Below are 43,301 nucleotides of genomic sequence, written 5' to 3'. Positions count from 1 at the left end.
AAAAGTGCCAATGAGCATGAGGTAGGCGATCTCAAGCAAAAACAACACCAATTAACCCAACAACTGGCTGACAGCCAAGCTGCTCTGGAACGACTGAACGAAGAATACAACCAAAATAAAGAAGAACGTAGTGCTGAAACAGAACAATTAATAAAACAGCAACAGGAATTAAGAGAACAACTGTCTGAAAGCCAGCTAACTCTGCAACGCCTGACTGCGCTGTTATCCGAAAATAAAAGTGCCAATGAGCATGAGGTAGGGGAGCTCAAGCAAAAACAACACCAATTAACCCAACAACTGGCTGACAGCCAAGCAACTCTGGAACGACTGAACGAAGAATACAGCCAAAATAAAGAAGAACGTAGTGCTGAAACAGAACAATTAATAAAACAGCAACAGGAATTAAGAGAACAACTGTCTGAAAGCCAGCTGACTCTGCAACGCCTGACTACTCAGTTATCCGAAAATAAAAGTGCCAATGAGCATGAGGTAGGCGATCTCAAGCAAAAACAACACCAATTAACCCAACAACTGGCTGACAGCCAAGCAGCTCTGGAACGACTGAACGAAGAATACAGCCAAAATAAAGAAGAGCGCAGTGCTGAAAACGAACAACTAAAACAGCAACAACAGCTGTTAACGTCACAACTGTCCCAAAGCCAGTTGGCTTTGCAACAATTGACTGCTCAGTTATCCGAAAATAAAAATGCCAATGAGCATGAGGTAGGCGAACTCAAGCAAAAACAACTCCAATTAACCCAACAACTTAGTGACAGCCAAGCTGCTTTAGAACAGCTAAATGCTCAGTTATTGGAAAATAAAATTGCCAATACCCGTGAAGTTACGGAGTTAAAAAAAGAACAACTTCGATTAATTCAGCAAATTGCAGAGGACAGAGCAAATCAAATTCAACTGGCTACAGAATTAGAGCGCATTAAACAAAGTTTTACGGCTGAGCTTCTGAACATTCAGCAAAATCAAGCTCAGAGAAACCAGCACATTGTAGAAGAACACAATAAGCAATTCAGAGCTCAAGAGCGATTATTCCAGCAATTAATTTCTCCAAAAGAAATTTCCTGTATGCAACTTATCGAAACAAAGTTAATACCTTTAACTAAAGGGTATCTTGATCACCTGCTTAAAGAAGCACAGAAACTTAATCCATCGATTAAAGACAAAACCTCATATGATAATTTGCCAGAACTCTCTGGTAATGAATCAGACAAGCAAAAATACCTGATGATCGGGAAAAAATTCACTATTTCTAAAAATCTTTTAAATCAATTGGAAGATAAGGAATCTATTCCATTACCAAGTGAACGAATTACACAATTTGCACAAACGTTAAAAAGTAATAACGCGCAATTAAAACAGCATCGCGATTCAGAATGGACGCAGTTTTTCAAAAATTGCATGGTAAGTATTGGAATAATCTGTACAGGAATAATTCCAGGGCTGATTGCACTCGCAGCGTATTCCAGCTATACGGGTAAATCGCCTCTATTCTTTACCAGATCACAAGGCGATGAATACTCACATCAAGTAGCAGACAAGTTAGACTATTTGCCAATATCAGTTAAATAAAATAGTACTCTTCTCTATACTCTTCAGACTAAAAGCTGTTGGAACCAGGGACTGTTTTCAACAGCTCTATAACCCCTACGTGGCGGGGATTGTCCGCGCCATCCAGAAGATCTCTTGATACCGCGGGCAAGCCGCGGTACGTAGGGGTTTGCGGGTAATTGAAAAATAAATTGTCAACAGACCCTAATAAAGTTCAGTAGCTTTTTCTTGTCGCACCATAAATAACCATAAGTAACGGTAATAGAGCACAAGTCCAAAAAAACACGAATTTTGGAACCAATTTGTTTTCTTACACTGTTGTTGTCTCATTTAACACTCCCTTAATGATCATATAATATACTAAAGGAACACGAAGAAAACAGAGAATGCAATGACTTTTACTTTAACCTTATTAGGTACAGATACTGCTTATTCTCCAGGTCATGTTGAAAATGCTTACGATAAAGCAGAAACATTAAGTTATGTATCAACTATGATTCATGGTGATCCATTAAAACAAGACGATGTTACACAATTCAGAAATACTAATGTCGCAGTTATAAATGGACCAACTACATTGGGGCAAGAAGTAGGTGATAGAATTGCTCGTGGTGTACAAGCGATACTGGAAGCAGTGAGTCGTGGCGAAGAAAATATTAGTATTATAGCGCATAGCCGCGGCGCTGTTGAAGCGATTCTTGTAGCTCATGAACTGGAACGTATTCAAACGTTGCTATCAAGTCCTGGTTATGACAAGTCTCAATTAAATAACAGTGTATGTAAATATACTAAAGCAGCAATGAACGGGCAACACAAAGCTGCTTTATCAGAAATCGATCTTGATAAAGTTGCTGAGCATATCGGTAAAGTGAAATTATCCATATTGAATATCGATCCGGTTCCCGGTGGAAATTTTATGGTTATCACTCATGCATCAAGCCTTGCCTGGCGAGATCCACGATTCTACACAGTTCCAAAGATTGTTTCAGAATATGAGCAATATACTTATGAAAATGAAAGAACACGATGCTTTAAGCCTATTGTCCCGAAGTGTGCCTCTTCTGAGACGAAATTTACGCTCCATAGTTTGCCAGGTCATCATGGAACCGGTTCAGGAAACCTTTCTGATCAACAAAGAAGAATCGTACCCAATGGATCTACTGATCACGTCCAGGAACTGGTATTAATCAAAATTATTGATTTTCTAAAAAGGCACGATGTCGCACTTAGCCCAGTCGAAAATCCAGATGATCCTTTTGCACACTTAATTTCACAGTTATTTCCGGAAGGTAAAGATGCACCCGACTTTGAAAAAAAGGTTCAATTATTATACTACCGATTGTATAACGATATCATTGAGAATAGGGAAGCATACCGTCATTTTAATACCACAGCTTATCCCACTTTAGGACAGGAACAAGCTTTTATCAAACGTATCTGGAATGTCCTGGATCAACGTATAGTACATTATCAAGCTCATAATGATACTTATCTTGAATCCATCGTACCAGCAGTACCCGGTGGACATTTTTTAAATTACGAACATGCGCGTATTCATCTGAATCAAGAGTTAGGTCTAAGAGAGGATTTGCCTTTAAGTGAAACAATCAATCAATCTGTAGATCGATTTGCCAGTCTGTGCCGGCATAAAAAGGCGCTGAGTGATTTAAAAGATAAACCTGTTGCATCTGAAAATATGTCCTCTTCTGTAGTATTGGATAAATTTGTAGCCACACTTGATACAAAAGAAGGATTTGGACTTCTATTAGATGGATTAGGAATGTTAATCGAAGAGGTGAGAAGACCTTATTTGCAGGATGAATTTACTGATCCCAGCGAAAGGGAGGCTCTGTATTATGCAGTTCAAAAAGCATTTGTTGAGTTTAAAGAGTTGGCAAAAGATCCTGGCAACCAATTGGCGCAAAAAATCAATGAGGTATTAAATACAAGTCTTGAATCAACGCTGAAGACGAAACAAAAATCATTAACAGAAGATTATAAAGGTATTGCTGTAAAATTGAAGAGGAATGAATTTTTTACAGTACTACAAAATAAAATTCAGGAAATTAGTACCCATTTAAATGAACAATCTGATGGGACCAATATTAATGAATATCAACTCGATAATAAGTTAAAACAGACCCTGGGGGCAATAGAGGAATTGAGCGCACACAATCATAACCCTCAAGTGCTCAGATCGTTTATTGAACAAGAGCTTCTTTCGTATAAGGAGTTTGCTGGTAGTCTGGAATTAGAACATCAGACAGATCCAACTCAAAACTCTCTTGAATGGGTTAACATGGTAATGAATGAAGCTCTTGATGACAGCATTAATTATGATATTGAAAATATGATGGCTGAAGTGATTAGAGTGCATCAGCATCTGGAGCAATTCAGAAAAGGGCTACCAGATTTTAAAGCATTAAATAATGACTTGGATTACAGCAGTTGGGAAAATGAACTCGAGGAGCAAAGAGATCATTTAATTCAATTGGTTGCACAATACATTATAAAAGAGGGATTGGATCTTCATAAAGACATTAAGCCATTATTCTTAAATAATAGTGATTTATATGCTCAGATTGAAGGTCTTGCTATTGGATTAGGGGCAATAAATCCAGCAAACATTGAAATTGCTCGACTTAATTCAACAATTGAAGAACTTCAATCACAATTACGTGATCTGACAGAACAGAATAAAATCCTGGAAGAGAGCGTTATCGAGTTGCATTCAGCTCAAAGCTCACTAGAACGAGAGAATTCAACTATAAACAGAGAGAATGAAGTTCTTCGAGCCAATATTTCAAACCTGTCATCAGAGAATGTACAACTTGGAAAAAAATTACAGGAACAAGCTCAAAGAGCATTTAGAGATGTCCATGCATCAGAAAATGAAAATATCCGTCTTAAAGAAATATTAAATAATGATACTGAATTACAATGTCAATTATTGGTTAAAACCAAGCTCATCCCCTTAACTCAGGACTATCTAATCCATCTTGCTACAGAAATTAAGCATACGGTTAATCCAGACCTCGTAATTAACAAACAAAACCTATCGAATGTGATTGAAGATATTCATAAAATAGACGTATGGCCTGATAATGAGTCGACCTCAATTCTGAAGAAAAAATTTGATATTGTTAGCGGGTTATATGAGAATCTTAATGATAAATCGGTTAAAAAACCCAGCGAAAAAGTTGTCGAGTTTTATACTAAATTAAATGATGCTAATGAGGACATTAAAAAACATAAGGATCCTAAATGGCAAAGATATATTACAAATACAGCAGCTGTATTAGGCATAATTCTCACGGGAATATTACCTGGTCTGGCTGTTTTGGCAATCTTTTCAGCGGTGACAGGTAACTCACCAAAATTCTGGCAGTCCAAAGGCCAATCGTTTATCGAGAAGTCTAAGGAAGAAATTGATCAGAATCTTCCAACGATAGCACCAAATAAAGGGAGTTAATTAGCGTACCAGTTCATTTCATTCAGTAGCTAACTTAAAGGACATGAGTTATGCTACTGCTGATATCATTTCTGTGTTTTGCACATGAAAAACTAACAAGTACTAAATCGACACAATCTAATCAATGGAGTGACAAATAATGAGTGCTTTTTCATTAAAACCAATGTTGATTGCCGTTACTGTTGGGCTGTTCTCAATATCAGCTTATTCCGACAGTACAACTCAACCCAACAGTTCTTTTCAATCTGTTTGTATCAATTCCTGGATGTCTAAAGGTGAACAGGCGACTGATAAAGTAGATTATAAAAATTTCGGCGAAAAATATTGTGCTTGTGCATCCACGCAACCTCTTGACAATCAAGAAGCAATAAAAAAAGCCATTCAACTCTGTTTGTCACGTACCTTACTCCATGATGCAATGGATTCATTGGAAGAAGAGATTGGTCTATCAGATGCCAAAGCAGCTGACCTCACCGAATATTGTCAGGATAAATGGAGTTTAATTTATCCCAAACAAACTGAAGAAGATAAAAAGTTTACCACCTCTTACTGCGAGTGCGCCCAACCTAAACTGATGGAACTCATCAAAAAATCAGAAACTATAACTGATAAAGAATATGATCAATCCATTGATACCATCGCTGGAGATTGTTCGGGTAATGTAAAGGAAGAACAGACAGGTACATCAACAACAAGTACCACTACAAATTGAATGCCAAATAAAGGATTTTAACCCATGATGGTTAAAATCCTTCTTAATTATCATATCGATTATTGGACCGTTACCTGATTTTGCTCGTACACATCATCTAGTTCAGAAGCATATTCTTTATCAGTTGAAGCTTTTTCAGATTTAAAAAAACTATAAAGTTGTGTATACGCAAGTGTACCATTATCAATTTTAGCGTCTAAATCAGACTGTTCCTGATCATACTCTTCTGTACTTTGATAGTTATCCGTACGTAGCCCCTTAGCCACAAGAGTAGCAGCACTGATGAAGAGAGTAAGAAGGAAGGGGGCTGCAGGAATCATCAAAATCGGGTGTACCATAGCTACAGCAACAAAACTGGCTATTAGTGCTGGAAATAAGGTTAAAAATAAAGCAAAACATAATACCGCCACGACAGCATCCATAACCGCATTAAACTTGGACAGAATCTTTTCTTTATTTTTAGAATCAATTAATACTTCTTTGATTTTTTTAAATAATTTACTTTCTTCTCGTGCGTGCTCTTCAGCAATCCGCTCTTCAGAAATTCCTTCTTTATCCATTATTTTATTACTTTTTTCTATAAACTCCATTGTTACTTTTTGAATCTTGATTTTATCTTCGTTTGTTAATAACTCATTAAGAGCCTCTAACTGTGAATTCATCTCAGTCTGATTAATTGGGTTACGCATCACATACTCCTGGTCTGATTGTTCATATACTTTCTATAACAGTTTCAGTATATTTTATTGTCGCTTAACACATGGTTAAAAATCAGGGAATAATATTCATTTCAAAGTGAACAATTGGAACAACACAATTAAACCATAATTGAAATTTCGCTAAGAGATAGTCTTAGAGAAGTCTATTAATACATATTTTCTTAAGATTTAATCTGTAGTGAAAAATCAAACTGAGTGGAAAATTCGATAAATTTTTGTTCCGTTTTAGTGATTTTTTTTCCTTTGTGATAAACGAGGTAATACGTATGACAAACAGGGAATCCAGGAACATTCAACGCGATCAATTCGGGAGAAGAAAAATCAGTTGGCAATACACCCCATCCTAATCCTAACAACAATAACTCCTTTATTACTTCCAAATTATTCATATCCATTTTTACAATTAAATTATTATTTGCTTCAACAAATAAATGCTCTACTGAATCTCGAATTGCATAACCTGGCTCGGGTAAAATGGCTGGATACCTGGCAAGAATTTCAGTGGTCAATTGACCATACTGTGCAAGCGGATGAGAAGTTGAAACAAAAACCTGCATGTCTTCTTTCCATAGCTCTAGCGTACGCACATGTGGCGGAAGCAAAGGAATCAAAGTACAAATACCAAAATCAAGATTAGTCTTTTCAATCTCTAAATATAAATCTGCAGGAAATTGAAACCGAACATCAAAATTTACTTCAGGATATTTTATCAAGAATGCTTTAAGTATCTTGGGTAGTCGATACAAGCCAGCAAAAAAAGTAACACCCAAAATAATGGTACCTATCGCTTTGTCACCTATTTCTTTAATTGATTTAATTGCATCAGTTGACGCCACAATGATCGTGTTGGCAAAGGGTAATAATAATTTTCCAGCTTCAGTAAGTCTGGCAGTCTGTCCAATTTGGTTAAACAAACTGGCACCAACTTCCATTTCCAATCTGGATATACGCTTGCTTACTGCTGATGGGGTAATATGGAGTTGTTTTGCTGCTCGTGTGTAGGATTGTAATTGAGATACAGCATAAAATGTTCTGAGCGAGGCAATATCCATTTATTGATGTCCATACTCAATAGGTATAAATCAATTCTAGATAAAGAAATGAACTCTGTAAATTAATCCCACTTTAACCCTGACGACAAGCCCAGATGGAATTTTTTATCAATTTAAGATCCCCTCATCCGCCTGACGGCACCTTCTCCCTCAGGGCTGAGGGATAGTCACCTTTTTTTGAGCAAATGATTATGAAGATAAGGACTGGAGTGGTCTAAAATAAGTGACATGCATAACGCTACGTGATCTAATTGGATTTCTGAAGTTCAATAAGAAGAAGCTTAACTATGCATGTCGATATGATTTTACATCAATTATTAGATACTACAATTCACAAAACTCGAATTACATCATTAATACCCGTTATAACGGCCATTATTAAATCAAAAAAATTGAGATTGACCCAGTTGGGGAGGGAATTAGAAACACCTGGTCAAGAACGTTCAGGTATTAATCGGGTCAATAAGTTATTGGCGAATCGGTACTATCAACACCAATCGATAGTGCTCTACAAAGCAATAACTCATAGCCTTATTGGGAGCCAAGGTCGTCCAATTATTGTAGTAGATTGGACTAATATCCCTAATAGCAAACTTTTAGCAGAAGATGGGGAACAGTGTGCATTGAGAGCGTCTTTGATCGCAGAAGGACGCAGTCTTACATTATATGAAGAGGTCCATCCTAAGAAGAAGGAAAGTAATGCAGGTGTACATCGAGTTTTCTTAAATGCACTAAAGTCTATTTTGCCTGAAAGATGTTCTCCCTATATTGTCACAGATGCTGGCTTCAAAAATCCATGGTTTAAAGCGGTCTTAGCTTTAGGATGAGATTATGTTGGGCGTATTCGTGGCTGTATCACTTATGATGATGGTAGCAAATTTGTACCGATAAAGAATTTATTCAATAAAGCCAGTATTACTCCTAAATATCTAGGCCTGCTTACTTTTGCAAAGAAAAATCCTTTAAGATCCCATTGCTATATCTACACTCATAGACTTAAAGGTAGAAAGAAGCAGACAAAGACTAAGCAAGTTGATCACCATAAGGACTCTAAAAATCATTCAAGAAGCTATCGAGAACCTTGGTTATTAGCTTCATCATTGAACAGTTTTTCAGCAGCACAAAGGGTGGTTAAGATATATAAACGAAGAATGACAATTGAGGGTAGTTTTAGGGATACTAAAAGTACAGAGTTTGGATTTAGTTTCGAAGAAAATAAAACTGTTATTACGGCGCGTTATATCGTTTGGTTAATGCTTGCGGCATTGGCCAGTTTCATTGCTTGGATTGTGGGTTATGCTGCAGAAAAAGAAAAATTACATTATAAGTTTCAAGCGAATACCTATCGACATAGGAGAGTTCTTTCTTTTTTCTATTTAGGGTGCCGGATTATTAGAAAAAAAATAGAGGTACTGATTAATTTAGGAGACATACAACGCGAGGCATGGGATTTCCTCGCGTGGGATACATTATGTTAATGGTTAAAAAAAGGTGAAGATCCCTCAGCCCGAAGGGAGAAGGCTATTTTATACATACAGCACGGTACAACTGAAGACGCTTCGATAGCGAAATTATCAACACTATCAGATTGAAACTAATATACTAAATTTAAACTTATTGTACATATCCTTGAACTGCCTCTTGTTCATGAACAGCCTGCGACGTCTCTCCAATTGATGTTCCACCGAGAATTGTTAAATGAATTGGCAAAGGCGGTTTATCCCTTACTTTGTCCAACCCCTTTTTTGCTGCATTTCTCACATCATCAGATACCGCATTAGAATATATTTGCTTTAAATGAAGCAACATCAAGTTTTGTCGCGACTCGTCAAATTTCTCCCAATTTACGAAATTTTCTGTCAAACCGGCAGCTAATGTGGGGTTAATTTTATCCAAGAGTAGAATTTTATCGGCTATCAGTTGATACCCCTGACCTGATTTCGCGTGAAATCCATACGGATTTTTAATAAAGGATCGAAGCAATGCATATACCTTATTCGGATTCGATAAATCAAAAGCAGGGTGATGAGTTAATTCTTCGACTCGTTGAACAACACTAGGAGAATGAGTGGATGCCTGAATGGTAAACCAATAATTTACTGCAGTTGCATCGTTTTTCCAGTGCTGATAATAATCCTTTAATAATCCATCGACTTTACTAGAATCCATCTCACATAACAGTTTCAGTGCTGAATAAGTTTCAGTCATATTAATTTTTAGCGAACCTCTAAATTGCAGTTCTAAATACTGCTCCGTTTGTTTTGAGTCTATAAATTGAAAATAGGAACTGCATACTTCTTTTAAACGACGACAACCCGCGTCTTTTATATCAAAAATAGAAAATTGAGGTGACGAGGCTGGCTCTTGCAATTGCAGTTCATTATAACACTTAAATAAATCTGCTTGTAATTCCTGGGCGAGGGCTTTCTGAATCAATTGACGACCTTCTGCTATTTTATCAAAATCAGGTTTGGCAAATTCAAGTGCCAAATCCTCTTCAGAAGGCAATGTCAAAAGTTCAGCTTGCAGCCATTCATTGAGTGATTTATCTGCTAATACAGCACGATAACTATTAATAAATTGTGGTGTACAGTTTAAAGGCTTATCCGCACAAAAATCTTTAATCATCTGGATTACGACTGATTTTGCTGCTTCACATCGATTATAAATATTCGTATCGTGTTGCATTAGTACTAATAATTCGTGTTGCGAGTACGGATAATTCAGATAGACCGGGGCGGAAAAACTGCGTAATAGGGAGGGGACAGGACGAGATTCAACGTCATTAAATGTAAATTCCATTTCAGGCTGATCGATCATTAACAGCGTATCGCCCTTAAGTTCTTTGCCTGAATGATCTAATAATCCCATAATCAAGGGTATGGGTCTTGCCTTGCCATCGATAGTTTTGACTTTTAAGGTATAGGTTTTTGTATCCTGATTGTATGCATCCATAACATTCAATTCAGGGATACCGGGCTCAGTAAACCAGGATAAAAATGGATGTACATTCACTCCACTGGTATTGGTTAATGACTCGAGCATATTCTCAAGAGTCACGGCTTTACCATCGTGAGTTTTAAGAAACTCGGTCATGCCTTTATAAAACAATTCTTTACCCAAGGTAAGCATCATCATTCGAAATATATCGGCACTTTTCTCATAAGCAGCCGCAGTATATAAGCTTCTGACTGCAGTATAGGAACTTTGTCTGGGCGCACGTAAATCCAGATTTTTACCATCAAGAAGCCTGACCAAGTCGGTACCTAGTAGCTCTTCACGAAACATAGCGGCTCTAAATGTAGTTAAGCCTTCCTTGAAGGACAAGTTAAACCAGTCTCTAATGGTTACCCGATCACCTGACCAATAATGAAAAAATTCATGTGCTACAACTTCAAGTACCCTTAATATCCCTAAATCAGTTGTACTTTCCGGTCTGGCGAATAAATTGGCGGTATTAAATAAATTCAAACCTGTTGGTTCTGAAGCACCAGAAGCGTACTTATCGACGCCGGCAACCATATGTTGGTGTAGATCACATTCCAGATTATACGTTCTCTCATCCCAGGCCATTGCAGCAGCAAGAACTTCTTTGGCAAAAGCGCACTTTTCAGTTGCCGCAGGCGGGACATAAAATACAATAGGCAAATCACGACCAGATCGGGTTCTAAAATGGGCTTCTGATCGTTGCAAATTACCTGCAACCATAGCAAATAAATAGCTGGGTTTAGGCACGTCATCCATCCAGGTTACTGAATGAAGACCATCAGACAATTGAACTCGACCAATCACTTTACCATTGCATAATAAGACAGGATAATCCTGCTCTTTTGCTATGATTGTGGTTTTATAAGTTGCCAAATTGTCGGGGCGGTCATTGCAATACAGTAAACGACGTAAGCCTTCCGTCTCAGCCTTTACAAGTACAGTTCCCTCTGTTTTGTATAAACCAAATAAATCTGTATTTTCACCAAGAAGAGTAGTGGTAGTCAGTATAAAAGGTTCACCCTGAGGCACATTCTTGATGATTAGAGAATGTTCTGTTAACTCATATTGCGATTCTTCAAGTACGTTTCCATTGAGCAAAATTGAAGTTAACTGCATGTTTTCCCCATCCAGAATCAAATCTTTCGAATGAGATTCCAATTCAGAATTGGGTAAAACCGTAATGGATGCTTGCGTTTGCACGGGATCTTTGGATAGATTGATTTCCAAGTCCACATGCTTCACCAAATAATCGAGAATTTTATAATCACTTAAATTGAATACTTTTGACTTGCTTTCTTTCATGTATACTCCCTTATTCTCAGTACTATTCAAGATTATCAGAACCTTATAATCATCAATGCACAATAAAGGATTGAACTCTGTTTTTCAACAAGCAAAACTATTAATCAAATTGTCAGAATATAGAAAATATAATCTTTTAAAACCTATATTCATTATCATCTTTATAATTTATGATGCCAATTTTTTAATTTAAATGGTGCTTTATGAGTTATTCGAATACAATTTGTTGGGTTGATATACCGGTTCTTGATTTGGATCGTTCTATTAGTTTTTATACCGCATTACTTGGCCCGTCAGTTCAGAAAATTTCTGAGCATGGATTTGAATTTGGCCTTTTACCTCATGTGCAGGACAATGTTTCAGGATGTCTGGCGGTGATGCAAGACAGAAAACCGTCACTCAATGGTCCACTGATCTATTTGAACGTTGAAGGCAGGCTAGATAAAACCATAGAAGCAGCACAACAAAATGGCGGTACCTTATTAAGCCCTAAAGAACAAATTGGGACCTATGGACATAGAGCAATAATTCAGGATACTGAAGGAAACTCTATTGCCTTATACTCAAAATTAGCTTAATCATTAAACTCCGGGATTGCTGGCTAAGGCCAGTGTCCCAGGAAATTCCGATTTATTTGAATATCTTTGGTGAAGGGAGAACCTCTTTAACAACACCTAAAAACTGCATGATATAGAGTACCAACACCACTAAAAGGAACATGTTATAAAGTAGATTGATTAAAGCCGGTAGTGGAATATAGGAATTTCCAATCCATAACAATAACCCCGCGATTACGACCATTAGCAATTGATTGATATCAAACATAGATACTCTTATCAGATTCATACTACTCTAACTATAGTAAACCCTGTGTCATTTAATAACTTGTGACAGTTTAATTTTTGTTTACCAGGAGCTAAAAGCTCTAATTCGTGAGCATTTTCGCGAATAGTTGTCTAAAATAAAATGAACTATCCTAAGTACCAAATGGTTTGAAGTATTCGTAATGATCTGGAGTAAAACCATTCGATGAGTGTATTTAATCAATTTAATGCGCAGGGGTAAAATAGTGATTGATACGGTAATTTTTGACTTTGACGGTGTGATTCTTGACAGTGAACCCTTACATTTTGAAGCATTAGTCCAAGTATTAAATCAATTAGGTATTAGTCTTGATTATGAAGAATATAGGACCTATTACCTTGGATTAAGCGATATCAGCGTCTTTCCCAAGATACTGAATGATAAAGGTGTTGAATTCTCATCAACTCAAATCAGTCGATGGATTGACCTCAAGGTCACCATTTACAATGAGCTAATAGAAAGAAGCGAGCAATTGCCAATGACTCCGGATCTGGATTGGTTTTTAATCAGCGTAGCAAAACAATATGAAAAAATTGGTATCTGTAGCGGTTCCAATCGTTATTCAATATTAAAAATTCTGGAAAAAATTCATTCAGGTCGCCTGACTCCGTATTTTAAAACCATAGTCAGTTGTGAGGATGTAACTTTGGGCAAACCGTCACCAGAAGGTTATTTATTAACCGCACATCGTCTGCAATCAAATCCCAAAAACTGTCTTGTAATAGAAGATTCGGAACACGGTGTCACAGCCGCCAAAGCGGGTGGAATGCTGGTTGCAGGTTTACTCACAACGCTTAACAAGAATCAATTGGCTCATGCAGATATTATCGCACAGGATTTTAAAGAACTTGCTCATTTGTTAAATACCCATTAAAACGAAAGCGAGATAACCATGTTAACTATTGATATTCCAGGATTTGGTGATTTTTGTTTAAACTATGCATTAATTGATTTTAATGGGACTCTGGCTGTTGATGGTAAATTAATTCAAGGCATTTCTGAACCACTCAATTGCTTATCAAAACATCTGGAATTGCATATCATCACTGGTGACGGCCATGGTACAGCTAAAGCCGAACTGGAACATATCAACTGCACATTAACCATTACCCCGGCTGAAAATCAGGCCATTACTAAACGTGAATACCTGCATCAACTTAACCCTAAAGAAACAGTTGCTATTGGTAACGGAAGAAATGATGCTTTTATTTTAAAAGAATCGATACTCGGTATAGCAATCATGGGAGAAGAAGGTTGTGCTGCAGATGCTCTATTATCTGCTGATCTCATCATGCCATCTATCACTCTGGCATTAAATGCGCTACAAAATCCTCAGCGCTTGAGAGCCTCGTTGCGCTATTGAAACATCCAAATAATTAACAAGAATATATTTACATTTATGCTTTAAGCGTTTAGTTTACTATTTCATGTTTTATGAAATGGAATTTGTATATGCCTAAACACGGACCTTTAAACCAAAGAAATATTGCTGTAATCGGAGCAGGAACTGGACTTACAGCCGCCTGGGCTTTAGAGAATCAAAATGAATTCAAGGTAACTGTATTTGAGGAAGCTGATCGACTCGGTGGTCATATTCATAGTATCAAACTTAACAATGTGAATCTCGAAGGCGGGGCAGAATTTATTGGACCACCCACTTTATACCCTAATGTACATCAATTATTTAAACATCTGAACGTTAAGTTAGATCCCTTCGAACTCAATATGGATTTTGACGATTTAAAGAAAAAGGATCATGTCATTCTTCCACCTGTATATCATACCTCTGGTGGCAAAGACAAAAGCAAACCTTCTTCTTGCAGCTTTTCAGTATGCGGTTTATTTAAAATTAAACGAAAACAAGATCAAACTCGTGTATCAGTAGATACGATATTGACTGAGATGTATAACCTGCTCAATATGAATGATCTCATCAATGACGCAAAACAAAAAATACTTAATTCAGATCAGGTAATGACCCTCGAGGAGTTTGTAGAAATCTTCAAAAAGGAATGCGCGGACTTTATTACCCATCGAGAAGATTTTGTTGATGAATTTCTATATCCTTTAGTCGCATCAGGATGGGGTGTGCCAATCGAAATGATAAAAAAATTCTGTGCTCACTATGCGATGAACTACTTAGCTGCAGGAAAAGATTGGTTTGACGCTCCTGAAGGATTAAGCACTTATATTGAAAAAATGGCAGCTGAATGTACAAATACCCAAATTAATTTAAATACAGGGATTAAAAAATTAGTGCCAATCCTTGTTGATGGAAAAACAAAATATAATTTATTAAAAAAAGATGATACCTTAGTCATGGATGAAAGTGGACAAGCCATAGTCTATGATGATGTCATAATCACCACACCGGCCTATGTTACCAAAGAGCTTCTGGCCGATATTCAGGATGATGCGATAAAGGTATTAAAAGAAAAACTGAATAATGTATATTATTATGATACTACTGTAGTATTTCATCAAGATCCTGCATACAAATCACCATACAATACTGTTGTTCATAGTCGATACGATGGAACTCAATCTGCAAACACCATGTGTAAACCCTGGAAATTTGAAGCAGGGGAAGTACCTGTGATGAAAACCTGGGTTTTACCTGGCCAGCCTATGCCCAAGAATGTGCTTAAAGAAGTTCATTATCATCATCCTAAAATGGGTATCGAATATTATGACGCCCAACAGGCATTGCATACAGCGCAGGGTGTAGCGGGCTTATGGCATGGAGGAATCCTGGCAGGATTTAATGATTCACATGAAAGTGGTATAACAGCCGATCTTCAGGTAGCAGCTAAACTGAATCTGGAAGAAAATTGTCTGGAAAAAAATCAGCGCCTGGCTCTATTCCCCCACATTCTTGATCCATTGCCTCATTCTGCCATAGTTAAAGTTGCGTTAGATGAAGAGCATGAGGAAGAACACAGAGCCTCTTCGTCACATTCATTTGCCTGATCGATTCAGTTCACGCTTGTAAGTGATTCTCCTCTATCCGTTCGGGCAGAGGAGGGGTTTAAGCCCTCAAGAAGGCTACGTAACAAGTCTTCGAAACGAGCCGAGCGTATAACTCCTCAGCCGGAACGGATTAAGGTTAAATTGAAAACAAAATCTGTAACTTAATAACTGTGTTCTACATCACTCGCCAATAACTCGTCCTCAACCACAGATTGTTTCTGTGTGTTATAAAATTCCTCTGCACTATTTTTTGCAGATAAGAGATTATAGGCTTTAAAAAATCCATAAGAACTTGCAGCGCCAGCGATACCACAACCAGCTATTACTGCAACAGCAATCCCTCCACTTAGAATTGAAGCAGCAAGAGCGAGAGCAAATACTGATGCGGCAAAAACCAGAGTTGCAAGCACAATGCTTGTGTATAAAAACAGGTAACTGTATTGAGCCGAAATTTCCGGATTAGTTCTCGCCTCAACATGAAATTTGACATTGGACATAACACGTCCAGAAAGCGTTACAGGGCAGGGAATAAAACTTGGCCACATGATGCCAAAAGCCAGCAAGTTTAAGCTTAGATTGGACAAACTGGGTTTTGGAATACCTGCAAACTCAGTTAAAAACCATTGTGCTGCCACAGCGCAATTGTTACTTAAAATACCGGCCTCATTCCAGGTTTCAGCCCAGTAAGTTCGCCATCGTTTAGTTATTTCATCAGGATTAGCTTTAATATAAAAGGTATAGGAGGAATCAGCCTGAGCAATATAAGCCTTTGGTCCGGCTACACTCCAATTTTTCGTAGGAGATTCCCAGCGATTAACACCATAATATGTATGAGGCTCTGTAGAAGTATTTTCAAGTACAATCTCAATATGAGTCCAAATACTATGAAAATTTAATACATGTACTTTAATGTCTGCCATATAAATAAGACCACCTTGAATTATTTGGGTCAAATTTTAACACATAAACACCTAAGCAATCAATTTGAGCACAAATAAAACTCAAAGAGAGAGTACATTAGGATACGACCAAACACTATGAAGTTCAAAAGTGCAGTTGAATTTACACGCTATAAACTACTCCTCAAAATCGCGAGGTATATGAAGCATGCAACATTCTGCTGTAATAATAGTCTTTATGATGTTATAATGTTCAGCAATTTTAATGTGCCTGAGTATAAATGAGGAAAACTATGCGACTTACTTTTAATGACTTTCAGGCGATTTATGATCAGTATCAATTCAATGACACCATCATAATTCGATACAGTAAAGATAAAAATGGCCAAACCATTGATAAGGAAATTAAACTGACCAGGGAAAAAAACAAATTTTATCTTGAAAATATCGAATACAATGAAACTGAAAACAGTACAAAAATCACCTCTCCAAAACAAGAAATAACGGAGCTTTCCTTAAAGCAGGAACATGCCTACATCGCCACTTTATTTACAGAGCTAAAACCAAAACCGACAGTTAAAAAATCAGCTTGGGAAGATTTTAAAAACTCAGATTCCAAACTAAAATGGTTGCTGCGTTATTTTCTTTTAGATACTCGTTTAATTGGCGGAGCAATTGGTCAGGTTATTGCTTACTCGGCAAACAGTGAAAACAAGCATTATAAAACTATCCCGTCTTCAGTATTGGGCAAAACCTTAGGCCCATTGATTTTTCCTGCCGGCTCGAAAAAACCCACTTATGATCTTGAGAAAGACCCCGGCATCATCGAAATTGATACTATTCAACATAAACAATATAAAGCCTTGAAACAGTATAATCCCATCTATCAATCAGATAATGGAACTGTTTGTTTTAAAGAACAACCCGTTTCAATGACTCTTCGTAACACTACGATTGAACTTGAAACAGTTGTTGCTTCAAATGACCTGGTAAATGATGAGAATAAACGTGATCATCTTACAATTGTTTATTTCAACGGGAACAGCGGGAGTTTTCAACAGGACTATCAACAGGTTGCCGAAGATCTGCTGAGTTATGGCAAAGATGGTGTTCCTGTTACCGCAGTTCAATTTAATTATCCGGGAATATTAAACAGCGAAGGGCAGGTAGAAATAGCACAAGATCTGGTTAATTCAGGTATTGCCCAAGTTCAATCCTTACTGGATCAGGGAATACCCCATTCTAAAATCGTATTACATGGTGTTTCTTTGGGTGGAAGTATTGCCAGCCATGTAGCAGCTCATTTCCATCAACTACCTAAAGTAGATGATCCGAAACAAAAACAAACTTTGGGTGGATTATATGCTTCGCGCACCTTTGCATCCACAGCCCAAGTAGGAAGAGATTATTTCAATCGTGCCCTGGGTAATAACATTTTTTCCCGAATTATTTCAACACTTTGTCTGCCTTTTATCAAGATGGGAACCTGGGGTTCCAATTGGGATTTAGATACCGGTAAAGCATTTTTCAGCCTACCTAAAGATAAGAGAAATTATTCAGTTGTAATCTCTCCAAAGTCTCATAGAAATGCCTATCGTGAACAGCATCAAGGCTCCTGGTTTCAACAGATTGTCGATTTTATATTAGGACGAGAGAATAATCCTGTTGATGACGCTGTTTTAGGACGCGGTTTACATGATTCATGGGAACGATCTTTTGATAAGTTTCTAGCTCAATGGGGTTTTTATGGTGAAAAAGCCATGAAAAATTACTCTGCTGAAAACAGTTATCGTAAGATGATGGTTGTTGATTTTAAGACAAAACAATTTGCTCCTGACCTGGATGGCCATGCAGTAGCAGATTATTGTTATAAAAAAGGAGATCAACTGTTTAATCCAACCAAAGCCAATAAGTCTATTGGTTTAGTTCACCGAGCGCCTGCAGTCACTGTATCCAAAGATGGAATACAACTGAGAGCCTTACCTATAGATGGAAATGAAGCAGGAGAAGTGTCTCGTCGCTCAATGTTAAATATGTCGATGACATCATCTAATTAAATTCAATTTTTAATCGATTTGAAGGTACTATCTAACCTCGTTATCCATGGTGCCTTTAACATTAAAAATAAGCCAATGTGTTGTGAATTAAAAGGAAGTAAGGGTGGTTGATGATCCTTTATTTATAAGGGGTTCTTAAGATTTAAAATCCAATCACAATGAAGCTGATAACAAAATGGAATTAATGTACTAATATAATACATATATCCTTTTTTATCGGCGTTTCATATGGTTAAGCCCATCCAAATTGATATAAAGGAAGATTATACCAATAAAATTTTTGATGAAATACAGGTTCCAGAAAAGGTGGTCGAAGAAAGGGTGAAACAACTAGATAAAATTCTCAATTTTTTTAAAGTTGAAGCCTATGCGAAATATTCTGATACGAAATTCAAAGACTCTATTGATCAATTTATCATGGAAGCTAAAAAAATCAATAAGGAATTATCAAGCAGATATAAAGAGGATCAAGAATATAAAGATCAGTTAGAAGGCAGGTTGTGTCAATTTGCCCTGGAATCATTTCCACACCAGAATACCATCATTCGCCTGGTACTTGATTTGATTTTGTGGCCTTTATGTTTTATCACCAAGCTTGTAACTGGTTCTTGGTTTTTTTCTACTGCAGATACGAATCGAGTGAAGCTTTTTAAGACAGAACAGATCAATGTCGATGAAGCAGTGAGCCAAAGAAATTGGAAACGATTCTCTCAATTACTTGCTCGTAAGGAGCCGATCTCTAAGAGTATTAGGGAAACTGCTTCTAAATTTATTTTGGAAGATGACCGTTGGGATGTGGGATTTCAATTAGAAAAGGGCTTAAGCGAGGGGGAATATGTCTTAACGCAAGGCCCTCTTATGAAATCAATTCAAACAAAGCAACTGGAAGAACTTACTCATAAATTACTTACCCTTACAAATTTTAAAATGATCCATTCAGACAATTCAGATGTATTAAGATTTGATACTGGGGAAGAGTTTAATTTAACAGACATTTTTAAGTTCGCAGATTTAAGTCATTTGAGCTTGAGTGCATCAGATTATGCGCAATATGAACAACTAATCAATCCAGGTTTTATAAGCTGGGGTAAAAAACTACAATCAAAATTTCCTGATTTAACTATTGCTGAAATGGCGGCTATTCATCGCTATACGGGTTCTGGCTATATAGGCATGAACTCCTTGCTAAGGGAAAAATACCCTTATAGTACTGCAAGCACATCAATTCTTAGATCGGTCATTTGTCATACTGTTATGTGTGCCAGTGGCCTTTCTAAAACACCTGATAGCAATATACCTGTTTGTTATAGGGGGGAGCAACTTTATGATAAGGAAGAACATTATAAACGAATTCAAGCAGCCGCTGTACATGGTGTAATTCAATTATCCGGTTTTGTCAGTACAAGCGTTCAAAACTCAAAAGCTTTTAGTTGTAACGTTCAATTCTCCATTACCAATTTAAAAGGTAAATATATTGCTGAGTTATCTGCAGTACCTCATGAGAAGGAGTTTCTTATCCTCCCAACCCATGTTCAAATCGGAGAATACAAATATACAGATGGGTACCATAGTTTTAAAGGAGCCTTGGTTCGCGATTTGGCTTTAATTGATCGGCTTGACAAGGGTCCTCAACAAGTCATTTAAGGACAGGTAACAAGTAGGGACTTAGTTCAATGAGTGTTTCTTTACCTCAAGTACCTCGTTCGCTCTACTCACTCCGCGACCTTATTAATGAATAGTGCCTTTGACAATTTTAATTTTCTGCAGATTGACAAGATGTATCAGTTAAGCCAATGTATGATTCGATTGATAACAGTAAAACTTTGATTCATTCAAAAGAAGTATTTGCAGCAGGAGTTTAACATGACGGAAAGGAATAAAGATAAAGTTTATCAAGTATATGATGAGATCATCTACTGGTTTGATGATAACCGTAGTAAGGATCTGAATATGGAGAAATTTTATTTAAATTTTATTCAAAAATATCTTAAACCTAAAGACAAAATATTAGATGTAGGCTGTGGTACAGGAGAACCTATAGCTCAGTTTTTAATCACTGAAGGTTATGATGTAACCGGAATAGATGCCAGTAGTAAAATGATTGATTTATGTAAAAAGCGATTTCCTAAGAACAAATGGATTTTAGCAGATATGCGCACTTTGGATTTGAAGGAACTATTCCATGCAGTTATTGCCTGGCATAGCTTATTCCATTTACCTCATGATGATCAAAGAATGACATTAAGGTTGCTTGCTTCCTATGTTAATCACAATGGTTTATTAATCTTTACATCAGGACCAGAATACGATGAAGTTTGGAGTGATAATGGTGGATACGATTTATACCATGCATCTCTTTCTACCGAAGAATATAAACAGATACTTATAGATAATAATTTTAAAGTACTGGCGCATAAAATTAGAGATCCTGAATGTGGTGACGCGACAGTTTGGGTAGCCCAAAAAAACTAGTTGCTCTTATTGGTAGTATCCGCGCTACCTACAATCACACTAAGTCTGAGATAGTGCATGCTGATAATATTCATCAAGAATATCTATTTTCAATCTTTTCCCCATAAATAAAACCATCTATTTCGATATTGTCATTATGCTTTACAAAATCCATTTATGTGGTATATTTCTCACATAAAGTGCGAATAACATTACATTTTAAATATGGGTGAGGGCTGCAGTGGAACATATCGCTTTTGAAACACGAATAAAAGAATATCGTGCAAAATACAACTTAACTCAAGAGATGCTTGCTAACCGTGTGGGCGTGAGTAGGGAGACTATTAACTATCTTGAAAAAGGTAAATATAACCCATCGTTAAAGTTGGCTTTTTCTGTAGCCCATGCATTAAAAACGACTATAAATGAACTATTTATTTTTAATTGGGAGGAGAAATTATGATTGGCAATCCAAAATGGTTTAAACGTCGCCTATACACTGGCTGGGGCATTACACCAAGGTCTTGGCAAGGATGGGCATACATTTTTAGTATAACAGCCTTAATTTTAATTGCTTCGTTGCTTACTCATTTAATAGGTATGACCGAAAAATATCGAGTGATTACTTTGCTGGTTTTATTATCCATAATCGTTATTGATTTTGTAGATATAGCAAGAAAAATCAAACAGGATGAGCGTGAATCATTACATGAAGCAATTGCGGAACGTAATGTAGCTTGGATTATTACTTTAATACTTTGTATTGGGATTGTATATCAATCAATAATAAGCATTTTACATAATAGTTTATATATAGATCCGTTTATTATAACAGCCCTTATTGTTGGAACTATCGTTAAAGGTTTTTCTAGTTGGTATTTATCTGATAAATAAAGTTGGGGCTGTTGACAATTCAGCCCACCGAACTATGCGCCGTGCCTCAACACATCTTCGAGTGTCATGATTTAAATAAAATGCCTTAAATATCAGGTTGCATTAATGATTTGTAACCACCCTTCCTATAATCACTCTAAGTCTGATTATCAAAATAATCAGACTTAACAGATTATTGTAATGAAGGATATGACGTTGAGTACTCTTCTGTTCCAAATGAATTAGTGACTTGTAAACATTGATCAAGCGTACTACCAAGCTCCTGACTTAAATCTGGAATAGCCTCTTTGAGAGTACTTATTTTTTCTTTTACATCATCCAAAGTATTCATTTGTGTTATGCATGAAATTAAGGTATCTGCATAATTTAGTTCTCTCTCAGTTCTGAGTCTTACTTTGAATAATTGGGATTTTTGAGTATTAGGATCAATATGCTGTTTTAGTTGAACTTCTTCCTTAAACTTTTTTAATTCACTAATACAAAAACGTTGAGCCATTTCAATCGGCTCTTCATGATGTTGTTGAACATGTGGATTTTCTTCTACTATCCGGATTATTTTCAAATCTTCAAGTATGGAATCCTTTTCGTCGTCCTCATCGTCCTCATCATCATCATCGTGCTGACCTCTTCTATCAATTGAATTGCTTGGTTCAGATGAACTTGAGCTTGATTGTGATTGAGGATAATCACTACCAGGGCTATTGGGATTGTATTGAATAGATTTTATTAAAACACTATCTAAATGAGCCAAAGCGTCTTCATGCAGACGCACTTTCTCGCTCCTGGATAAGGAATACAATTGAGAGCCAGCATGGGCTTGTGCTAATTTATCCCTCAATTCAAGATCATGTTTTAAAAAAATTACATCAACAACATCGGGTCTATGTGTTTTTAGAAAGATCAAAGCCCTGCAAGTAGACAGTGTATGTGGGTATTTCCCTGGCAGTTTTTCCTCAATTTCTCTATTTTTGCTTTCAAAAAACCAACTCCTTTTTTCCCACTCCAAAAGGCTGGTTTCGCTTTTTTGTCTTGTTAAACGGTGAGTATTTGCACTGTTTTGTTTCTGTTCCAATTGTAATGCCAAACCTACGTCAACACAGACAACAAGTCCATCAGATTGTCTTTTAATAAAATTCTTGGGGGCCAGGGCATCCATGACAATTCTTCCTGAACGATTATAAATATCCACTAAAGCCGCCCCTATTTCCTTATCAGAAGCTTGTTCTCCTTCTACAAAGGGACATAACCAACCTTTCCCATAAGTTGTTTCTACAATTTTAGCATCGGGATAAATGTGTGAATTTAATTCATTCCATAAACGTACCGCTCGTTCAGGAATATCAGTGGCTGGAATGGTCCCATCAAATTCTTCCTTTGGAATCTTAAGTACCAAGGTCGACTCCTCATTGCGGTAGACATCATTATAATTTCCATTAGCACTTAAAAGAATCCATCGCATCATTTATACTCCAGGTATCATTAGAACTAAATTGAGCCTAATTGAAATAAAATCAAAATTTAGTGTTAAGTAAATTATATGAATGGCAATATTAAGGATTTCTTAATATCAATGATCAGAATTTTTAATCTCAATACATAATGCACATAGTGTTATAAAAAATTATCAGTATAATGCCTTGAATAAATCTATTCCTCATCATGAAATACAGTTTAAAAATTGTCCTGGATTATGGAAATTTAATGTACATGATCATTAATTTATAAATGAAGGAGAACACAGATGTCTGACGAAATTAATCCGTTATTTACAGCGACTGCAACTGCTATTGGAGGCCGAAATGGTCAAAGTGAAACAAGTGATGGTTCACTCAAGGTTAACCTCTCGGTACCCAAAGAGCTTGGAGGTCCAGGTAAACAAGGTACGACTACACCCGAACACTTGTTTGCCACTGGTTATGCAGCCTGCTTTGGCGGTGCTCTTGATTATGTAGCAAAACAACATAAAAAAGATGCAACAAAAACTACGATAACCTGCGCCGTTTCAATTGGACCTCGGAAAAAAGGTGGTTTTGGGATCGCCGTTAAAATGAAAATTGAAGATAAAAATTTTAACAAAGAAGAGCTTGCTCTATTAGTTCAGGAAGCTCATGAACAAGTGTGTCCGTACTCTCATGCAACCCGTGGCAACATTGAGGTTACATTTGACATAGTAGGCTCCTGATATTCAAAGGCCCACTCTTTCAGCACACACGGATATAATACTCGGTATCACACATTCGTTGGGTCATTGACCCAACATGCTTTTATAAATTGACTTAGAAACTGAAAAAAATCATTAACTATTAGGGTGAATTATCAATTCATCAATCTAATGTTTGAAGCCATTAACTCATTCCCCCAAGAACTTAAACGCTGATCAACTTTCAATTCACTATCCAAATTTGACTCATTATAAAACAAATCCCCAACTGCTTCACTCCCAGATTCCTTTATAAATACCTTACCCTGTGCTCCCGCAGCACAAAGTGTTTTATAAGCTATGATGCGATCACAGACCGAGCTCAATCCTTTCCTTAACTCAACAATAAAGTTATCAGCAAAGCCCATATTGCAGGAAAACAGTTCAATTGTGTCCAAATGTTTGTCCGCAAGTTCAAGATCCTCAGTTATCCACTCGATATAAGCATCGGCATCAAGACCGGCAATTAATTGATCCTTAGTACTGCCTTGGGCAATAATCAAAAGAGAGTCTCCAGGATTAAGCATATCCAGGAATGCGTTTAATGAGTCATTATCATCGAGGTACATGAGTTCACAAGAATAACCATATCTTTTCTGGGTAGTTACAATTGTTGATTGAATCTTTTTATCAAGCGCATAAATAAATCGTTGTTTTTGTTGTGTTTGTGCTCTTAATGAATAGCTGATTTCAGTATTGGAGTTTATTTCATGAGTTATTTCTTTTGGCTTATAATCTGAATCAGAATACAGTTCTATAATAATAGTTTTACTTGTATCAGTATTCTTGTCTGCAGATCGTTTAAATAATGTATAAGTGCCTGACAGCTTATCTATTTTTTCGTTATACATAAATCTACTTCAATTTGAATGGATTAAATTAAGAACATCATAACACAAAAACACCCATATAGAACAACAATCAAACATAAATAAAAGTGGTATATTAAAGACTATTTGGTATAAGGACTTCCAGTTTACTCTTCAGCCTCACAAATTAATGCATTAATTAATTCAGCTGCAGAAGTATTCCTGCATAAAAAAGCAGATTGTCCTGCCCACATCGACATATAATCGATATTGTTTTGTTCTCTGGCTTTTCTTCTCATTTTGGTTGTTAAAGCATTCTGAACAGGATAATCCAGAATAGTCGAAGAGTACCGCCCCATATTCACAATAAATTTATTACGTATCCCCCTTGCAAGTTTTCCAGAAAATACTCGGGTTAAAACGGTGTTGTCCTGTCGCTGAGCTAACAAGGTTTGTTTCATGATTGACGGAACTCCTGACTCAAAACAACTCAGGAAAGCAGTTCCCATCTGAACGCCAGCACTGCCTAAAGTAATAGCCGCATTAATTCCTCTGCCATCCATAATTCCACCCGCGGCAATTAAGGGAGTGCGGAGACGATCAGCCAATAGAGGTAACAAACTAAACAGACCAGTCAAAGAGTCTTCCGCAGATCCGATAAAAGTTCCACGATGCCCTCCTGCCTCACTGCCTTGAGCAACAATTAAATCAATACCACTCTCCTCAAGTAGAAGTGCTTCTGATAAATTTGTGGCTGTACCAATTAAAACCGTTCCTCTTTTTTTAAATTGAGATATCCATAACGGATCCAATGTACCAAAAGTAAAACTAAATACAGGAATGTTCTCTTCAACTAAAACACTGATTTGTTCATCGAACGATTGAATATTAAGTGCAGTAGCGGGATCAATATCAACGTTTAACTCCTGACAAGATTGGCTAATAGCACTACAGGACTGCAGAATGTGTTCTGGACTGGCTTGATGCGGCTCAGGAATGAACAAATTGACGGCAAAAGGATGATTTGTCAATTGACGTACCGTTTTTAACTCTCGCCTAATCTCTGTTGGGGACAAATACCCCGCAGCCAAAGAACCCAGGCAACCCGCATTTGAGACAGCAGCAACCAGTTCCGGAGTTGTCGATCCTCCCGCCATAGGTGCTTGAATAATCGGGAATTGTATACCTAGCTTTTCGGTCAATGATGTATGCCACATGATGATCACTCACAAGTTACACAATATTTTCGGATAACTGCTACCTGTTTTTTATTACTCTATTGTACTTAGTCTATTTTTAAGCTTAACGCAATATTCACTCTGTGTACTGGATACTTCTAAATATCGTTACAAATCAGACAAAAAATCACCCAGGTTCGTTAAGATAACGTATGTTTAAATTCTAAATTTCCGAAACAAAAAATGAGATTTATTGCAGTATAAATAATAAGATACACTGTCATTTTTTGAAATCTTTAACGAAATATTCTAAAATTAATCAAAGAGTTGATTAATAATACTTAACCATTTAGGGATAATTTTTTTATGACAACTTACATTTTCCCAGGCCAAGGCTCCCAAGTAATCGGTATGGGAAGCGACTTATTTCATGAATTCGATACTTATGTACATCAGGCAAACAGCATCCTCGGATATGATATTGTTGACTTATGCCTGAATGACGAAAATCAATTACTCAACCAAACACAATATACTCAACCCGCCCTCTTTGTTGTTAATGCCCTCTCCTATTTAAAAAAATTACAAGAAAATCCTGATAAACCTGATTTTGTCGCTGGGCACAGTCTGGGAGAATACAATGCATTGCATGCCGCAGAAGTTTTTGATTTTGCAACGGGTTTAAAACTGGTAAAAAAACGCGGTGAATTAATGAGTGCAGCACAAGGTGGTGGAATGGCCGCAATCCTCGGATTAAGAGAAGAGCAAATAGTGTCCGTGCTGCAATACAACCAACTCAGTACTCTAAGTATTGCGAATTATAACAGTTACACTCAAATCGTTATTTCAGGGCCAGCCCAGGATATTATGTCAGCGCAAAAATGTTTTGAATCGGCAGGTGCTATGGCTTATATTCCTTTAAGAGTAAGCGGAGCCTTTCATTCACCCTATATGAATGCAGCACAACAGGTTTTTTCAGAGTTTATTAAGCAATTTACCTTTTTACCTCCATGCATTCAGGTGATTTCTAATATTCATGCAAAACCTACCTCAGTCGCTGAAATTCCAGAGTGTCTTGAAAACCAGATAACCCATTCAGTTAACTGGTCACAAAGCATTCAGTATTTGCTTGATCATGGGGAATCTGACTTTGTAGAGATTGGACCTAGGAAAATACTAACCAATCTCATACAAAATATTAAAAACGGTATGTAACTCTAATTCATCCATGGTGTAGAAGTAACTATTTTTGATGATAAACGCAAGATATCATCTCCTGATTCATATCGTCATTATTCCCATCAGTATGATAATACTGACCTTTAATGAATAACTGCCGATCCCTTAGCGTCATAGAGACTTTACTAAAAAATACATTTAAAGCGCTTTCCGGACTCACAAAGAAATCTGTATTAATAAAAATCAATGCTGAATAATCAGTACTCCAGCGAACTGTGGTCGTGTTGTGCTTTGTCTCATTCATGTTGGAAGATGCATTGGATTTAACTTCTCCCAATTCATAGTGTTCCTCCATAAACCCATAAGAAATCCTTAACTGACTGCCATCATGTTTGATGGTGATATCCACCGCAGGATTATTATCACACTCTCCCACCCACTCTCCGGAAAAATTGATTTGGTGAACTAGTGTTGTATTAGTATCTTTTGAAGGTGATTTTAGGGATTTATATGCTTGATGAAGCCAAGGCAATGCACATACATTATCGATCAAACACAGCATCATTAAGACAGTAAAATAAATTCGTATCATTTGAACATCCTTGTATTAATTCAGAAAAGATTAATATTTTATTGAATCCGAGTCCAGCTGAAACCCATGTAATAAAAAACTCTGTAACAGATTCTTCAATTTAATGGCTCATATTCTCCGATATGATTGCATGCTATGAATAATGCATTGCTTTTTGTGCTTTCAAGGAAAGGGATTCCAAATAGGAACTTATAGGATAATGAAACCTTTTAAACAAATAAAAATGCCTGATTTGTAATCAGGCATTTCAAAAGAATCTTGAGCTAAATCTATCTCATTTGTAATCCTGTATCGGACTCGACATCAAACTCTTCATTTACTGCATTCTCGGTATTAACTCCTACCTCGTCCTTAACCTCAGCGATTACTTCTGACTTAACGGGAGCTATAGATGGGCTTGAGCCTACTTTAAAGAAACTAAAGATGCTCTTCATTACATTAGTCATTAAGCCTTGCAAGAACGAAGTAATGGGAGTTAACAACAAGTTTACAAATACTGCTCCTAACTCTTTTTCTATAGCTGGTTTAGCTCTATTGATAGTGTCAGTGCTCTGCTGCTTAAAGGCATCTATAGATAGCTTTTTTGCTTGAAAGCATGCATCGCCTAAATCAGATAATTTATCATGCAACAGATTTGCAAGATTATATCCTAATTGTTCAGAAGCAGATAAATCACTTTTTTGTAAGTTAGTATCAATCTTTTCTTTATAGGCTGCTAATAAATCTCTAAATTTCTTCCCTATAGTACCCAGGGTTGAATCTAAAGATAGTGAACCTTCAGTTATCACTGATTCCAATTTTTCCGCAGCGCTCTGTCCAAGTTGAGCACCTAAAGATGCTACACCTTCGACAACATGCCCCTTTATTTCATTCAACGTTGTATCAAAAGCTGCCATTGCTACCTCCTTAACGACTCGTTTTTTGGTTTGATTGACTAATTCAGTTGCTGCAGAACCGGCTTTACCCAATAAATCTTGAATTGTTTCAACTACTCCATTTGGCTCTGTTACCTTTTCAGACTCTGGTTTGTTACTAGCAGGCATAATTTCTTCCATGATCACTCCTGCTGAAGTTCTGCCTATTAAACCTCCAACCGCACTAGTTGCACCCTTGAGGATTCGAGATCCGGTATTGCTTATAGCTGAGGTTACGGCGCTAAATGAATTTTGTAACCCTGAATAAAGACTCGAAAGTATTGACATGATTTCTCCGCTTTGGTTAAGTTCAGCACAATAATATCATTCAATACTTAACGAAATATTAACTGTTCTTAACAATATGGTAACATTTTATGATTTTGTTAACTAATTTGTAATATTTATGTTACAAAAGGAGGGGTTCAATAGTGATGAGCAAATCCTGAATAGCATATTTAAATCCAGGATTCCCCCTTAAGAGAGCAGCGTAACAGCCAACTCACTTAAGGACGGTTATCTGATTGAAACTCAATCCAGAACTATTGAAAACAATTTAAGCAACCTGTAATTCCAATAGTTGTTTTATCCTTGTTTCTGCATGGTGTAACGCTTGATTTCGTATCTGTTCCCCTATGTTCACCCTTCTGCCCTGATAAAGTGTATCTCGTTAATGCCTACAAAATTTAAAACCGTAGTTAAATAGCGTTCCTGATGATCAAGGCTTAACATAGGTTCTGAATTATAATATCCACCTCGACTGGAAATTATAAAAGCCTGCTTTCCAGTGGCTAGCCCATGCACTTTGCCATCAATGTATTTAAACGTTTTTCCTGCAACCAAAACACGATCAATCCAGGCTTTTAATTGAGATGATACAGAGAAGTTATACATAGGAGCACCTATAACCAGTACCTCAGCGTTCAAAAATTCTGAAACTAATTGCCCGGATAATTCCAGTTCTTCTTTGATTAGCGGAGAAATCTGTGCGGGATCGGCATTATAGGCACTAAGAATATTCTGCGATAAATGATTAATCGGTTGGGCATGTAAGTCTCGATAAGTCACTTGAGTTTCAGGATAAAGCTGTTGCCATTGACTAATAAAGCTATGGGTTAGCTGTCGAGAAACAGATGCCTTGTTTAATATACTGGAGTCAATTGCTAATAAGTTCATTTCATCATTCCTCATTTATTGGTTCTATTATTATCATAGTATTTGAACCAATAAATGATTAGATAAGTATTTTGCGAAACATTGTCCTATTTTAGATACTAATAACTGTTATAATAGTACTATAGACAATCTAAATATGAGAATAACATGCTGTGGGATCTTAATGATTTGTATTTTTTCTATCTTATTGTAGAACACGGTAATTTTACAAAAGCTGGACAAAGCATAGGAATTACCAAATCAAAAATCAGTCGACGAATCAGCGACCTGGAAGAGCATTTAGGTGTACGTCTTCTTCATCGATCTACAAGAAAGCTTGCATTAACGGATATTGGCCAAATTTTTTATCAACATTGCAAAGCCATGGTTAGTGAAGCAGAAAACGCACAAGAAGCAGCATTACAAGTACAGAGTACCCCGCGCGGCCGAATTCGTGTGACCTGCCCTGCATTATTTGCCCAATCATCGTTCGCCCAAACCATTACCCGATTCATGAAACGCTTTAAAGACGTACACATACTGCTCAATGCCACAGATCGCTCAGTCGATCTGATTCAGGAAGGCTTTGATGTTGCCATTCGATTTCAATCCAATAATTTCAATGACTCCAGTCTTGTAGTAAGGAAATTAGGATTGAGTACAAGTTCTTTACTGGCAAGCCCTGAATATCTATATGAATACGGCTACCCGGAATCACCACAAGATCTGGTTAATTTTAATTGTTTTGCCAAAACACGTAATGAAGGGATTGCTCAATACTCTTTAACTCATAGAGATGGTCATCAAATTAACATTAATTTTCAACCCTTATTAGAAAGCAATGATTGGTTAGTGCTGAAGCAAGCGGCTTTATCTCACTTGGGTATTACTTTACTGCCCGAAGAACTCTATCGAGAAGAAATGAAAGCTGGTCAATTAGTGCCTGTATTATCTGAATGGTCGTTACCGGAGGCTAGTCTCTATGTTATTTATCCATCCAGGCGTGGTTTGATTCCAGCAGTACGTGCATTTATTGATTTTATTGCCGAAGATATTAAAACGCATTGTACCGCGCATATTGCTCAAGAATGACTGATGGACGTGAAAGACGTTTTAAATAAAATTTGAATTATTGATTTTTAGCTAGTACTCAATTCATCACGTAAAAAAAATGCATAGTCTTTTGATGCTCTATAATTAAACTGAAAATAGGACTCACAAGAAGTACATATATTATGCGATTGAAACTTTTTACACTATCAGAAGAACATAAAAATATACTGCGTGCACAAAAAAAATTGGTCCATCGCACACTTGATACTATTGCAGTGTATTTGGTGAAAAATAAAGCCGTGCCTGAGGAATGGAGAGAAAAAATAAAAGATGAGGCGATGATTAATTATTATGATGTCATCCCCAAAGGCAAACGATTAAGGTCACCTGAAATTGATCTGGAAGTAATTATGTCGCGATCGAACGGCGAGGTAGAAACCAAAATCTATAAAAAAAATGCAAATCAGGCCAATGCATCCCTGATTGCTTTTGTGAAAAAGGCATTATTAGAAAGACAATCAAAATTAATCGCTATGAAAAACAATACAATCGATTCCGTAAAGCTTGACCACATTAATAAGCATCTGCAACAAACAGAGCGATTTATTGATGATTGTTTATTCTTGAAAATAAGCAGTCAATTATTAATTGCTGAAGTTGGTGCACTACATCACGCAGAGAACATTTATTCCGGCATAACCAATTCGATTACCAAGCCCAACAATATCGAGTATTTAAAATTAATAAATTATATCGATGGAATCAAGGAGGTAATTAAACGACATGCACTTATTGATAGTCACGGTGATCGTGTTGCTCCAGGTTCGCGTTTAGATGTTGCTGAAACACGACAAAAATTCAATTTTCTTTACAGCACCATTCACGACTTATATACATCAATAGCGCAAAAAGGTTTACTCGATTTAATTAATCATAAACCAGCAGAACTTTATTTTGAACATGAATTTTACGGTCTGAAGCAAATGTTTTTTGCTAAAAATGATGTGAACTATACTTGGTTTAAATAATAAACCAATATCTGTCTGCTCGCTATGAATACATTAGTAGTGACTTAATTCAACCACATCTGTCTCATTAAAATCAACGATGCATCACATATACTATAATCAAATTAAACCCATACCTTTTATACTAATTCATTATGGCAAAAAGAGTAGTTTTATGTTTTGACAGTGCCGAAGCTGAAGAAGTAAATGCTTTTATCAGGCGCATGCGAACAGTTGAAGAAAATAAAGGATTGGATGGTGATGCTCTTGATATTGAAGTCATCTATCCATGTGATATCAGCGAAAATCAATATATGAGCTGGAAAGGCACTGAACCAACAGAACACGATAAAAAAATTCTCAATTCGTTAACTCCTGAAGATAAAATATACGTCTGGGGTCATGGTGCTCCTAATTACGCATCAATGCCAGGAGCAGTTTATACTGAACTTGCCGATTATCTTGAGAAATCGATTAATAAAGTTAATTTTGCTCCTGGTAAAGGCTCACTTAATATTACCATGGAAATATGTAATGGCGGTCGCGGAGGTGAACAAGGCAGAGACAGTTATGCTGCGCGATTGCATTCTTTGTTGGGAAAAAAAGGGATACATGCGACAGTCACCGGACGCTTAAGAAACGTTATTATTGATGTCAATCGAATTCAAAGGGATGGTATTACCACAATGGAACGTTCTAAATGGGCTTTAGTAGAAGCCGGGCTTTATGAAGCAGATACTTTTTATGAACGCATGGCGGTTCGCAGTAAAGTCTCTTATCAATGGGATAGAAATGACCCCTCCGTTCAGGTTAGAGTAGACAGTTATAGAAGATCAGCATTAATTGGTTTTTTAAAAATCAAAGAACAAATTTTGGATAAAGTGAATTCTGAACGCTTTCCTTTAATGAGTCCACGACATTTACATCAACTACTATTAACAATTGAATTCAATTTATCCCAGGATCGAAAGCAATTTGATGTGGATCTTGTTAAAAAAACCACTCAGGAATTGGGTGAATATTGCCATCAAATTGGAATCAGTAAAAAGGAATTGGAACGGTATGGCTTTAACTATTTTCAGGAATCTTTGGGTAACAAAGTAACAAAAGATGGCTTTTTAAGGATAAAGACCGGAATCAAGTGTACCGATCCTCTACTTGATATTGAAAAAAGACCCATAGTTGATGTTATAAATGAACATCCCCCTTTCCAGGAACTGAATCGCATCATAGTTGATTTTAAAAATACTAAAGACGTGACTGAGGATATAGAGCAATTAATTAAAATCATAGGAACAAAAGAAGATTGGCAAGAAGCAAATCTCTATACTGATCTGGTTACGATTGCCCGATCTTATAATCTTGTGAATAATAATGGAAAGTTAGATATTCCGGATTATGTAGATGTAACTACCCAAATAATTAATAAAGTATTAAATCTGGCTTATAAAAGTGACCTGGATCCAGCTCAAAAACTGAAAGAAATCGCAAACATCAAAAAGCAATTAACCCCGTATAGAAATGCAGATTATGAGTTCAGGCTTATGTCATCTTTGAATAATGAGGCGCCTGCTCAAGAACATATTTTATATTTTGAACAATCCTCAAAAAATATATTTAATTATAAAATACTGGTTGATGGAGAAGTTCTTGAAGGAAAAATTGACATAAAGACCTTGCCCAATTTAACTGTTGCTCAGCAAAAAAAGATTGAGGGAGGTAGCTTAGACGCCTTAAATGCAGTAAAAGATCAGATACTGGATAGTACCGCTGAAAAAGGCCATACCAAAAAAGAATTAACATTCTGGGGCAAAATATGCATTGCTCTATCTGCCCTCGTAAGTGGACTAAAAAATACGTGGGGAGAACGTCACGAAGCAAGCATGCTGGAGTTTATCGATAATTTATTTTACCAACCTTATGAATCAATTAAAGATCACATTACTGAGCATACAAACAATATCAATCAAATTAACGCAGTTATAAAAATTTGTGAAAACAAAATTAGATTGCAAAAACAACACCATCAATCTCCAACCGAACAGTCTTTGGCATCAGATAGTTCAGTTGCGGAAACATCAGATCCATTAGTAGTCGAGACTTTAGAGTTGGATTCCTTAGATCCATTAGAAGCTGATGAGTTAGAGTTTGAGCCTACAGAAGAAAATAATTCATTAAAGAAAACCTTTATGAAATAATACAATTTAAACACTATGCTCTATAATTACCATAACAAGGTGTTCAGAGTGAAGGAAAATGCTTATTACATTGATAGAGCCCATATCACCCCGCTATATCTATATCAACCCAAAAACGAATAAAGTTCACCTGATGACTCCGGTTGTTGGCGGGCAAAGCATCAGTACGGATAACACCTGCAAGGCAACGGTAGCGTTAAGAGAATTTTTTGATGGCGGAGCTCTTCGTGAATTAACTGCTTATAAAGAAGCATTAGCCTTTGATATAGGATTACTTGAGGAAGGTGACGCACAGCGAGTAGCTAAAGAAGAGCGACTGTCTCAAATCGAAGTTTACATTAAAGCGGTTTCAGCGATGCGCTTGAGTTATGGTAAGGCGATGACGTCTTTTCTTGGAAGGCCGTCCAATTTATACAGTATCCAATTACGCCCTCGCGTTCAGGACTACCTATCACGCGTCGTGAATCCTGTATTTAATGTGAACCGAACTAATAATGCCGCTGGTACCCCGCTTTCACCCTTGTATAATGCTATGCATAGCACGTTTCCTACAACCGTGGTGGCAACCACCGACCCACGTACAAGGCTTACAACGGCGGTATTAAGTGCTTTACCCTCAGAGCCAAGCTTTGCAGACATCCAACGGGTATTAGGTGAGCAAAGCTTAGCTCTCTTTGGGTTAACTATTAATTTTAGCCAACGTACCGATGGAACATCTGCAACGAAAGAGGTCATCGATACGCTGATGGGGATTGAAGCGAGTGCCACCGTAGAGGATTATATGGATGCCTTATTAGAAGCGTGTGCCATTGATGTATGGGAAACGCTGCCTACCCCGCCTTTTTATAGCATTTCCGCAGCCACGCATGCGGACGACAAAATAGAACGATTATCGATACTGACTCAATTTTTTCTAGCGCATCTTAATGTGTATTGCAAAGCCAAAGGAATTAGCGGCGGCAATTTTGGAGTGATTCTTGATGCATCTCCTGAGTTAAGTGATGATTTAGTCAGTGTGGTAGCCTCGGCATTAACGTTTGGCGATGACATAGAACGAGCCATTTGTAATTTTTGTAATGTAAATAGCGATGCATTTGGCTTATCACGCACACTCCATGCAGACGATTTGAGCGCTATTCGACAAACCTTTGAACGCAACTATCGTACCGTTACTGCTACAGCAGAAAATCCTCACATGGATGACTTTATGATTTTGGACAAAGAAGCAATAGGAGATTCGGCAAAATTTGTGACCCATCAAGGGTCTATTTGCGTCAACTTTGCTGACATCATTGACCCAACGGCTGCATACAGAAAAAATGCCTATTTTACACAGATTCGCACTGATTTTGCAGTGCATCTTACCGAAATACCTCACCGAAATGAATCCGTGGCGGGCGATGTAGATATGGATGTCGAGACCTTGCTTGCACGAATCGATGTGGAGCAATTTGAGCGCCTACCCAATGAGGCCAAAGAGGCTTGTCGTGCACATCCTGCCTGCTTTTTGAATTATGTGGCCAAAGGGCGTCAAGAGGAAGCAGAGGCCCTAATGACAGCCACACCTGCCAATACCCAAACATTACTTCGAACCTCTGGAGTTTTCACCGATTACTCGGGTAGAACGTTCAATTGTTCCGCCTATGAATACGCCTACTGGGCAAAAGACACCCATATGTGTCGTATGTTAGAGTCCCACATGGATGAAGAAACAAAAGCATTGATGCTAACACGAATCAATGTCAACGACGCCAAAGGACTAAGCTTTTCCCAAAACGGCGAAGAACAGCAAAGTGCTCATTTTGATTTGACAGCGCTTAAAACGGCATTGCAAGTCTACATTGCTGGCTATGATGCGTGGAGTTATGCAGGTAACTGGGATGCAATGAAGGCCGCTTGGATGGATATAGGAAAGGCTCAGCGGAATGTTCCCGCCCACATCGCCCAAGAGTATTGTAGGAAAGACCGGTCTTTCGATCCCACACCCCAATTTAATGAGGTAGCATTGCCGCGTCGTGACTTAACATTTTATAATTTTAATACGGGTGCTTATGAATCTTGGTTCCCACTACGCTCTTCGCATTCTGGTCTTGGTTTTGATTTTAGCTTAGTTCGCGGCGAAGGCGAAGCGGAGAATTCGGTGTTTGGGGCTCGGAAGAGCTGGGTAAATTATTTGGATGGCGTTGAGGCGGGGTTTGATTTTGCGGCTATTACCCGCCTTGATGAAGTGAGAACCGCCGATCTTACGCTTTCGCGAGATCATTTAAACCCACCGGCGAGTGCCCCAGGTATGTCCATGTAATCTCACGGATCACTCCTGTTGCGATGCGCGCGGCAATTGTGTCCCAACAGACGTACAAAAACCATATCACTAATTCCTGAGCTTGCCAGCTTTGTGACGATTAATGAGTTTATAACCGGTCTTACGGCTAATTCCATATCTTGTACATCAATCTGTAAAATCAAATTCGGCTTTTAGCCAATCTCCAATAAATTTTATTTTTCAGCCGCTGCTTGCGTGCTTTGCCAATGCATCGATAACACCTTTTTCTCCTGAGAAAGTGTGAGAATGTCCTTCTCCCTCAGCCCTGAGGGAGAAGGACATTTTAGCGAGATCTCGATACTATTTGACTTCGAGAGGATGGCATATAAAAAGTGAGTGGTGCTTAAAAACAAGCCGCCAGAGGCCAAAATCATAATTCTCAACAAACACTATACAGAAGCATTTCAACTTAAACTTAATGCTCAAGGCAAGAATAATCGGGTACGTGCACGATGAGCATGAATGCCAACATAACTAATTATTTTACTTCATAATAAGATCGGCATAGCATTCAGGTGCAGTCCTTTCATCTAATTCTAAATCTGACTTCATTCTGGGAGATTGTCGAACCCCTGCAAAAAAGCCTGCTATGCTACTCGAAAAATAGCTTTGAGGCAGATAAGGTTTCCCCGAATGAGAATAAGCAGGCTTTCCCTCCAGAACAGCTTGATTTAACAAAGCACCCGGTACAGCCTGTGCGACTCTATCCGCGGCAAAAGCTGCGTCATTACCATTGATATTAACTTTTAAAAAAACATCCTGATACTTTAGGGCATTAATGGATAATTCAGGCAACTTGATTTTAGAAACTATATTTTCAGGCATTATTATTTTAAATTGAGAACTTATTGCAGGATACTTGCTGTAAACCGAAAGAATTTTATCCAGATAAATATCAAAATCCTGAATACCGGGGTGAAGACCGAGACGAACATGCATAGTAGGAACCTGTTGAAGCTCTTGCAATAAACACTCAATAAATTGTTCATCAACACCCACCGGCTGTGTCGTACTGCTTATAAAAGCTAAAGGTTGCTGACTCGGAACCTGCAGCAGTTCTCTTATGGTATCAGTACTGGATGCTGCTGGACTTGCTATATAGGCATTATCAATACTCAAATGACCTGTAATATGTAACCTATTTTTATCCACCAGTTCAAAATCATCAAGAGCGGCTTTTAACGGTATAGCCCATTGTACATTTGCTTTATCTTTCAATACTGGAACATGTTGCCAGATACAATGTGCGTCTGATTTAAACATATATTCATAAGCCATAAGCACCGGCCTATCACTAATATAATCCGCTATCTGAAATGGCATAACATTATTTACTGAAGGCACACCCAGATAAACATAATCTAATTGGTGCTGTTCAATGAAATGAATGATGTTTGAACGATGTTCTTCTGAAGATAAACTTTCAGGATAAAGACCGGGTTCAAGGTTCAGAATCCCACTAAGAGTATATTTTTTAAGTAACGATGGAGACTCAAACTTATTCACACGTTCATCAGCTGTTTTTGTCAAAGAAACAAGTACTGTTTCACACGCACTCTTTTGTTCCATTGCCTTAATTGTTTTTAACGCTAAATCGGTATCGCCTACACTGCTAATAAAAAATGCAACTTTCATAAAAACCCTGATTAAGTCATATAAATCATATATCGCGTATTTTATCATCTTGCCTTTTTAAAAGGCAATTTATAATTAATATGTAATTTTTTACTTGTTCGTATGGATACTACTTGTACTAATGTATCTATAAGAATATTATCTCAACCCCGTCGATTTTCAATTAACGAATTTAATAATGAACCATTTATTAGCTTTCATTTTTGCAATCATCACTTTCTCTTGCTCAGCCAATACTATAACCAAACAGGACTACTCAACTTTATTAAAAAAATACAATGCCTGTTTTATTCTCTATAGCGTTACTGAAGCCAAAATAATCAGCGAATATAATCCTCATAACTATTGTAATGAGCGAATTTCACCAGATTCTACTTTTAAAATACCTTTGTCACTCATGGCATTTAATCAGGGTATTATTAATCAAAACACCACATTTAAATGGGATGGCATTAAACGAGATTTGCCAGACTGGAATCAGGATCTGACGCCTTATACCTGGCTTAAATATTCGTCTGTTTGGGTATCGCAGCTGCTTACTCCACAAATAGGCTATGCTCGTATAAAACATTATCTTGCCGGATTTGATTATGGCAATCAGGATTTTACAGGTGATCCAGGAAAAAATAATGGATTAACCTACGCCTGGTTGGGCAGTAGTCTAAAAATCTCTGGTTTTGAACAACTAAAATTCCTGAAGAGTATGCTTGGCAATGAGTTGCCAATCAGTAACCAAGCAGTTAATCATACTAAAAAGAATATGTACCTGGGCACATTAGATAATGGCGCTGCATATTATGGAAAAACAGGTTCTGGACGCCATGGACGTAATGAACGCTTATCAAATCCCAGTAAACTAAGAGATGGTTGGTTTGTTGGATTCATTGAACAGGGCAACCAACAGTACATTTTTGTAAGTAATCTGACTGATAAAGTACCTGCATCGACCGATAAGTCATATGGCGCAGTATCTTTATCACCTGCCGGTAGCCAGGTTTTAAAACCACTCACCTTAAAATTACTCAATACCTATTTTTCGAAATAGGTATTGACCTTATTGTTCGTAAAGCTCAATAGGTAGACTGTCCGGATCAACAATAAAGGTAAACGCTTTCATTGTAACTTCGTCAACACGTATAGGTTCTGCATGAATGTTCTGTTGTTTTAATTGTTCAACAGCGTCAATTACATTATCTACAGCAAAGGCCAGATGTCTTAATCCCGTAGCTTCTGGTCTGGTTGCACGCTTTGGTGGATTCGGGAATGAAAATAACTCTATGATGTATTCGCCATTTAGAGCAAGATCCAGTTTATAAGATTGCCTGTCTGCTCTAAATTGCTCTTTCATAATCGTTAAACCTAATACTTCGGTATAAAATTTTTTAGATTCCTCATAATTGGTGCAAATTATTGCTATATGATGTATACGATTCAGTTTTAATTTGCTTTTCATGTAATTCCAGAACCCTAAATTTTAAGACGAAACTTTCTTGACGTTTTTAAAACTTCTTTAAATCCCCTTTAACCATCTAGTTTCTATTATGAAAAAACAAAGTGACTATGGAGGACGACAGAGCTAAAATTGCCAGTAAATAAAATGCTGCCTCAAAGTGTCCGGTCAAAGAAATAGTAAAACCGGTGAGTGTTGGGGCTAAAAACCCGGCAATAGCAAAAACTGCATCCATAATACCTAAAGCAGTACCTGCTTTTTCTTTAACGAGATCTATGTTGACCGCATAATAAGACGCATTAGCACTCATGGCAAACCCTACTGCCAATGAAATAAAAATCATCGCGTACACGATGTCGTTTATTAATATGACTGGGATGATACAAACAGCCGAGAGCAATTGAGAAATAAATATCGGATAAGAACGGGACAGACGATAACTTCTGGTTCTTTTTAAAATAGTGTCTGATAAAACCCCTACTCCCCACATCATTAATGCAGCTAGCAACCAGGGTGCAATAGAATACAGACCAATTTGTTTTAAATTGAGATGATATACCTGATTTAAATAACTGGGTAACCAGGTCATAAAAAAGAACAAATAATATCCAAAAACAAAAAAAGCCCAGTTGTTAGCAAGCAATGTTTTATTAGTAAACAAGTAATACCAGGTAATTTTATTTTTATTATGATTCGATTCGCTAATTACTGTTTCTCTTAAATAGTTCAGCTCCATTTGATTCACATAGGGTGAATCCTCAGGTTTATCATGAAATAACCACCACCAAATCGGGATCCATACGAGTGCCAGAACAGTTAAAAAATAATAAGTCCCTCTCCAGGAGAACAAGAAAATCAACTGGGACACTATCGGGCCACCAACAGCGAGTGAGATGGGAACAGAGATTAAAGCCAGTGATAAAGCTCGATTTCGCTCGGACTCAGAGAGCCAGTCGCTTATCGCACGAGATAGGGCAGGAAAATTCGGTCCCTCCGCCAATCCCAATACCACTCGAGCCATAAATACCATTAAAAAACCGGTTGCCAGGCCCGTAAATAGTGAACCGACACCCCAAAAAAAGATGGCGATAATAAAAGTCAGTTTAGCGCCATATCGATCTGCGGCTATGCCTCCTAAAAAAGTGGTGACAGCATAACCCACTCCAAATGCACCAAGAACCAAACCAACCTGCCCTTCAGACAGCTGAAATTCTTTGGTAATGTCTTCAATTGCATACGCTATAGAAGCTCGATCAATATAATTTATGACCGTAACTATAAATAACAAAGCAACGATTACCCATCTGAAATTTGATCTGTTCTGACCCATTTTGTCATTCCCTGTTAAAAATTCCATGTTTTTGTCAAATAAATGCATCTACATAAATAGAATTTTGTGTATTTTGTGCCTCAACATCGACCGCTTCTTCATTTCTTACCGCATACTGTTCCAATTCTCTTCCATTGAGTCTCCTGCCGAAAAATGACACGGCACTTTTAAAGAGACTCTCTCCTGGCTTTCGATTTACCTGATAATTAATAATAGGAACGCCAATGGCAGATATTAACATCATGGCCATAATTAAATAAAAATACTGTTTATACCATTTCTCACCACTTTCATCGACTAACAAACCCAAAAAGATGGGCAACATAATTCCACCAAGAGCACCTATAGAGCCGAACAGTCCAAACATTGTAGAAGGATTAACCTTTTTGAGTGTTCCATCACTGGGAGCAGACCATGAAGGTGAAGAAGCAATACTCAATGGGGTAGTCATGTTAATTCCAAATCCCGTATTATTAATAGCCAGGCTGGTATATAACCCCCATCGCGGCAAATTACCTACGGCCAATGCAGTTGAACCAATAATGGCCATTCCGCATCCGAGTATATGAATTTTAACTCCTCCTGATTTACTATCCAGATATAAAATCATTTTCGAAGCAACAGGTCGAGCAAGTATGGTAATCAAATTTGCCAAAGAAGAGGTAACTATTGCTTCATCAGGGGTTAATCCAAACCCGTTAGCCAAGAGCCTGGGTAAAACTGTTCTCGAGACAAAGAAGCTTCCTAGTGAAGCAAATAAGGTAAATCCTAAAAGCAAAGAGCGCCTGTCAAATAACACAGTCAAATTTTCTCTCAACATATCCATTATTGAGACATCATCATAATTCGTTGTAAGAAACTCTTCCAATTGACCTGATTCAACAGCCAATTGTTTTGCTCTTTCATGTGGAAATTTAGTTCTGAACTGATGATAAGGTGATGGATTTCCAAAGATTAATTCGATTAATCCTCCAGCAAGGATCAGCCCGGAGTAAATTGAAAATGGAACATAATAACCAAATTGACTTAAAAAATAAGTCACTATAGGTGTAGTTACAGCTGTTGAGTCAACTAAAAACGAATAAAGCAATTGTAAATTGGGGACATAACTTTTTTTAGGTACCCACTTGAGCGTATCAATCATAAGCAGATTTACACCAGCACCATGGCCTATTAAAAAGCCGGACGCGAGCATAATTCCATAACGCCAATCAAAACCATTAACTGTAGTAATGTCAGTACAGGAAAATAAAATGGTCAGACTGGTCATCCCGGCCAAAGTAAGTGACATCAAAGCCATCGCTTCCTTTTTACCTCCATTTTTGTTCACTCGCCAGGTCATTGGAATATAAGTTAACAGATTGGAAATAATAGGTGTTATTATTAATAATCCACCCAAAGCTTGATTCAATTGCTTCATTCCCATAAGAGGTATAACGATAACGGATGTTGCACTTTTTGTTGAATAAGAGGCCAGAGTATCTATCACATAAGCCTGAGTAAAGGAGCCTGCTATGTTAACTACAGGATTACTACCAGATGTACTTACTGATGTACTACCCGTGTCACCAGTGCCAAGTTCAATATCAGTATGGTTATTTGCTGCGTTGGCTTCGTCTGCTGCTTTGCCGTTATTTGCGGAAGGACCATCAGTTTCATTAACATTATTTGAATCTTGTTCTGTTATTATCATGCCATTAACACTTATTTAAATTGAATTAAATCATATAATGCCAATAACTAATGAGCTGGCACTGCATCCCTGTATTTAAGATCAAACCGATCAAATCGTAATGTCACTAGTTCTGTTTCGACCTCCGCTTTAATCTTTATGAATTAGTCGTTTATTCTGTTTTTTAGATATATGAATTACTTTTTTAACTACAGTAATAACATCACCATCACTATTTTTAACTTCAATAATAAATTCGGGTTCAATTTTATTATTGTGTTCAATATCCAGTTTAAACTGTTCAATTTGTTCTTTAGTTAATTCAAATTTAGCAAAAACAGCACCTCTTGCTGGAACTTTATAACGTATAGAAGCAGATTTATCCCATACAATATAATTTTTTCCTAATAAATTCATTAGCATCAACATATAAAATGGATCAGTCATTGAATATAACGATCCGCCATAATGGGTACCCACATAATTTTTATTCCAAAATCGCAATTTCATTTGTACTTCGATGCAACTCATCTCCTTGTTAAAGCATTTAACGCTAATACCAGCCCCCCAAAATGGAGGCCAAAATCGCATTAATTTAAAAATAGTCGAAAGTTTCATGAGATAATCCAAAAGGGTCTGATTGTTTATTTTAGAATAATTTGT

At 37.2% G+C, this 43,301-nt stretch carries 36 protein-coding genes and 1 pseudogene; 21 read left to right on the top strand and 16 right to left on the bottom strand.

The window, feature by feature from the left end; all coding sequences use genetic code 11:
* The 3 genes from Lqua_RS18490 to Lqua_RS05585 form a co-directional block, all read left to right on the top strand.
* On the top strand, positions 1–1,584 hold a 1,584-nt coding region (locus tag Lqua_RS18490; protein WP_193787173.1), incomplete at its 5' end, for a coiled-coil domain-containing protein.
* 370 nt (positions 1,585–1,954) lie between these two features.
* On the top strand, positions 1,955–5,035 hold the full coding sequence (locus Lqua_RS05590) for a hypothetical protein (protein ID WP_058473301.1): 3,081 nt from the start codon (positions 1,955–1,957) through the stop codon (positions 5,033–5,035).
* A 139-nt stretch (positions 5,036–5,174) separates the two neighbouring features.
* Complete coding sequence (locus Lqua_RS05585) at positions 5,175–5,747, top strand: hypothetical protein (protein WP_058473300.1); 573 nt, start codon at positions 5,175–5,177, stop codon at positions 5,745–5,747.
* A gap of 59 nt (positions 5,748–5,806) precedes the next feature.
* Here Lqua_RS05585 and Lqua_RS05580 read toward each other — a convergent pair whose 3' ends face one another.
* Complete coding sequence (locus tag Lqua_RS05580; RefSeq protein WP_058473299.1) at positions 5,807–6,436, bottom strand: hypothetical protein; 630 nt, start codon at positions 6,434–6,436, stop codon at positions 5,807–5,809.
* Between the two features lie 191 nt (positions 6,437–6,627).
* The gene (locus Lqua_RS05575) at positions 6,628–7,518 is read right to left on the bottom strand and encodes a LysR family transcriptional regulator (RefSeq protein WP_058473298.1); all 891 of its coding nucleotides are present in this window, start codon (positions 7,516–7,518) and stop codon (positions 6,628–6,630) included.
* A gap of 287 nt (positions 7,519–7,805) precedes the next feature.
* Here Lqua_RS05575 and Lqua_RS05570 point away from each other — a divergent pair, with 287 nt between their 5' ends.
* Positions 7,806–8,345: a hypothetical protein gene (locus tag Lqua_RS05570; protein WP_058473297.1), complete on the top strand. Its 540-nt coding sequence runs from the start codon at positions 7,806–7,808 to the stop codon at positions 8,343–8,345.
* 12 nt (positions 8,346–8,357) lie between these two features.
* Positions 8,358–8,996: pseudogene (locus Lqua_RS18155) on the top strand (transposase); the annotation flags it as partial.
* A 136-nt stretch (positions 8,997–9,132) separates the two neighbouring features.
* On the opposite strand, the gene pepN reads toward Lqua_RS18155, so the two are convergent.
* Positions 9,133–11,808 carry an aminopeptidase N gene (pepN, locus tag Lqua_RS05560; protein WP_058473295.1) on the bottom strand — a complete coding sequence of 892 codons (2,676 nt, stop codon included), beginning with the start codon at positions 11,806–11,808 and terminating at the stop codon, positions 9,133–9,135.
* 203 nt (positions 11,809–12,011) lie between these two features.
* Here pepN and Lqua_RS05555 point away from each other — a divergent pair, with 203 nt between their 5' ends.
* Positions 12,012–12,386: a VOC family protein gene (locus tag Lqua_RS05555; RefSeq protein WP_058473294.1), complete on the top strand. Its 375-nt coding sequence runs from the start codon at positions 12,012–12,014 to the stop codon at positions 12,384–12,386.
* A 52-nt stretch (positions 12,387–12,438) separates the two neighbouring features.
* Here the strand turns inward: Lqua_RS05555 and Lqua_RS05550 are convergent, their stop codons facing one another.
* Entirely contained in the window at positions 12,439–12,633 is a 195-nt protein-coding gene (locus Lqua_RS05550; protein WP_058473293.1) for a Thivi_2564 family membrane protein, read from the bottom strand.
* A 244-nt stretch (positions 12,634–12,877) separates the two neighbouring features.
* On the opposite strand from Lqua_RS05550, the gene Lqua_RS05545 reads away from it, so the two are divergent.
* The 3 genes from Lqua_RS05545 (at position 12,878) to Lqua_RS05535 (ending at position 15,642) form a co-directional block, all read left to right on the top strand.
* Positions 12,878–13,546 carry an HAD family hydrolase gene (locus Lqua_RS05545; protein ID WP_058473757.1) on the top strand — a complete coding sequence of 223 codons (669 nt, stop codon included), beginning with the start codon at positions 12,878–12,880 and terminating at the stop codon, positions 13,544–13,546.
* Positions 13,547–13,564: 18 nt separating this feature from the next.
* On the top strand, positions 13,565–14,035 hold the full coding sequence (locus tag Lqua_RS05540; protein ID WP_058473292.1) for an HAD family hydrolase: 471 nt from the start codon (positions 13,565–13,567) through the stop codon (positions 14,033–14,035).
* An 89-nt stretch (positions 14,036–14,124) separates the two neighbouring features.
* Entirely contained in the window at positions 14,125–15,642 is a 1,518-nt protein-coding gene (locus Lqua_RS05535) for an FAD-dependent oxidoreductase (RefSeq protein WP_058473291.1), read from the top strand.
* 161 nt (positions 15,643–15,803) lie between these two features.
* On the opposite strand, the gene Lqua_RS05530 is transcribed toward Lqua_RS05535, so the two are convergent.
* Positions 15,804–16,562, bottom strand: coding sequence for a hypothetical protein (locus tag Lqua_RS05530; RefSeq protein ID WP_058473290.1), 759 nt, complete (start codon positions 16,560–16,562; stop codon positions 15,804–15,806).
* A gap of 272 nt (positions 16,563–16,834) precedes the next feature.
* Here Lqua_RS05530 and Lqua_RS05525 point away from each other — a divergent pair, with 272 nt between their 5' ends.
* The 5 genes from Lqua_RS05525 to Lqua_RS05505 all read left to right on the top strand — a co-directional run bounded on the left by Lqua_RS05525 (position 16,835) and on the right by Lqua_RS05505 (position 21,943).
* Complete coding sequence (locus Lqua_RS05525; RefSeq protein ID WP_058473289.1) at positions 16,835–18,598, top strand: alpha/beta hydrolase family protein; 1,764 nt, start codon at positions 16,835–16,837, stop codon at positions 18,596–18,598.
* Positions 18,599–18,826: 228 nt separating this feature from the next.
* Positions 18,827–20,242, top strand: a complete 1,416-nt coding sequence (locus tag Lqua_RS05520; RefSeq protein ID WP_058473288.1) for an ADP-ribosyltransferase — start codon at positions 18,827–18,829, stop codon at positions 20,240–20,242.
* Positions 20,243–20,461: 219 nt separating this feature from the next.
* The gene (locus Lqua_RS05515) at positions 20,462–21,070 is read left to right on the top strand and encodes a class I SAM-dependent methyltransferase (protein ID WP_058473287.1); all 609 of its coding nucleotides are present in this window, start codon (positions 20,462–20,464) and stop codon (positions 21,068–21,070) included.
* Positions 21,071–21,290: 220 nt separating this feature from the next.
* Positions 21,291–21,512, top strand: coding sequence for a helix-turn-helix transcriptional regulator (locus Lqua_RS05510; protein WP_058473286.1), 222 nt, complete (start codon positions 21,291–21,293; stop codon positions 21,510–21,512).
* On the top strand, positions 21,509–21,943 hold the full coding sequence (locus tag Lqua_RS05505) for a hypothetical protein (RefSeq protein WP_058473285.1): 435 nt from the start codon (positions 21,509–21,511) through the stop codon (positions 21,941–21,943). Before Lqua_RS05510 ends, Lqua_RS05505 begins: the two co-directional genes overlap by 4 nt.
* Before the next feature lie 172 nt (positions 21,944–22,115).
* Here the strand turns inward: Lqua_RS05505 and Lqua_RS05500 are convergent, their stop codons facing one another.
* Positions 22,116–23,405, bottom strand: a complete 1,290-nt coding sequence (locus tag Lqua_RS05500) for a hypothetical protein (protein WP_058473284.1) — start codon at positions 23,403–23,405, stop codon at positions 22,116–22,118.
* 279 nt (positions 23,406–23,684) lie between these two features.
* On the opposite strand from Lqua_RS05500, the gene Lqua_RS05495 reads away from it, so the two are divergent.
* Positions 23,685–24,125 (top strand): organic hydroperoxide resistance protein, encoded by a 441-nt coding sequence (locus Lqua_RS05495; protein ID WP_058473283.1) that lies wholly within the window; start codon positions 23,685–23,687, stop codon positions 24,123–24,125.
* A 134-nt stretch (positions 24,126–24,259) separates the two neighbouring features.
* Here the strand turns inward: Lqua_RS05495 and Lqua_RS05490 are convergent, their stop codons facing one another.
* Together Lqua_RS05490 and Lqua_RS05485 are read right to left on the bottom strand one after the other, a co-directional pair.
* A complete protein-coding gene (locus tag Lqua_RS05490; protein WP_058473282.1) occupies positions 24,260–24,994 on the bottom strand; it encodes a hypothetical protein in 735 nt (244 codons plus the stop codon).
* 125 nt (positions 24,995–25,119) lie between these two features.
* Positions 25,120–26,169 carry an NAD(P)H-dependent flavin oxidoreductase gene (locus Lqua_RS05485; protein ID WP_058473281.1) on the bottom strand — a complete coding sequence of 350 codons (1,050 nt, stop codon included), beginning with the start codon at positions 26,167–26,169 and terminating at the stop codon, positions 25,120–25,122.
* A gap of 327 nt (positions 26,170–26,496) precedes the next feature.
* Between Lqua_RS05485 and fabD the strand changes: the two genes are divergently transcribed.
* On the top strand, positions 26,497–27,345 hold the full coding sequence (gene fabD / locus Lqua_RS05480; RefSeq protein ID WP_058473280.1) for an ACP S-malonyltransferase: 849 nt from the start codon (positions 26,497–26,499) through the stop codon (positions 27,343–27,345).
* 28 nt (positions 27,346–27,373) lie between these two features.
* Here the strand turns inward: fabD and Lqua_RS05475 are convergent, their stop codons facing one another.
* From Lqua_RS05475 to Lqua_RS05465, 3 genes are all read right to left on the bottom strand, one after another.
* Positions 27,374–27,901 (bottom strand): hypothetical protein, encoded by a 528-nt coding sequence (locus tag Lqua_RS05475; RefSeq protein ID WP_058473279.1) that lies wholly within the window; start codon positions 27,899–27,901, stop codon positions 27,374–27,376.
* A gap of 269 nt (positions 27,902–28,170) precedes the next feature.
* Positions 28,171–29,103, bottom strand: a complete 933-nt coding sequence (locus tag Lqua_RS05470; RefSeq protein WP_058473278.1) for a hypothetical protein — start codon at positions 29,101–29,103, stop codon at positions 28,171–28,173.
* 351 nt (positions 29,104–29,454) lie between these two features.
* Complete coding sequence (locus Lqua_RS05465; RefSeq protein WP_238585537.1) at positions 29,455–29,991, bottom strand: FMN-dependent NADH-azoreductase; 537 nt, start codon at positions 29,989–29,991, stop codon at positions 29,455–29,457.
* A 147-nt stretch (positions 29,992–30,138) separates the two neighbouring features.
* On the opposite strand from Lqua_RS05465, the gene Lqua_RS05460 reads away from it, so the two are divergent.
* The 4 genes from Lqua_RS05460 to Lqua_RS05445 all read left to right on the top strand — a co-directional run bounded on the left by Lqua_RS05460 (position 30,139) and on the right by Lqua_RS05445 (position 36,530).
* Positions 30,139–31,062 carry a LysR substrate-binding domain-containing protein gene (locus tag Lqua_RS05460; protein WP_058473277.1) on the top strand — a complete coding sequence of 308 codons (924 nt, stop codon included), beginning with the start codon at positions 30,139–30,141 and terminating at the stop codon, positions 31,060–31,062.
* 143 nt (positions 31,063–31,205) lie between these two features.
* Positions 31,206–32,051, top strand: coding sequence for a hypothetical protein (locus Lqua_RS05455; protein WP_058473276.1), 846 nt, complete (start codon positions 31,206–31,208; stop codon positions 32,049–32,051).
* A gap of 134 nt (positions 32,052–32,185) precedes the next feature.
* Positions 32,186–34,228, top strand: a complete 2,043-nt coding sequence (locus Lqua_RS05450) for a hypothetical protein (RefSeq protein ID WP_058473275.1) — start codon at positions 32,186–32,188, stop codon at positions 34,226–34,228.
* 58 nt (positions 34,229–34,286) lie between these two features.
* Positions 34,287–36,530, top strand: coding sequence for a hypothetical protein (locus Lqua_RS05445; protein WP_058473274.1), 2,244 nt, complete (start codon positions 34,287–34,289; stop codon positions 36,528–36,530).
* Between the two features lie 504 nt (positions 36,531–37,034).
* Here Lqua_RS05445 and Lqua_RS05440 read toward each other — a convergent pair.
* Positions 37,035–38,186: a hypothetical protein gene (locus tag Lqua_RS05440; protein WP_058473273.1), complete on the bottom strand. Its 1,152-nt coding sequence runs from the start codon at positions 38,184–38,186 to the stop codon at positions 37,035–37,037.
* Positions 38,187–38,364: 178 nt separating this feature from the next.
* Here Lqua_RS05440 and Lqua_RS05435 point away from each other — a divergent pair, with 178 nt between their 5' ends.
* A complete protein-coding gene (locus Lqua_RS05435; protein WP_058473272.1) occupies positions 38,365–39,231 on the top strand; it encodes a penicillin-binding transpeptidase domain-containing protein in 867 nt (288 codons plus the stop codon).
* Positions 39,232–39,240: 9 nt separating this feature from the next.
* Here Lqua_RS05435 and gloA2 read toward each other — a convergent pair whose 3' ends face one another.
* The 4 genes from gloA2 to Lqua_RS05415 all read right to left on the bottom strand — a co-directional run bounded on the left by gloA2 (position 39,241) and on the right by Lqua_RS05415 (position 43,256).
* Complete coding sequence (gene gloA2 / locus Lqua_RS05430) at positions 39,241–39,639, bottom strand: SMU1112c/YaeR family gloxylase I-like metalloprotein (protein ID WP_058473271.1); 399 nt, start codon at positions 39,637–39,639, stop codon at positions 39,241–39,243.
* 76 nt (positions 39,640–39,715) lie between these two features.
* Positions 39,716–40,966, bottom strand: a complete 1,251-nt coding sequence (locus Lqua_RS05425; protein ID WP_065240155.1) for an MFS transporter — start codon at positions 40,964–40,966, stop codon at positions 39,716–39,718.
* 34 nt (positions 40,967–41,000) lie between these two features.
* A complete protein-coding gene (locus Lqua_RS05420) occupies positions 41,001–42,659 on the bottom strand; it encodes an MFS transporter (RefSeq protein ID WP_058473269.1) in 1,659 nt (552 codons plus the stop codon).
* A 129-nt stretch (positions 42,660–42,788) separates the two neighbouring features.
* Positions 42,789–43,256, bottom strand: coding sequence for a DUF4442 domain-containing protein (locus tag Lqua_RS05415; RefSeq protein WP_058473268.1), 468 nt, complete (start codon positions 43,254–43,256; stop codon positions 42,789–42,791).
* Positions 43,257–43,301 lie beyond the last annotated feature (45 nt).

This window comes from Legionella quateirensis (assembly GCF_001467955.1).
GTDB classification, from domain to species: domain Bacteria; phylum Pseudomonadota; class Gammaproteobacteria; order Legionellales; family Legionellaceae; genus Legionella; species Legionella quateirensis.
This window is presented reverse-complemented; position numbering and strand designations above follow the sequence as displayed.

Coding starts and splice junctions, on each gene's coding strand:
- Lqua_RS05550 (WP_058473293.1), bottom strand. CDS start 12,633: ATGTTTGATATCAATCAATTGCTAATGGTCGTAATCGCGGGGTTATTG.
- Lqua_RS05460 (WP_058473277.1), top strand. CDS start 30,139: ATGCTGTGGGATCTTAATGATTTGTATTTTTTCTATCTTATTGTAGAA.
- Lqua_RS05525 (WP_058473289.1), top strand. CDS start 16,835: ATGCGACTTACTTTTAATGACTTTCAGGCGATTTATGATCAGTATCAA.
- Lqua_RS05530 (WP_058473290.1), bottom strand. CDS start 16,562: ATGGCAGACATTAAAGTACATGTATTAAATTTTCATAGTATTTGGACT.
- Lqua_RS05590 (WP_058473301.1), top strand. CDS start 1,955: ATGACTTTTACTTTAACCTTATTAGGTACAGATACTGCTTATTCTCCA.
- pepN (WP_058473295.1), bottom strand. CDS start 11,808: ATGAAAGAAAGCAAGTCAAAAGTATTCAATTTAAGTGATTATAAAATT.
- Lqua_RS05500 (WP_058473284.1), bottom strand. CDS start 23,405: ATGATGCGATGGATTCTTTTAAGTGCTAATGGAAATTATAATGATGTC.
- Lqua_RS05440 (WP_058473273.1), bottom strand. CDS start 38,186: ATGAAAGTTGCATTTTTTATTAGCAGTGTAGGCGATACCGATTTAGCG.
- Lqua_RS05495 (WP_058473283.1), top strand. CDS start 23,685: ATGTCTGACGAAATTAATCCGTTATTTACAGCGACTGCAACTGCTATT.
- Lqua_RS05580 (WP_058473299.1), bottom strand. CDS start 6,436: ATGCGTAACCCAATTAATCAGACTGAGATGAATTCACAGTTAGAGGCT.
- Lqua_RS05470 (WP_058473278.1), bottom strand. CDS start 29,103: ATGTCAATACTTTCGAGTCTTTATTCAGGGTTACAAAATTCATTTAGC.
- Lqua_RS05425 (WP_065240155.1), bottom strand. CDS start 40,966: ATGGGTCAGAACAGATCAAATTTCAGATGGGTAATCGTTGCTTTGTTA.
- Lqua_RS05490 (WP_058473282.1), bottom strand. CDS start 24,994: ATGTATAACGAAAAAATAGATAAGCTGTCAGGCACTTATACATTATTT.
- Lqua_RS05465 (WP_238585537.1), bottom strand. CDS start 29,991: ATGAACTTATTAGCAATTGACTCCAGTATATTAAACAAGGCATCTGTT.
- Lqua_RS05540 (WP_058473292.1), top strand. CDS start 13,565: ATGTTAACTATTGATATTCCAGGATTTGGTGATTTTTGTTTAAACTAT.
- gloA2 (WP_058473271.1), bottom strand. CDS start 39,639: ATGAAAAGCAAATTAAAACTGAATCGTATACATCATATAGCAATAATT.
- Lqua_RS05445 (WP_058473274.1), top strand. CDS start 34,287: ATGCTTATTACATTGATAGAGCCCATATCACCCCGCTATATCTATATC.
- Lqua_RS05585 (WP_058473300.1), top strand. CDS start 5,175: ATGAGTGCTTTTTCATTAAAACCAATGTTGATTGCCGTTACTGTTGGG.
- Lqua_RS05415 (WP_058473268.1), bottom strand. CDS start 43,256: ATGAAACTTTCGACTATTTTTAAATTAATGCGATTTTGGCCTCCATTT.
- Lqua_RS05475 (WP_058473279.1), bottom strand. CDS start 27,901: ATGATACGAATTTATTTTACTGTCTTAATGATGCTGTGTTTGATCGAT.
- Lqua_RS05570 (WP_058473297.1), top strand. CDS start 7,806: ATGCATGTCGATATGATTTTACATCAATTATTAGATACTACAATTCAC.
- Lqua_RS05535 (WP_058473291.1), top strand. CDS start 14,125: ATGCCTAAACACGGACCTTTAAACCAAAGAAATATTGCTGTAATCGGA.
- Lqua_RS05555 (WP_058473294.1), top strand. CDS start 12,012: ATGAGTTATTCGAATACAATTTGTTGGGTTGATATACCGGTTCTTGAT.
- Lqua_RS05505 (WP_058473285.1), top strand. CDS start 21,509: ATGATTGGCAATCCAAAATGGTTTAAACGTCGCCTATACACTGGCTGG.
- Lqua_RS05455 (WP_058473276.1), top strand. CDS start 31,206: ATGCGATTGAAACTTTTTACACTATCAGAAGAACATAAAAATATACTG.
- Lqua_RS05435 (WP_058473272.1), top strand. CDS start 38,365: ATGAACCATTTATTAGCTTTCATTTTTGCAATCATCACTTTCTCTTGC.
- Lqua_RS05485 (WP_058473281.1), bottom strand. CDS start 26,169: ATGTGGCATACATCATTGACCGAAAAGCTAGGTATACAATTCCCGATT.
- Lqua_RS05520 (WP_058473288.1), top strand. CDS start 18,827: ATGGTTAAGCCCATCCAAATTGATATAAAGGAAGATTATACCAATAAA.
- Lqua_RS05450 (WP_058473275.1), top strand. CDS start 32,186: ATGGCAAAAAGAGTAGTTTTATGTTTTGACAGTGCCGAAGCTGAAGAA.
- Lqua_RS05420 (WP_058473269.1), bottom strand. CDS start 42,659: ATGATAATAACAGAACAAGATTCAAATAATGTTAATGAAACTGATGGT.
- fabD (WP_058473280.1), top strand. CDS start 26,497: ATGACAACTTACATTTTCCCAGGCCAAGGCTCCCAAGTAATCGGTATG.
- Lqua_RS05575 (WP_058473298.1), bottom strand. CDS start 7,518: ATGGATATTGCCTCGCTCAGAACATTTTATGCTGTATCTCAATTACAA.
- Lqua_RS05515 (WP_058473287.1), top strand. CDS start 20,462: ATGACGGAAAGGAATAAAGATAAAGTTTATCAAGTATATGATGAGATC.